Origin of the sequence: Endozoicomonas sp. OPT23, assembly GCF_009653635.1 — a bacterium.
Taxonomy (GTDB): Bacteria; Pseudomonadota; Gammaproteobacteria; order Pseudomonadales; family Endozoicomonadaceae; genus Endozoicomonas_A.
The window spans coordinates 57,672-115,342 of record NZ_PPFD01000005.1 but is presented as its reverse complement, the minus strand read 5'-3'; the positions used below and the strand labels follow the sequence as shown (position 1 = coordinate 115,342).

Sequence of the window (57,671 nt, the reverse complement as noted above, 5' to 3'; positions counted from 1 at the left end):
ATCATGGGTTCAACAACGCCATTTGATGCGGTTGGTGGCTGGGCAGGTGAATACCTTGAGGGCAATGCTTCAGACAAAGAGAAGCAGATTGTAAGAAGTCTTGTTGAACAGATAAGAGACCTTCAGACATCAAAAGATTATAAAAAAGAAGGTGAAGACGCTTATAAAATGGTGATTCGGCTGCAATTGTTGGCCTTTAAGCTTGGTGTCAATGGGCATATAAACTGCAAAAGTGGCAAGGATCGTACCGGCGAAACGGATGCATCCATCAAGCGATTTGCGGCAGAGGTTGACGCTCTGGGTTATGTGCCGGATCCAAGAAAGCCTATTACTCACGAAGATCAGTATCTGACGCAGGCGTTTACCTTCAACACCGGTAATCTTGAACTGCAGCAAATGAACATCAACGTTCCCGGTTATAAAACCAGAGTCAGCAAAAAACGCTTGGGACAGTTTGCTTTTGATCAGGCGCACAAACCTAAATTCCATGTCTGAATTCTTAAAAAACTATTCAGACATGGAGATCAAGTCATTAAAACAGGGTATTAGTAGGTGCGGGCAACCGCAAATCTAGCCAGGTCTTCAAGTGCAGAGCGATGGTCAGAAGCAGGCAGTACGGAAAGGCTGGCAATCGCTTTTTCAGAGTATTCCTGAGCCATACGGGCTGTATATTTCAAAGCCCCGGAGTTTTTTACGGCAGCAACAATATCGCTAACCTGTTCCAGTCCGCCCTGCTCAATGGCTTCCCGAATCAGTTTCTTTTCCGCTTCGCTGCCTGTTTTCAGTGTCTGAATCAGAGGCAGTGTCGGCTTACCTTCAGCCAGATCGTCACCGAGGTTTTTTCCCATCGCCTCGCTGTCGCCTTCATAGTCCAGCAGATCGTCAACCAGCTGGAAAGCAATGCCCAGAAAGTTACCGTAGTCTTTCAGTCCTGAAATGACTTCATCATTGACTCCGGACAGCAGTGCAGCGGTATGTGTGGAGGCTTCAAACAGCATGGCAGTCTTGCAGCGAATCACTTCCATGTAGTTGGCTTCTGTGACACTGGCGTCATTGATGTTCATCAACTGCATCACTTCGCCTTCAGCGAGTACGTTGGTGGCCTTGGACAGCACCTGCAGCAATGGCATGGCATCCAGTTCAACCATCATCTGGAAGGCACGGGTATAGAGAAAATCGCCTACCAGAACACTGGGGGCATTACCCCACACGGCGTTGGCGGTGTCCCTGCCTCTGCGCAGGTTAGATTCATCCACGACATCATCATGAAGCAGCGTTGCGGTGTGCAGCAGTTCGATAATGGCGGCCAGAGGAATGTGAGATTTCCCTTTATAACCACAGGCATTGGCTGCCAGCAGAACCAGCACAGGCCTAAGACGCTTGCCACCAGACTGAACGATGTACTGACTGATCTGGTTGACAAGAGTCACGTCAGAATACAATTTCTCACGGATACATTGATTTACCCGCTCAAAGTCGTCACTGATGATGGTTTGAAAGGAGTGCTGTTTGCTTTCAGGCATAAGGCTGCTGCAGAGGTTGGGAAATCTGGCATCGTATTGAGTGCTCGAAACCCTGTCAATAGCTTATCCCCAGTGTTTTTAAGATTTGCCTGCGAGTCAGGAAAATAAAGCTACAATCTGTTCTACTCAGGTTTACCTCGCCAATCATCATGCAGCTACTGGTTATTACAACGCCTCCCGATGTTCAGCTGGCTTGCCTGACGATGGAAGTCACTGAGCAGCAAAGTCTGATGCTGGTGGCTGCAGCGGCTGATAGTGACGACTGTTATATGGAGTTGCCGATACAGTCGACCAGCCTGAAAAAAAACAGCTCTCGATATGGGCGGGTGTTCCATGAAACTGGCCAGTGGTTTCTCGAGTCTTTTCTGACAGGTCACTTCAGGATCAATGAACAGAAAGAACTCCTTGAGGTGAACAGAGCTAAAGCTCTGAATGATGGTGACCTCATCGAATGTCAGGGTTACACGCTGATGTTCAGTGATTTCTCGCCATGGAAAGAAACCGTCTCGGATGCGCCGGTTCTTAAAGAAAATGTCTCGCCAGAAAACAGTGTCTTTAGTGTCCTCGAACCAGAAGCACTATCTTCAAGTGACGACGTAAATGATCCTTTTGAAGAACTGGAAAAGGAAGCAGGCACTGCTTCAGAGGCCTCTGTTGAGGTTTCGATAAAGACTTCAGGCCAATCTAATATCGTTGTCCAGAATGGTATGGAGAATGAGCGACAAAAGTCACTTATTAATGTGCTGGCTGATTTTAATGATGATGCGCCATTGCATGAACAGCCATTATGGACGGGTGATCAGCAATTAAACTTCAGGGATGACTTTCTCAGCGGGCATCCGTTGAGCACGCAACCCGTAAACCCCGAACATAAAATTTGCCTTGTTTCTGAAAGTCTCGACAACAGCCATTTTCAGCAGGCCCTGATCAATAGCTTGCTGATGACCTTGAAGTCAGTATCTCCTGAAGCTATTGCAAAGATGACGGAGCAGCCTGCGCGAAAACTGTTTCAAAAAAATGACAAACAATGGCTGGAGAACTGCCAGCAAACCTTTGATCAACTGATCAACAGCAATGCGTTTAAACAGCAATACCTTAGATATCTGCGAACTTGTTATAAGGAGTCCTGTGAATGAATCAGTGGCAAAAAATCTGCTGTCTTTGTTCTGTTCTGTTGCTCGTATCGGGGTGCAGCAGTGGTCCGAAGAAAAAGCCGGATACACTACTACAGCTGACCATTCAGGCGACTCAGATTATTAATTCGGACACTGCCGGGCAGGCTTCACCCTTGCAGTTGAGACTCTATGAACTGAACTCAACCGAGTTATTCAATAAGGCGGATTTTCTGGATCTGTTCAGTAATGATACTGCTGTTCTTCAGTCAACTCTGGTCAGCAAACACTACCTGCCGACAGCCTGGCCGGGCATGACTAAAACAGTGACTTTTAACCTTAATCCTGAGACGACCAGCGTCGCTATAGTGGGAGAATTTGCTCAGTACCTGTCGGCAACCTCCAAAGCCAGTACGACCATTGTCAGTGGTAAGAGTAATCATCTGAGACTTGTTGTTGAAGATAACAGAATCAGACTGCAGCCTGATGCCGCAGGGTTGACGTTTCTCCCTGAACCTCTGACAAGCGGGCTATGCTGTGAACAATAACCATGACAGGGTGGTCTGGTCTGAAGGCATGTTTCTAAGCCCTCAACACTTCCAGCAGCAGGAGCGTTTTTTTGAACTTTACTGTCGCCGGAGAGTGGCGCTGGCCCATCCGGACGGAATAGGGTTTCAACGGCTTATAGTTGATCAGGATCAGCTGAAGTCGGGAAAGATATATCTCCGGGAAGCCTGTGGGATTTTTCCGGATGGTACACCGTTCATACTGGATCAGGATCTATGTCGTAATATCGAAGGTGTTGAAGCGGGTGCCAGTATCTATCTAGTACTGCCTCTTTCCAGAGCGGGTGCTATTGATACGGCTCCCAGGGAGAATGTGGCCAGATCCGTGCGCTATGCCAGTTTCAGAAGGCAGACCTTTGACAGTAATGATGAAGGTAATGACCCGGTTGATTTACAGCTATCCAGATTGAACTTCAGCCTGATGTACGATGGAGAATCGCTTGATAATTTCACTTTTCTCCGGTTAGCCCGAATACATGAAATTCGTACCGATGGTGAATTGTTGCTGGATCGATCGTTTATACCGCTCTGCAGTGACTACAAAGTTTCCCATTATCTTGAAGAACAGGTTCAAAGTTTACAATCGCTGGTAGGGCAGCGTGCGGAAATGCTGGCTTCTCAGGTGGGTGTTGATGTCGGACAAAAAAGTTTTCAGGTCATGCAGATTACTTATATGTGGTTGCAGGCTCTGAACCGATATGGTGCTCAGCTGAAACTGATTAATGAACAGCGCAACTTGTCTGCCGAAGGGCTTTATCAGTTTCTGGTGGTAATGGCCGCTGAGCTGGCAACATTCACTCGCTCCCGTGCTCCGGTATTTGCAGCCTTTGAACAAAATTCGATTTACAGCTCTTTTGCCCCCGTTATTGCCAGCCTGATGCAATGTTTGCGCCACGCCAGTCGCGAAAAAGTCTTTACCCTGGTTTGGGATAAGCGCCTCTTTGAGCGAAGGCGACTGCTCAGGGCTCGTATTGAAGATCGAACACTGTTCAGTGATAGTCGTTTTGTCCTGTCAGTGTCGTCCAGTCTGGGTAGGGACCGAACCGCAGAGGTATTTCCGCTATCAGGGAAACTTTGTGGCCACAACCGAATAGCAGAACGGGTTCGCAATGCTCTTTCTGGAGTGAAGCTAAGACTGCTGGCAACTTCACCTCTAGAGCTGAAAGCCAAAGGAAACAGCTGTTACTTTGAAGTGGATAATAAGGACGAGCTCTGGCAGGAAATGATTCGAACCGGTGACATGCTGGCTCTGCATATTGATGAACAGATGCCAGAAGATGTCCAGATTGACTGTTATGTTATCCGATAAACGAGGTCATCATGGTTCTCGAAGAGAGCGGTAATACGGTTAATGACATTACCTGTCATGACGTAACTACCCAGCTGCAGTCGTTTTCAGGTTCTGAAAACATGCTGATAAATCTTGCCGCAGAAGTTCTGGCGATATTAACGACAATGGATATGGCCGAGTCTACTCCCAATGCACCTGAGCTCTACAGTTACCTGAAAAAACGTATCACCGAGTTTCACGGCCGTGGACTGAAGGCGGACTACTCTACCCGGGTGATGGAAAAAGCCTGTTATTTACTCTGTGCGGCTCTGGATGAAGAGGCCATGCGGAGTTGGTGGGGACAAAACCTGTGCTGGGAAAATCACAGCCTGGTTGCTGGTATGTTTCAGCAGAGAAACGCCGGTGAAGTGTTTTTTTTACTGATCAATCAGGCTCGCCAGAATACTGCAGGCATGATCGACTTTCTGGAGCTGGCTTATCTTCTGTTGAGAATGGGGTTTCATGGGCAATATCTGAACGGTAGCAGCAGGCCATTGGTGGATCTCACTGATCAGTTATATCAGGAAATAATTGAGCACCGTCAAAGAAGAAATACCAATAACCTTTCTACTGCCACTCATCAGTGGCAACCATTAAGTCAGTTGAAGCTGCACCGATGGGTCAGTGGACTTGTTGTAACCCTTCTGGTTCTGGCTGTTGGATGCCATTTCTGGATTAGCCACACCAATACTCTCTCTGTGGATGTTCTGGAAAAGGTGCTGAATTCAGCCAACCAAAATATCCGTACAACATCAGATTAGCTGTGCTATGAAGAAACTGATTTTAATTGTCTTGCCTCTGCTGGTTTTGGCGGCGTTGCTAGCCATTCTTTTTTTTCCTTCAGCAGGCAGGCAGCTGTATGGATTTCTGATTGGAATTCAACAAAAGTGGTTAATGCTGGCTCTGATGGCGGGGCTTGTACTGGTTCTTTTCAAACCATTAATGGGGCGATTAAAAACTTCAGGCAAACAGGAAAATAAGGGCAGTGGTAAAGAAGAAGGCGTTAAAGAAACCCGCCAGGCTATTGCTCAATTGAATCAGAACTGGCGTGAACTATGGAAAAAGTTGAAAGAGCTTCATGGTGCGAACCCCTATCATCTGCCATGGCTAATGATTCTGGGGACAGAAGGTGCCGGTAAGACATCCTGGTTAATTGACTCAGGTTTTGAAAAAATAGCGGGTACGCGCAGCGATCTTTCGGGTGTCATGTTCTGGCTCGGAGAAAGTTCGGTCATTATCGAGCTGGCCGGAGATTATTACCATAAAGAGCGCAGTCAGATGGAAGAGCAGATCTGGCTGCAGCTTATGAAACTACTGAAAAGAAAGCGCCCGAGACAACCCCTGACAGGTTTGTTGGCCAGTCTGTCATTAGATCAGCTGGTCGTTAAGCACCCGACCAGCCTTCTGGAACTGGCCAGGCAGATGCGTTGGCGGCTTTATCAGCTTGATCAGAGTTTTGCCATGCAGCTCCCCGTCTGGTTGTTGTTAACCCAGTCGGACCGGTTGAGTGGTTTTACTGATTTTTTCCGAACCCTTAGCCATCAAGAGCAATCAGAACCCTTAGGTTTTTGTCTTCTTGATGGTTACAGCCGAAGCAGTTTTAGCGATGCTTTCAGAGATTTTCACCAGTCACTCTTTTCCCTGATTTTTACCGCCAGTTATCAGGAAAAAAACGTCAATTCACGGTTAGTCCAGATGCGTTATGTCCTGCAGTTTTGCCTTCTGGGTGAACGACTGACTTTTTTCTGCGATGAGGTTTTTGTTGCCCGCCAGAATCAGGTGCACCTTGATTTTAAAGGAGTCTGGTTTAATTCCTGTGGCCAGCAGGGAAATGCCAGTAACCTGCTGGCCTCCGAGATTGCTCTGAAACATGGCTTTATGGTCAAGTCCGAGCAGGTACAGGTAGCGGAAAATCACAGCTATTTTAACCGCCATTTTCTACCAAGGGTTGTATTCGATGAACTGGGGCGGGTAGGTGAGTCTGTCAGTGCCAGAAAAATACGACTGACTTTGATGTCCCTGAGTTCAATACTGCTTGCGGGCTTTTTCCTGGCAGGGGTTTCGATCTTTGCCTGGCATATAAAATACAACAGCCAGCTGCTTGATCAGTTAAAGCAAGTAATTCCTGAATATCAGTACACCATGTCAGGCCTTAAAAAGCAGCCAGCGGTTGCTCAGGTTATTGAGCCACTTTTGTCGTTCAAAAAGCTGAATGAAGAGTACCATGATACCTCTCACTGGTTTTATCACATGGGACTGTTTGATTCGGCCATGTCCAGAAAGGTTAATCGGGCCTATCAGCAGCAATTACAGCAGTGGCTGCTGAAACCTATCGCCAGAACACTTGCAGGCAGACTGAAAAATTCGGAAGCGGTACAGTCGGTATCCTTAGTAGATGATCTGCAGTTCTATCTGATGCTGTTTCAGGCAGAGCTGTTGGAGCCGGAACTGTTGCAAAAACATATTCTGGCGATGGCCGTTGATATGGAACTGTCTTTGTCCAGTCAGCAGGGGCTGGAGTTGCTGCTTGAAGATTTGTGGTCATTGCCGTTTACCAGTATTTATCCCGATAAGGGACTGATTGATAAGGCAAGAGTAAGCCTGTCCAGGCAGAGTGAAGAGCAGTTGGTGATGGACCAGATTCAGGTACAGGATGACTTCTCCGGTACCCTGAGCTACGACCTTCTTCTGGGGGAGAGCGTACTCAATGCGTTTCAGGTGGCAGATGCTTCAAAAGGTTTTCCTGCCCTCTATACTCGGGCAACTTATGAGCAGATGGATCTTGGGCCAACATCAGGACTGGTCCGACGTGAGGTCATTGATCTTAACCTGATACGGAAGGGCTATCCCGAGGTTTCCAGCAAAGAGCTGGAACTGGTCAGCCGAAAAGTTCGTAAGGTTTATTTTCAGAACTACATAAGACAGTGGCAAGCTTTGATCGGGCGTATCAACCTCAAGAAAATCAATCGTCCCGATGATCTGGTTAAGACAATAGCCTCACTATTTCAAGGAGAGAGGGCTGCACTGCATAGCCTGTTGGCTACGATTGAGTATGAAACCCGACTGGCACCTGAGACTGATAAAAAAGACTCAAAGAAAAATGCATCATCGCCATCCGGTAAAGTAGTAGTAAACAGGCAGCAGAGCAGCCACCCTATCACGGTCAATCAGGCCTTTGATGAACTTGGAATACTCTCTCCAGAAAAACAGACGGCTGTGAATCAGGCGTTGGCTGCTGTACTCAGCGATTTACAGCTGGCGATTAATCAATCAGACAATGGGCTGGGTTTTTTTACTCAAGCCAATAAAATTATGGGCCACCAGAAAAACAGCCTTGATGATCTTTTCTATTTGGCCAGTACAGAGGAAGGACCGCTTAAATTCTGGCTGGAACAACTGGCCAACCAGGTCATGGCAACCTACATCAAGGGGGCGACTGATTATGTCCAGTATCAGTGGAGTCAGCGCATCTATCCTTATTGGCGACAGTATCTGGATCGACATTTCCCTATAGAACCAACGGCACGGAAAGATGTCCGGCCTGAAGATTTTGTGGATTTCTTCAAGCCCGACGGAATTCTGGATCGCTTTATTAATACGATTCTCGCGAACTTCCTTAATTTTGATGGCTGGATTCCCAACTCCGTTAATGGACATCACTTGCCACTCAGCTCAGGTTTTTTGAAGCAACTGGAATATGTGCAAAAAATGAGAGCGGCTTTATTCAGTCCTGATGGACAGATGAAGGTAACGTTTAGAATTCAGTGTGTTGAATTATCTCCGGCAGCCTCCGAGCTATCGATTAGAGACAGCTTGGGTAAATTTATATATCAGCATGGGCCTCATCTATGGCAGGACAGGCATTGGCCAGGCAGCAGTACCGAAAATATGCTAGTGACACTGAATCGGGACAGGCTGGTGCTGGCTCAGCAATCCTTTCTGGGCCCCTGGGCATGGTTTCATTTTGTTTTTGCCAGCCAGCAGTGGCGGAACGATGACCGGCTTGTCATTCAGTACAAGCTAAAGGGCTATCAGGTTAAACTGGAAGCAACGCTGGATCGCAGAATAAATCCGTTTAACCCAGTGTTGTATAACAGGGTGCAACTGTCAGAACATATTTTCTGATTATGGTTCACACAGCATAAGTGTGTAGACACAGGTTATCGAATGTTAGACTGCTCTACCCTGTTCGTGACATGGGTAGAGCTGATTAAGTTCACTTGCCTCTGTTCTTATTATGACCTCAAAAAATCAGGAAGATTATATATGGCAAGCGCAAACCTGCTGGCATTGATTGATGATATAGCCACTATGCTTGACGACGTCGCCGTGATGTCAAAAGTGGCCGCAAAGAAAACCGCAGGTGTGCTGGGTGATGATCTTGCCTTGAATGCTGAGCAGGTATCAGGAGTCAAAGCCGATCGGGAACTGCCTGTCGTATGGGCGGTTGCTAAAGGCTCTTCTCTTAACAAACTAATACTGGTACCGGCAGCATTGCTGATCAGTGCTTTTTTGCCCTGGGCTATTAATGTTCTGTTAATGCTGGGTGGAGCCTACCTCTGCTTTGAAGGCTTTGAGAAAATAAGTCATAAATTCCTGCACTCTGATGATGCTTCTGGTGCTGCCAGTAATACTCCCGGGCTGTCGTCAGAAACGACTGAAATGCTTGAGCAAAAAAAAATAAGGGGTGCAATTAGAACCGACTTCATTCTTTCTGCCGAGATTATTGTAATTGTGTTGGGCAGTGTTCAGGAGTCGGAGCTGCTGACCCGTATTTCTGTGCTGTCAGGTCTTGCTGTGTTATTCACTGTCGGCGTTTATGGTTTGGTTGCCGCTATCGTTAAATTGGATGATGCTGGTCTCTATCTGTTGAATAAGAGTGGTGGCACTGTTACTCAATCTTTAGGCCGTGGTCTTTTACTGTTTGCGCCTTTTCTGATGAAAACTCTTTCTGTGGTTGGCACCATCGCTATGTTTCTGGTCGGTGGGGGTATCCTGATGCACGGGATTCCAGGCATCGAAAGTTATCTGCAGCAAATGACAACAAATCCGCTGATTCAGACAATATTGCCAACGCTGGCCAGTGGTTTCATTGGACTGATTGCTGGAGCGTGTTTGCTGAGTGGCTGGTTACTGGGTCAAAAAATAAAAGGCTAATAAGTCCGGTGACCATAGGCGATTGATAGACCCAACCTTATTGCCTGTTTCAACTGAGGTTCGGGTTGATCAGAATTTGCGAGCAGGCAGGTCATGTAAATTGCACCGGCAACTGCATGACCATGCAAATAAGCCGGGGCAGGGCAGTCAGGTCCGTTAACAGGCGTGATATTGCCTCCGCTCCAGAATACCGCTTGAGCTAAAAGCCCGCAGGGCGACTCCAGTCCAGTCTGGCTGGCAGCTACTTCAGCTAAGCGGCGGTGCGTTTCAGAAGGTTGATCCAACCAGAGTTTCACTCTTGCCAGAGCTTTTTCTTCTTCATTATTAAAAACCAGTCCGGAGTTGACCAGGCATTTGTAACCCCAACATATGGCTTCTGAAGCTGTCAGTGCATGACAAAGAAAAGTAATGAGTTCCTGCCACTGTTTCTTTCTATAACTTTGTTTGATCAATTCAATGGGGGTGGTATCAGGCAGAATCTGTTTTTTGAAATCGGGAGACAGCTGATAACGATCCAGTATTTGAATCGCTTTTGGGTAGGGGATTTTTTTTAAATTTTGTTTCAGGACTTTCATGTCAGCTGACTTCTATTCCAGAGAGGTTCTGCTAGATCGCTACTAAGTACCCGAACATATGAATTCATAAGCTATACCCCCGGCACCGGCGGGGATATAGCCATTTAATATTCGATTACGTGCGTCTGCACACTTAATTTATTTTGGCAATAGCGCCCTGAATTTCGACCATGGCACCTGCTTTTACTGATGTCATGGCGTTTCCGTTAATAGTGACCATTGTGCCTTTAACATCGGTTTTGACACTGCCTTCCAAGGCGGCTGAAACGCCACCTTTAACTTCTGCAGTTATTTTACCGTCCACCTTCACCTGCATGCCGGAAATCTCAACACCGGATGCAGACAGCTTAATGCTGCTGGTGGCACAACTCATCTCAATGGAGCTCGCAGACAGTGATATCTTACTGGCACCTACCGACAGTTCTACCGAGCTTTTGCCCGAACCTTTAATGCTGGTGGCATCAAGGGACATTGAATTGGCTGCTTCGGCTTTTATATTTCCCTGGCTTTTCAGTGCCAGATCGCCGGTACTTTCGGCAGACGTTTTTCCCTGAACTTTAAGCTCGTAATTGCCATCGGTTTTCTGACTGGAATCGCCAGCTATTTCCAGTTGATGGTTACCATCGGTTTTCAATTGCACATCCTTGCTGACCTCTGTCGTCTGCGCACCTTCTATTTTATGGCTGTCATCTTCCTTAACGGTTCGTTCGGATGTCTTTTCGATGGTCAGCTCTGCTTTACCCTGAACTGTTTCCAGCCGGTCATTTTTAATCAGTGCCTGAAGGTCTTTTTCCGCCTGCAGATAAAGCAGTTCTTCATCCTTTTTGCAGTGAAAGCGCAGCTCGGAAAAGTTGTCACTGCCGGCCTGAGGTGTTGATTGCAGTTTAAGCCCCTGTTGTGTTGGTACTTCGTAGGGTTGTGCCTGAGAGCCATTGTAGACAGAGCCTACGACCAGAGGTCTGTCAGGGTCGCCATCGAGAAAACTGACCAGCACTTCATCGCCAATACGGGGCGTAAACTGACAGCCAAAACTGTTACCGGTGACCGGTTGTGCGACACGCACCCAGCAAGAACTGTCTTCATTACTTTCACCCTCCTGATCCCAATGGAATTGCAACTTGATGCGGTGAAATTCATCGGTATACAGCTCTTCGTTATCAGGTCCGGTAACCGTGGCACTTTGCAGTCCAAGGATGGAAGGTTTAGCCATGGGCGTATCAGATTGCCAGTTAACAGAGTCAGGTAGACAGATAAACTGGTTCTGGTATTCAAGTGAACGCCCATCCTCACCGGTCAGCAATGTGTGCTGAACTTCTTTCAAAAAATATTTCTGCTGCTCTGACCGGTTAGGATGATGATCCAGTTTGAAACAACTGCCTGCTGAAAACCGGGCTAATGCTCCCTGACCGGAGACCTGGCTGAAACGGGTATCAAGACAGGACATACGGCTGCTGGTTCGGGTTTTACCGGCATTCTGATCAGCAAATTTTCCGGGGTAGTAGTAATGACTGAGGCTTTTCTGGCGATTAAGGCTGCTAGTGCTTTTGGCCTTGTCTGCCTGAACGGATTTGGCCAGTTCGTAGTTATAGTCAACCATGGAGACCGAGGCTGGTGGTATCTGATAGTCGTGAATCCACTCAGTCAGCGCTCTGTCCAGCTTATTACTGTCGGTGACAAACTCGACGTCGGTTTCACCTGAATCCTGAAAAGCTCTATTGTTGTCGGCGATCACCAGTGTGTGCTGGTCACTGTCCTGTTGAAAGAACCAGAACCAACCCTCTTCCGCTATCAAACGACAGAGGTAGTGCCAGTCACTTTCGTTAAACTGAACGGAGTATTCCCGCTTGCTGCCCCCTGACGCTTTAATATCAAGCTGGCTGTGAAAACTGTGCTCCTTACATATGGCACGAACAATGTCGCTGGTGGTTTGCTGTTGAAAGATACGGCAGTTGATGCGCTGATCGAGAAACCAGGTCCAAGGCTGACTGATGACTTCATACATATCATAGTCATAATACTGTTGCTGTCCCAGTTCTCGCAGTTGAATACAGAAGCCATGAAAAAAACGTTCCCTGACCCGGCTGGAAGCCTGGGTTGGCTGATAACAGAAGCTGATCCCTTTTCCCAGAAACGCACTGTGATCAAGGTTTCTGCCTAGCACAATCGCTCTGTGCTCGAACGGTGCTCCCAAAGACTCACGACTGTGCAGCTCTGTGGCTATCAACTCATCGCTGCCCTCTGGCTTGGCAATCAGTGGACGCTCTCTGGGGTCAATGGTATCCATTTACTGCTTCTTCTGTGACGGATCAGGCCTGCTGCCGGGTTGAAGAGATTCAGGACTCTGGCTGGTTCAAATGATAGACAATTTTTTCATTCTCCAGAGATACGTGAACGGATTGTACTTTTTCATCTCGAGCCATTAGAGCAAGGCATTCAGCAGCCAGCTGAGGCATCAGGTTTCGATTGATTAGCTGTTCTATTGCCCTGGCACCTGTCTGAGGTGACTGATTCCAGGCAACCAGTTGTTTTACCACGTCATCATCAACAGTGAAGCTGGCAGCATAGCGTTCTTTAAGGTTCTTTCTGATTCGATTCATGGACAGCCGACAGATTTTTTCCATGTCGTCGTCAGCCAGAGGAAGGTAAGGCACTACAGACAAACGACCAATAAATGCCGGTTTAAAATAGTGAAGCAGGGCGTCATTAACGGAAGGCATAATTGCTTTCATTTCAGGTATTTCGCCTGACACATCCAGAGATTGCTCTACTTGTTCACAGATAGTGTTGTCGGCTGCATTGGTGGTCATGATGATAATAGTCTGTCGAAAGTCGACTTCCCGGCCTTCACTGTCTGATATACGACCTTTATCAAATATCTGATAGAAAATATCGTGGACGCCAGGGTGCGCCTTTTCCATTTCGTCCAGCAGTAGGACGGAATAGGGGCTTCTCCGAACCGCTTCGGTCAATACCCCGCCTTCGCCGTAACCCACATAGCCTGCAGGTGCTCCCAGTAGCATAGATACCTTATGCTCTTCCTTAAACTCGGTCATATTAATAACAGTAAGGTTGTGCTCGCCGCCATAAAGTTGATCGGCAATGGCTAACCCTGTTTCTGTTTTACCGACACCGGAAGGGCCGCACATCAGGAAAACTCCGGTAGGTCTTCTGGGGTCTGACAATCCCGCACGACCAATGCGAATACTTTTGCAGATTTCTGATATGGCCTGGTTCTGACCAATAACGCGCTGCTGGAGGCTTTCCTCAAGGTTCAGCAGGCGCTGAATATCATCCCGGAGCATTTTTCCGGCAGGAATACCGGTCCATTCAGCGACTACCGCGGCAACTGCATTAATATCAACTCTGGCCAGTACTAAAGGCTTTTCACCCTGTAACTCTGCCAGTTGTAGTTGTAAGTCAGAGAGCTCCGCTGATTGTTTAGCTGATAGTTCCTGTGAAACGGTTTCATCCGTTTTGGACAGTTGTTGATCAATGGCGTGTTCGAGTTCGAAAACTCTTTTCGCCAGAGCCTGCTCTTTTTGCCAATGCTGCTGAAGCTCTTCCAGTTCTTTCAGATTGCTTTGCTGCTGATGAAGCAATTCTTCAATCTGTTCACTGAGTTCAGTGCCTATGGCCTGGTCCCGCTGCAACTCGGTAATTTCTGCTGTCAGAAAGCGGTCTTTTTCCTGAAGTTGTTCCAGTGCAGCGGGTGTCGTGTTGTGAGACAGACTGACCCGTGAACAGGCGGTATCCAGCAAGCTGATTGCTTTATCTGGAAGTTGTCGTTCAGGCAGGTAGCGAATAGAGAGTTTTACGGCATTAATTACCGCATTATCATGAACTCTGACCCCATGATGGCTCTCCAGCGAGCGGGCGACCATACGGGTCATTTGAACAGCCGTTGTTTCATCCGGTTCAGCGACTTTAACGGGTTGAAAACGGCGAGTAAGAGCTGCGTCTTTCTCAAAGAACTTTTTGTATTCTGCCCATGTAGTTGCGGCGAGGGTTTTCAGTTCACCTCTGGCCAGAGCGGGTTTTAACAAGTTGGCAGCATCGTTCTGGCCTGCGGCACCGCCGGTGCCTACTAATGTGTGAGCTTCATCAATAAACAGAATAATCGGATGAGGTGACTGCTTAACCTCGTTCATTACATCTTTCAGGCGGTTTTCAAATTCGCCTTTAATACTGGCACCTGCCTGCAGTAGTCCCAGGTCAAGGTTGTGAAGTTCAACACCTTTAAGATTTTCGGGAACATTACCGTCAATGATTTTCTGAGCCAGCCCTTCTACTACAGCTGTTTTACCCACTCCGGCATCACCCACCAGAATGGGGTTGTTCTGCCTTCTTCGGCATAAAATATCTATAATTTGTCGTATTTCACTGTCACGGCCAACAATATCGCAGGGCATGTTTCTGGCCTGCTCGGTCATATTATTGCTGTACTTGTCGAGTGCGGATTTTCCTGTAGATTGTCCGCGAGGCAGGGGGTGAGCCGATGATTCCTGACCTTCAGCAATAGCTTTCAGCTTCTCACGAGACAGTTGTTTAAGTTCTACCGCTGTTGGGGTGTCGAGCAGGTTAAAACTGTCCTTTTCCAGCAGTGCCAGAATCAGGTCGCAGGGCGTCATGGTGGCTTTTTGAAAATTCACCGATGTCAGTAGCCAGGTATCCTGAACCAGTGAGACAGTATCCGGCGCTAACGACGGTGTTTGCTCATAGCCTTTACCCAGCCGCTGCAGACGGTTTTCAATATCGGAAATAATGGCTTGAGCATTGACTCCCTGGCTGTTGATCAGTTGCTGCATCTCATGCCCGGGTTCTCTGAACAATTGTAACAACCAGTGGTCAATTTCAATCGCTTTGTGTTTTCGGCTGACACATAGAGCTGCCGCAGATTCGAGCGCTGAACGCAGTTCTGGAGACAGGCGATCGATCAGTGTTTTCAGATCAAGCTGCTGCATTGCTAGAGACCTCCGGCATATTCAAAATCAGGTTCTGGTCAGGCCTGAGCTCAGGACAAAGGCAACTGAATCGATTGAGGCAGGCTGTATGAGATGAAGACTTTGCTGACAGTACGGGAGGCTTCAGAAAACGCCGAGGGATTTTTAATGTTATGCAGACCCAACTGCTGCCGGAGAAGTAAATACTGCAGACTTCCCTAATGGCAGGTATCAGCCCCTGATCACTGAAAAAATCTTCAAAGTCCTGCAGGCTGTGTATCTCGATCTGCAGGTTTGCACGGGCACAGGGAAGGTAACAGCTTTGGCCCAGTAAAGCGGAATTTCCAAGGTAGCCTATATTATGCCCTTTACCTTTGTTCTTGCTTCTAAGACGTGTCGGACAGTCTTCAGCCAACATCATTCGTTCCACTGCAGGGCAAACTGGATGAACATCAACACCAAAATAGTCGCTTAATGTTATGGCCAGCTTTTCCATGGAGGTAGATTTTCTTCCTAACATAGCCGCGTACTTAAGGATGTTTTCAGGCGGAGACTGCTGAAGCTGGTTTAATTCAGGCAGACCAGCCAGTGTCAGCAGAGTACCTGCCAGGCTGTCCCCCCGGCGATAGCGTTCTTCATAGCGAATGCCAAGTCGGGTTCGTTGACTCATCTGGCTGGTCAGTTCCAGAATTCGCTGATTCATTAGGTCAAGAGTGTCGTGCAGACCACTGTTATCGAGATTAACTCGCTGATGCTGTTCTACGTCCTGATAGTAATAAGGCAGAGTGCTGTAGTACCCCGTCATGGCGGTTTTTGTGGAGGCTATCTGCCAGCCATCATGGCTGAGTTTACTGGCAGTAATCTCACTGACAGGAAATTGGTAGGAAGGGTCGCTGGTAAAGCGAACCGGTAGGTGGCTTTGACCTATAACCCGACAGGCCTGGTCAAACTGCCAGCGCCAGGGTGTAATGATCAGGCTGTCAATCAACGATTGGTCTGATTGCCATGACGGCGTGAACATCGGTAATACTCCCCAGGGCGACCTTCCAGTTGAAAGATCAGCTGAATAAAGCTTTGAAAGCCTGCCAGTTGACCAGCAAGAAAATCCAGCATGTGAATAAGCAGCATGATGGAACTGTTTTCCAGTTTGCCTTCATGAAGGGTTACAGTGACTTCGTTACCCCATGAATAGCACTGGTGATTCATAATTTGCAGACAGGCAACTTTTGGCTTTGAATACATGGATTTGATAGCATTGAGCCAGGCTGAACTGATGGGGTTTGCACGAAAATCATAGAGTTCGAGCACTGACCTTAGAGAAGCACTGGTGTCTTCCGGCAGAAGTATTGTGCTGAAATTTTTACTGAGATGAGCCAGAAGGTTCAGGCGATCTCTAATGTTATAACTTCTGTAGGCAGGAGCAGTTGGTCTTGATAAAAGCTGTATCTTCCCCGGCAGGTTCAGGTTATCCAGACACTCTATTTCGGGATCATTTGACAGTTTTAAAACCTGACTGCCATTGTGACAGGACAGCAGGGGTGAAATGACCCGGGTCTGGTTTTTCTGAAGATCAAGCTCAGGATAAACAAGTGATATACGACTTCTGTCATTTTCTTCATGGTCGGCAGGATGATATTGCCAGAAGCAGTGATGATTAGGCTCATTGTGTCTCAGACCAAACAGGCTGGGAATAATGAAGGGCTCTTCATCGGTAATATCCAGAATACGTTCAACGGTTTGAACTTCTATCTGATTCGGAGACTGGCTGTCTGGAATCAGTGGGTAATCCAGCTGGCAATGGTCAATAACGACAGGCTCTCCAAGTTGTTCAAACAGATTGATAACAGGTGCACAGCCCAGCATGGGCTGAACAAATTCCATGGTATGGGCGGCTGATTCATTCACATTTTTCAAAAAAAACAACAGTGAGAGTTTATTGCCACTGAATTCACTGAAGCACTCACTTAGCCCTTCGATTCTGAAACCATAAAAAAGCTCGGGCCAGGCCAGCATTTCCAGAATTACCTGGTTATCAAGAAACGTGGAGTTTTGCTGTGTCAGCATTCGCTCTTCCTGACGGAATCCCAACGGCTGAATATTATCCAGTGACAGTTCACACTCTCTGCCCTCATCATCAAGCAAGATCACTTTTATTGTGTCTTTGAACAGGTAGTCGTAAATCGCACCGTGATTTTTCAGTAGTCCCTGTAAGTGAATATGCAAGTCGTTAAAGCTTGCCAGTGAGTCAAAGCTCCGTGAGTGGTCAAGCAACTGCAGGTCGAGTTTGATGGCGCCATTGCTGTCTTCTGGAATATTACGGGTGGGCAAATCAAATGGACTCATGATGATGGCGCTGGCGACAATATCGAAGGGACAGAGCTGCAGTTCGGCTGTGGTATGAAACTGGCAGTACTGTTCTTCGTCAATATGCATTCTTAACCGTGTTCCGTAGGGAACGGTGGCCACTTCAGCTTGATTCGGAGAAGGTCGCACGCGAATCAGGCTGGCCGACGGCAAGGGTTGCAGAGCAAGAGGAAAAAGTACTTGCAGCAGATTGTTGGAAATCTGGGTAGATTCTTCAGCCAGTTGTCTGGACATCCGCGCATTGCACAAGGCAAAGGCGTCCACCAGTCTGAGCATATGGGGGTCGTCAATGCCGTCACGCCTCACGCCAAGACGTTTGGCCAGAGTAGGGTGTTCACTGGCAAAGTGTTCAACCCGGTTGCGGAGGAAGTCAAGCTCTCTCTCATACCAGGGCAGTAGAGTTTCAGGCAAGCTTGCTTTCCTCTATTTCAAAATGGAATGACGTCAGGCTGATGGAGGTATCAAAAACGACAGGTGTCGACTCTTCATCGTTTTCGCCCACCAGAGAGCCTTCGATGCGGAAGTATAGGCAATTATCCCGATGTTGTGCCTGAGCCCGTTCAACAACAACGCTGTGTAACCTGGGTTCAAATTTCTCCAGTAGTTCCACAATGTCTCTGCAGATACGATTACCCTGATAGATATTCCTGCTCATGCTCCAGTCAGCCAGACCATGTTCATAAAGCGATGAACCGCTCTCAGGGTAGACGTCTTTGACATGACCAATGAACCTTCGAGACTCCAGCAGAACCTTGATGTTGCGGCTGATCGAGCGTTTTAGATCGGCTCTGTTATTGCCTGTTTCTGGAATCAGCAACAATTTTTCCAGGAGGTCACTGCTCATGATGCTGGCCCCCGTTTCATAGATCGATACTCTTGATTTCACTGGAGTCAGTCTTCAGAACCAGGCTGGTTCGAATAAAATCGAACTGATATTGAGGCTGAAGCTCAACTTCACACTGGTAGATACCCAGTGATTTATTGCCGCGAATGCGTGCTCTGGATTTTCTCAGCGGGTAACTGGCCAATACCTCATCACTGCCCTGATCAACATCGGAGGTGTATTCCTGAAGCCAGATGTTCAATTGCCGTTCACAGGTTTCAGCACTATCGTAACTACCGATGTTTTCACGAATGAGGAGTTTCAGGTAATGGCCAAAGCGACAGCCGATCAATGTCGTCTGTAGCATACTGATGACCTTTAGGTCATCCCGGCCGGCCGGTGGGTTGTAGATAGAACGATTATTAAAAAATGCCAGGTGATGATCGAGATAACAGGTCTCAAGAGGTATAAAGCCCTGCTCACTGAAGAATTCACCCAGACGGTCGGTGATTTTAACTCTGGCCACCAGGGATGGATCGTGGGTTTTATTGACCAGCGCTCCACCTCTTTCTGCAACACGAAGAAACCCGAACCAGTGTATACGGTTGAATTCGCAGATAATGTTCCCAGCCAAGGCAAATGCACTGCCTCCCCAAAGGTAGTGGCTATCAGGTTTTTCAATAGGAACTTCATCAAATCGAATGCCGCTGTAGCAGGCTTTCCAGGGAGATCGAACCAGGAACTGAGGAAGTGCGAGCCCCAGAAAACGACTTGAGGGCAATGTTCTTAGGCGTCTCCAGTCATTAAAGTCTTCGCTGGCCAGAATACGACTGATACGTTCCGGATTACTCCAGACTTCAAGGTCATCAGTAAAAAGGAAGTCAGGGGCGGCAGAAGTAAGCACCGGACATAATGTTTCTTGCCCAAGTTCGGACAGAAGTTGCAGAGTGTAGATTTCATCATGAACAGAAAAGTGTGCCTGACTGAAACTGACGTAATGCTCGAACACGAGCAGGCCAAAGGGATGTCCCCCCAGCGTATTGAGTTCCTGCTGATTGGTCAGGCGATAGAGCAGGGAAGACTGAAAGCGATTACTCAGGTTGAGATCATCAGCGACTTCTTCCCAGTTCATGTCCAGTATCTTAATCAGGGCTGAAGCCGGATTAAGATTTCTGTTCACAAGGTGTGAAAGCCCACGCCACAGAGACTCAAGAGATTTAAATGAGGGGTGCTGAATAATGGCGGACAGCTGGAGGCAGACCATTTCATCAATGGCTGCTACCAGCTTTTGAACCGTTGCTTCAGCCCGGTATGGGTTTCTCATGATGTCAGGTTTAACCGGGTATATTCGCGACCATTCTTAATGATGTAGTCAATTCTTCCATCTGCAACCATGGCCGTAACCAGGCGACAGCGGAATAGCATCCTGGCCTGCCAGCCTGTTCCTGAACCATGATCTTTGCTTCCCTCAATGGTGTTTTGGCTCTGGCTTCATTACCGACGGCATTAGGGTTGGTGTAGAGGCTAATCCAGGTGCTCAGATCTTTCTGAACATCATTGGGGTCCATAGCGGAACCAATTTTGTCCCGCCCCATGACCTTGAGATAGTGCGCAATTCTTGAGCTGGCCATGATATAGGGCAGTCGAGCTGAGATGGCGGCGTTGGCTGTTGCATCGGGGTCGGTATATTCTTTCGGTCGCTGGAGTGTTTGTGCCCCCATAAAGACTCCGAAGTTGGAGTTCTTGTAATGAACCAGCGGCAGGAAACCAAGATCAGAAAGCTCTTTTTCACGCTCATCGGTCAGGTTGATTTCTGTCGGACACTGCTGAGCGAGATCTCCCGCTTGAGTTTTATAGGTAAAGTTAGGCAGGTTCTCGACTTTACCGCCGTTCTCCAGTCCACGGATAGCGGTGCACCAGCCTGATGCCGTATAGGCGTTGTGCATTAAAAGGCCCATATCGAAAGAGGCATTGCTCCAGGTAAAACTGTTATTGCCCTCTGGAGGGCGGCGTTCTCCATCGGAGGCTGCAGGGAACTCTTCGAAATCAAAGGTCTTGATGCCTGTACCGCTTTTGCCATAGGGCATTCTGGACAGTGTTTTCGGCATGGTCAGAGTGACATAGCGGGAATCATCACTGTCTCGAAAAGCATTCCAGCTGGCATAAGCCGGTGAACTGAAGCCGGGCGCGACAGGTTTGCCTTCGTTAAGGGTTTCAAAGGTTGGAATTCCCAGGGATTCCGGAGCAGCCGCTGCAATAAAGGGAGTGTGTGACGCTGCCGCCACTTCACCGATATAACGAAGCAGTGCAACATCTTCGTCACTGTGGGTAAAGGTGAAATCACCCAGCATGACACCATAAGGTTCACCGCCAGCAGTACCAAATTCATGCTGGTAGACCATATTAAACAAACGACTGCGGTCAACAGCCGGTGCGTCTTCAAACTGCTCCATTAATTCATCGCGGTTTATATCCAGAACCCTGACTTTCAGTTGAGGGCCCAGTTCACTGTTGCGAATCAACTTGTTTAAGCCAAGCCAGGAACCTTCCAGTTTCTGAAACTTATCCTGATGCAGTATTTCTGCCAGTTGTTCAGACAGTTTGCCATCCAGTGCGGTGACTGCCTGCTCAATAGTACTGGTCAGGTTTTTGCTCCAGCTTACTGTTCCCGACATGGCTTGCTGTGTCAGGTTGGCCAGTAATTCTTTGGTCGTATCAGGCGGTACTTGAGCGGTTGCCTCTATCGCCCTGTCCAGAAAACTGAGTTCAGAGGCTTCGCCTTCAGCAGCAGCCTCCTTTTGGGCTTCACTCATTCGTCTTTACCTTCTTCAGTCTGAACACCCAGCTCATCAGAGAGACCTGAGAGAGCCTCTGTATTTTGCAGAACTTCCTTGAGCAGCTTTTCCAGATCTCGTGAGCGATCAGCCTGAGCCAGGAGCTCACGGAGCTGGTTACGAATTTTCAGCAATTCCTTGAGTGGCTCGATCTGCTGAACCAGGTTGGCAGGCTCAAAATCCCTGATGGAATTGAACTTCAGGTCAACGGCAAACTCACTGTCGTCTTCAGCCAGTTTGTTATCCACCTTGAGTTTCAATTCAGGTCCGATGGTGCTCATCACGGTGTCAAAATTATCCTTATCGATGTCGATGAACTTACGGAAATCAACCTCATCCTTATCGGATTCAGGTTTGTCACCGGAGAACTCACCAATCACACCTGTGACAAAGGGCAGCTCCCGTTTTTCAACGGCACCATTGGTTTCAACATCGTAGGTGATGCTGACGCGGTTTTTGCTGACGCGCTTATGCTGAGTGTTCAGGGCCATACGTCTTCAGCCTTTACTTATTGGAATGTGATTCGGCCTTACCGGTAGGCAGGTCATAGGTGACATCACCACCTGGCTCGAGCTTGCCGCCTTCTTCCTCGTTCCAGTGTTTCACTTTCACTTTGCTGTAGGCGACAGCCAGCGTTTCGAACGGGGTTGCACCATCAGAAGCGCTCAGACTGTAGTTAACAATGCGGGCATGGGTCAGTTGTATCTGCAGATACACTTGCGCACCTTCACCGGAACGGTCGGGTTTGGTCACGATAATATCGACCACATCGCCTTCATCGCCGGGAACATAGAGATGAGAAAGAATGTTTTCCGAGGCGCCATCCAGTTCCTTGCTGACCGTCACTTCATTCATGGCCACCATGCCCGAATCCCTGTTCATGCCATTACCAATATCCATGGTGACTGAGCGGGTGGCTCCCCAGCTGAATGATCGAATGGCAAACCAGCCTTTTTCACCGACATTATCACCACCTGTATAGGCTGAGGTGGCATCACCCTTGCTCTGGGATTCACCCAGTTTCATATACATATTGGCCATAGCTTTCAGTCCTCTGGGCTTAAGCTGATTCTGTGAAGCCAGAAAGCAGCTTTGAAAAACGATTTAGCTCAAATCATTGAGGTTATGAATGCCCATGCCTCCTTGAGAGGAGGGCATGGTCGATGAAACGGATTGCTCATTTACTCTTTTTTTTTGAGATATATTTTGTTCGGGTGCGCTCTTTTCAGGAGCAGGATCAACGCTTAGAGGCTCCTGACTGGCAGTTTCTATCTGGATTGAACTTTCAGACTCTTTTTGATTCAGGTTTGCATCGGGTGTTGCTAGTTGCTTCTGTAAAGACTGGTTTGACAGAGGAGCTGTACTGACTACGTGAGCTGGCAAGGGTGTTTTGTCAGATTCGTCCATTCCTGTCAGCTCTTTAATTCTGCCCATCAGATTGTCATTTCCCAGCAGCAGCTCATTCATCAATTGTGGTAAAGGGGTATAGCCCCAGCGAATGGCTTTTTCCAGAATATACGGCACTGGACTTTGTGGTTCGGTGCGTTGAAAAAAATCAGATAACATGCGTATTTGCTGAAAGGCCTGATCACGGGTGAAACCGGCGCGATCCATGACTATGTTGTGCTGGTCGAACTGAGCTGGTTCTTTCTGTGAAATTTCTTCCTGCTCTGGTTTCGGTTCGGCCTGAGGCTTAGATTGTTCATTCATCAAGCTGGTTTGTTTGTGTAAGTCGGGGGGCCAGGGTGTGATCATCCCGTCAGACAGGTCTTTCAATGCCTGTAGATTGGCATCCAGCTGTTTGCGAAGAAACTGGCTGGTGGGTACATGGACGCCAGCATCTGTAAAGAGTCTTTTGAGTGTGGCATCAAGGCTGTCCAGAGCATCCTGAACGGCCAGAATGTCGTTGATTCGAGCAACTATGTCCGACTTTTCTGAAGGCAGTGACGAGGTGACCTGCTGTTTTAAGTCATGGAGGCTGCTTTTGCTTCTCTGGTAATTAGCAAAATCAATATCGGCGACCAATGGCAACATGCAGAGAGGAGGAACCAGAGGGCAACTGTCTTCTGACTCGCCAAGCAGACGCTGTATAGCTTTATATTGATGGTTAGCTCGTTCATATGCGGTATCGTCTGTTTTGCACTTTTCATCGGGCAGGTAAGGCTGAACCTTCGGCCAGAAACTGTTTAAAGACTGGTCGGTCAGCTGAATGATACTGGCAAGCTGTGCGTAAGGCTGACTGGAAAACAGGCTAGCCATGGCAAGCCAAGCCATGCATTCAAGGTCGCGTGAGTGTTGTTTCAGGCAATCAAGCAGGAGTTCTTCGAGGCTCTGCCAGTTTTCCTGATTGGCCTGCCTGAGCTCATCCAGTTCATTATCTTCTGGGTTCATGGCCAGCTTGTGGAAGCTGGTCTGAGCAATGTTGTAAGCGTTTCTCAGCGGTCTGAACAGAGCCCTGTTGCCTTTGATGAACTCTCCGGCAGGATGCTCCTCTGACAGCGGTACAAGAAAAGAATCAAGTTCTTCTTCAGTGAGTGGAGCCTGCATGACATACCGCAAACGCTGTTGGAAATGACTTCAGGGTAGTCATGCTTTTTTAGCTTTGCCAACAAGAGTTTTCAATTAAGCAGCCTCTTATAGTGATAAACATAAGAAAGCGTCTATTAAATACTGAAAGATAAAAACCGTCGTGCAAACGTATAAGTTGTGTACAAGAATTAGCCGGCTTCTATGGAGGTGATGCCGTAGATTTTTTGCAATTGCAGCTCGGGCTGGAAGCCCCGATACATTCTTGCGGAACAAAAGCCCGACAATGTACCTCCAAGTTGCTCTGCCAGTAATAAAGCCTGCTCATTATTTTCGGGAATATCACAGTAGGTTTTCTGACCATTGGTAGTCGAAAGCAAGGCAAGCAGAAGGTCTTGAGCGATATCAGGTGTATTGGCAAACAAAGGTCCGATTTTAAAACCTTCCATGCAGGGTCTTATCATACCGTACCCCATAATTTCCTGATTTATTCGATAGCAGAAACCCGTCGCATCAGTTTGAGTAAGCCAGGCTTTAAGGTAGGTTTTACGACGACAGGGGAACAGCTGATTGTTTCGTTCGTAATCCAGAAGCTCTATTAAAGTGATCTCTTTAAGATCACAAATTGCGTTGGGCTGAGGTTTCGGGACGATTTGGGTGAACATGTAACGGGGGGTTCGATGAGCCAGCCTGAAACCGATATGACGATAGTTGTCGTATTGCTCCATAACACCATCAAGACCAATATTACGATAGCCAGCCATTTGTAAACGATGCCGGTTCAGTGTTATGCCCAGCTCCAGTTGGCGAAACTCCTTTTGCCGAAACTCCGGTTGAATAATATAGAGACCAAAGAAGGCAAACTTATAGCTGTGATTAAAAACCGATGCCATTCCTGCCAGTTGTTCCCCTTTCCAGATCCCCAGCCAACCGGCATGGGCGGCTCGAAGTAAAGTATCAACATCCTGAATGCCTGGGTTCCAGCCTTCAGTTTCTATCCAGTCCGCCAGCTGTTGAGAGTTGTCTGCAGACAATGGCTTGATGATCAGGTTTCTATGCATGAGAAAACTCGGCGTGGGAAGGTCGTGTTTCAGGAGTGCATTGAGCAGCCATGTCACGTTCTGCTCTTTTTTCGTAATTCAGTACCAGGTTAATGACCAGCCGGACATTATCTGGCCATTGGAAGAATGGCGGCTTACCACCGTAACCCTGCCAGTTTCGAGGGTGGTAGCAAAGGTTTTCAGGGCTTTCCGAAGAGGGTTTGGTCATCAATACCGGAACAGCTGGTAAAGAACACAGGCAAAGGATAGACAAAACGGCTTGCCACGGCGGTTGCAATTCCTTAAAATTTGCGCCCCTGTCTTGGAATCTGACTGAGAATCCACGGTAGCAGTCCATTTTGTCATGTTATGGGACTCTTGTTTTAACAGAAATGTTTCGACAAAAGTCTGCCATAGCTTATGCGGCGCTGCCTGCTGTTGCTTCACCGTAAAGGTGGTGCAACCGATGATCAGATAGACGTAGATAGATTAGAAAATTCCGGTATTGAGTACCCTCGACATTTCAGTCAGGATCTCGCCGGATGCCTTTGACAAAAAGGCTATTACAGGATTTTCGGAGATTAATATGTACGCAGTTATCAAAACTGGCGGCAAGCAGTACCGTGTTGCTGAAGGCACTACCCTGAAGGTAGAAAAACTGGACGTAGCTGCAGGCGAGAGCCTGGACATCAGCGATGTTCTGCTGATTGCTAACGGCGAAGACTTGAAAGTAGGTGCTCCTCTTATCGAAGGCGCCAAGGTTACTGTTGAAGTAGTCGCTCACGGTCGTGGTCCAAAGATCAAGATCATCAAGTTCAAGCGTCGTAAGCACCACCGTAAGCAGATGGGCCACCGTCAGTGGTTCACTGAGCTGAAAATCACCAGCATCGCTGGCTAATGACGTTGTTACCTTCGGGTGACACGCATTTTGATAAGCTGATGGGTCCGAAAGGATTCATTTAATTTTACTAAAAGTCAGGTTTCTGGTGTGGTAGCCGGTTACAGGACTGAGATAAAAGGATAGCAGCATGGCTCACAAAAAAGCTGGTGGTTCTACTCGTAACGGTCGCGATTCAGAAAGTAAACGTCTTGGCGTCAAGCGCTTCGGCGGTCAAGCTGTACTGGCTGGCAATATTCTGGTTCGTCAGCGCGGCACCAAGTTCCACGCTGGTGAGAACGTTGGCATGGGCAAGGATCACACCCTGTTCGCCAAAGCTGAAGGCAAAGTCGTTTTTGAGGTTAAAGGTCCTCAGAAGCGTAAGTACATTCGCATCGAAGTTGCGTAATGACTGCTGCCGGATCAGCATGATCTGAAAAGATTATCTGGTCTACTTGAGAGCCCCGCTATTTTGGCGGGGCTTTCTTGTATATGCTTTGCCTATTTTTAAAAGCGGTTTGTGAAAGCTGCTTGTCGAAAAAGATAAGCCGGTTGTGTTCTCGTGGTGTCTGGAACTCAGTATTCTGCCAATACTCACAATATGAGTACTGACTTGCAGGCATTATCGGGCTATACCGGTGTTGCGGTAGACGATACTGCAGGAGGTTTTGAATGAAGTTTGTGGATGAAGCCACTATTCAGATTTATGCGGGCAAAGGCGGTAATGGCTGCTTGAGTTTTCGTCGTGAAAAGTACATTGCCAAAGGTGGTCCTAACGGTGGTGATGGTGGTGATGGCGGCAGTATCTATATTGTTGCTGAGAACGATCTGAACACGCTGGTTGATTATCGCTACACCCGCAGTTACAGGGCGGACAGTGGTGAATCCGGTCGTGGTCGTGACTGTTCCGGTGCCAAGGGTGTTGATCTGGAACTGCCCGTACCCGTTGGTACAACGATTATTGATGATGAGACCGAAGAGGTCATTGGCGATCTGACCCACGTTGGTCAGAAATTGCTGGTTGCACAAGGTGGCTGGCACGGGTTGGGTAACACCCGTTTCAAATCCAGTGTTAACCGTGCGCCACGCCAGACTACAAAGGGTAGCCCTGGTGAAGAGCGTTCACTGCGTCTTGAGCTGAAAGTTATCGCTGACGTTGGTTTGCTGGGTATGCCGAATGCCGGTAAGTCGACCTTTATTCGTTCGGTTTCCCACGCCAAGCCAAAGGTTGCGGACTATCCGTTTACCACTCTGGTGCCTAACCTGGGTGTGGTCAGTGTTGAAAAACACCGCAGCTTTGTTATTGCTGATATTCCGGGTCTGATTGAAGGTGCTGCAGAAGGTGCCGGTCTGGGTATTCGCTTCTTGAAACATTTGTCCCGTTGTCGTGTACTGCTGCATCTGGTGGATGTTGCGCCGTACGATGAAAGCGACCCTGTTCATGTTGCTCAGGCTATTATCGAAGAGCTGCAACGGTTCAGTCCGGCTCTGGCTGAGCGTGAGCGCTGGCTGGTGCTGAACAAGCTGGATTTGCTGCCAGCCGATCAGCAGAAAGAAGTCTGTGATCGAGTTGTTTCCGGGCTTGACTGGAAAGGGCCGGTTTACACTGTTTCTGCCATTGCCAGTCAGGGTACCGAAAAGCTGGCTCAGGATCTGATGACCTATATCGAAGAGCGTAACTTCCAGGAGAAGGAAGACGACAACGTTGCGGCTCAGGAAGCGGAAACCCGCGAGAAGCTGGAAGAAGAAGCTCGTAGTCGTATGCGTGAGTTGGCTGAAGAGCGCAGGCAGTATCGTCTGGCTCGAAAGGCTGCGAAGCTGGCGGAAGACGATGAAGATGACGACGATGATAGTGATGTTGAGGTATTCTACGCACCTTAACTATTGTTAATGTTCGTTATAAGAGCCTGTTAATTTACCCGCCTATGGCGGGTAAATTGTATCTGGATAGTTGAATAGCGGCTTCAGATTGAGCATGAAAAGGGCTTATAGCTGTTGAGGGAGTGAGGAATGAGTGAGCGAAGCAGGTTGAAAAAAGCCCGTCGCTGGGTAATCAAGATTGGCAGTGCCCTGCTGACCAATGAAGGTCGTGGTCTGGATGTTAACAGCATAAATGGCTGGGTTACCCAGATCTGTCAGTTGCGCAAACAGGGTGTTGAAGTCGTTCTGGTTTCCTCTGGTGCGGTAGCGGCTGGTATGGAAAAACTGAACCTGAAAGATCGACCGACCGCTTTGAATGAGCTTCAGGCTGCAGCAGCTGTAGGTCAGGCTCGTCTGGTCCAGACCTGGGAAAGCAGTTTTCAATACCATGGTGTTCAGCCCGCGCAAGTATTGCTTACTCATGCTGATCACAGTAATCGTCAGCGTTACCTGAATGCTCGCAGCACTTTGAATACTTTGCTCGATATGGGCGTAGTGCCAGTTGTTAATGAAAACGATACCGTTGTCACCGATGAAATTCGTTTTGGTGATAATGATACCCTGGGCGCACTTGTTACCAACCTGGTCGAAGCCGATATGCTGGTAATTTTGACTGATCAGGATGGCCTTTATACCGCTGACCCACGCAAAGACAGCCTGGCAAAGTTGATTTCTGAAGTCCGGGCTCAGGATCCTTCGCTGGATGCAATGGCCGGTGGTGGCAGTGGTCGTCTTGGTCGTGGAGGTATGCAGACCAAGCTTCGTGCAGCTCGTCAGGCGGCAGCTTCCGGTGCGGCAACCGTGATTGTTGGTGGTCGTATTGATCAGGTGATTGAGCGCCTTTATAAAGAAGAGGACCTGGGGACTTTATTATTGCCTGATCATGAGCGTATGGCGGCTCGCAAGCAGTGGCTTCAGGGGCATATGCAGACAGCTGGTGAGCTGGTTCTGGATGCTGGTGCTGTGAAAGTGCTCTGTACTCAAGGTAAGAGTTTGCTGCCTGTTGGTGTCAAAGCGGTTAAAGGCAGCTTTCAGCGTGGCGAAATGGTGACCTGTGTTGATGAGCAGGGTAATGAAATCGCTCGAGGTTTGATTAACTACAGTTCGGAAGAGGCTTCGAAAATCTCGGGACAGGCCAGTAAGATGATTCCTGAATTGCTTGGCTACGAAGGTGAGCCGGAATTCCTGCATCGAGACAATATGGTGCTGATCTGTTGTTGAGAACGTTTCTCCAGACGTAAAAAAAACCGGCCTAAGCCGGTTTTTTTGCATCATCGTTCAGATTAAGCAGTCAGAGCTTTGATCTGAGCGTTCAGGCGGCTCTTATGACGAGCAGCCTTGTTCTTGTGGATGATGCCTTTGTCAGCCATACGGTCAATAACCGGTACAGCAGCAGTGTACTCAGTCTTAGCCAGTTCAGCGTCTTTAGCTTCGATAGCACGTACTACTTTCTTCAGAGAAGTACGAACCATGGAGCGCAGGGAAGCATTGTGAGTACGACGTACTTCAGCTTGACGAGCGCGTTTCTTCGCAGATGGAGAGTTAGCCATGTTAAGGGCTCCTGAAATCTTGTTAACCGGTTTACTGTTTAGTCAGAGAAGCTTCGGGCCGCTCTGCTTTGAGCATGGTGTTTGCCGCGTCACCGAGAGAGCTCCCGGGCAAGAGCTAAAAAGGTGCCATACCCATACAGTCAAGTCGCGGAATCATGCCTATTTGCACTCGGGTTGTCAATAACGGAGCTTGACGCTGAACTGCGTGAAACCCCATGATGCTGTATATGTGGGAAGTTCCTGAGGTATTATTGGCCGTTTTTTCAAGAGTCTGAGTCTTCTGAATGTCTGAGCCCAGTAAATCGTCAGCACAGGATGCTGTCGAAGCAAATAAGTCACCCAGCCTGCTGAGATCGAGCCTGTTGGTTGGTGTGATGACTATGATGTCCAGAGTGCTTGGGTTGGCCAGGGACGTTGTGATTGCCGGTTATTTTGGCTCTACCGCATCGGCAGATGCGTTCTTTGTAGCGTTCAAGATTCCCAACTTTCTTCGCCGCCTGTTTGCTGAAGGCGCTTTCTCTCAGGCTTTTGTTCCTGTTTTGTCGGAATATCGTACCAAAAGAAGCTTTGAGGAAGTGCAGGAGCTGGTTCGGCGGGTCAGCGGAACTCTGGCGGGAACCCTGACCATTGTCACCATGCTCTGTATGCTGGCTTCGCCATTATTGATCAGGCTGTTCGCTCCCGGCTTCATTGACCAGCCTGAAAAGCTGGAATTAGCCGGTGAGATGCTGCGGATTACTTTTCCTTATTTGTTGCTGATTTCGCTGACGGCACTGGCTGGATCAATCCTTAACAGTTACAACCGTTTTGCGGTGCCTGCTTTTACACCAGTACTGCTCAACTTGAGTTTGATTGGCTCAACATTGTTCCTGACACCTTATTTTGAAAGCGGTGTTATGGCACTCGCCTGGGGTGTGGTGATTGCTGGTATTTCACAGTTGTTGTTGCAGATTCCGTTCCTGTTGCAGATTCGTCTGCTGCCTGCACCTAAATGGGGTAAAGACCATGAAGGTGTAAAGCGAATCATGAAACTGATGATTCCAGCCCTGTTTGGTGTTTCGGTCAGTCAGATCAATTTGCTGCTGGATACTGTGCTGGCATCATTTCTTGTGACAGGCAGTGTCTCCTGGCTTTATTACTCAGATCGGTTGGCCGAGTTGCCGCTGGGTGTGTTTGGTATTGCTATAGCTACCGTGATTCTTCCCAGTCTTTCCCGTAAACATTCTGAAGAGAGCAGTGGTCAGTTTTCAAAAACACTGGACTGGGCACTGCGCCTGGTTCTGTTGATCGGCCTGCCTGCGGCGGTTGCGTTGTTTATTCTGGCAGAACCTCTGATAGCGACGCTGTTCGATTACGGTGAAATGCAGAACCATGACGTATTGATGGCGGCCATGAGTTTGAAAGCCTATTCGCTGGGGCTGGTTGCCTTTATGTTGATCAAGGTTCTGGCACCGGGCTACTTCGCTCGACAGGATACAAAAACCCCAGTGAAAATTGCCATCAAGGCCATGGCGGCCAATATGGTGTTTAACCTGATGCTGGTGTTCTGGTTACAGCATGCAGGTTTGGCTTTGGCGACAACACTGTCAGCGTTTCTTAATGCCGGAATGTTGTTCTGGGGGCTAAAGCGAACCGGCATTTTCAAGGCAACCGATGGTTGGCTGAAATACGCTGCCAGACTGCTGTTTGCTAATACGGTTCTGGCGACTTGTCTGTTTTATATGGCTGCAGATACCGAGTGGTGGCTGGAAGCAGGGCTCTGGCAGAGAGTGTTTGAAATGGGGCAGCTGGTTGTTGCAGGGGTGATCGCTTACGCAGCCTCGCTACTGATAACGGGTGTTCGCATTCGGCAGTTCAGGCATTGAGTATTAATGCAGTTTTGAAATAAAAATATCTAATGCTCTGGTTTATCCACCGCCAATAGGTGAGCTGAATAGACCTGGGTTGAATGTTTTTCTCGCCGATGCTTCATTGTGTTGAAGTTTGTGGAGTATCGGCCAGTCTGACGGGCTAAATTTCAGTAGTTCTTCGTTTTCCGCACTATTCATCCCCTCTTCAGCAATCATGTAACGTTTATCGTCGAAAGGTGTTCTCATCTCATCTTCTGCTTGAACTGGCAGACTTAGGATTAACTGCTCAATAGTTTCATGAATGGCTTCGTAGTGTTGCAGATAGGTGGCGGCAATCACCTTGCACTGGTGAATATCCTCAATGGCCTGGTTTCGCAGGCGAAAACGATGCATTGGATGCGTAACCGGGTCGGCCGGATTATGGCCTGAATAGGATCTCATGAGGTCATTAGTGGAGACCTTTCTTTCTTTCACTTCGTCTTCTAGCTGAGAGGCTAGCTGTAGAAAGTGATCGACCTGCTGTTGAAAGGCTGCCTGTGCTTTCTTATCTGCCTTGCCACCTTTCTCTGTGTAATCATTAAATTTATCGCGGACTTGTCTGATGGCCCTACTGGTGTATTGAATGGAGTATTTAAGTTCCTCCAAATTCTGATAAACGGGATCGGTTGTGCTTCTATTGGACAATGCTGACAGAGGAGCGGTCTCATCAGTTTGATCCAGATTGTCAGGTGTTAAAGGCAAGATATCAGTGACATAGTTAATATCAGCAGGCTCAGATTTAGGCATACTTTTCTGGGATTGCTGAGCAATCTGATGAGGTGGTAGTTCTGAAGGTTTGTCAGTCGCTGGCCGTTGCCGGGTTGATGATCTGGCGGGTGAATTTGTCATTATCCCTAACAGGCTTTCCAGAGTAACCAGAGGTCCGGAAATCAGATCTATATCATTTTCTGGCTGTTCTCCAGAGAGCTTATAATCATCCGGTAATAAACTATTCAGTTGTTCCAGCTCCTGGTTTACTTCATCAGTCAGTGCCTGAAGACGTTGGCCTTGGCTTATCAGAACTGCCAGCTCTGTGCTAAGGCGCTTCTGGGCAAAGGCTGCTTTTCTGTTATTTCTGCATGTGTCCAATTCAAGAGTGGTAACGGATGCTTCCTCTTTGGCTTGATTGAACGCTGTGGTCAGTTCCTCCATCTCACTGCTCAGGCTCATCAAGTGCCCTGACCCCTGCTGATAGGCTTGTCTAAGGTGGGGGTTATCTCGATAGGCGCCGGATAGCTGTTCTAACTGAGACTTAAGTGATTCTGTCGGAGAAGGTAACGAAGTTATATTATCCAGAGCGCTGGAAAGTGATGCGATCATTCGAGTAAATGTTGGGTTCTTTGCTACTTCTGGCTTATAGACGCCTATGAGTCGAAACAGGGAAGCAAAAGGCCTGATTAAATAGTTGAGCAGTTTTGAGCGGGTATAGTCATGGGCAGGAGGTAGAAACTTCTTTGGCATGCTAAGCCTAATGGTCCGTCCTAATGCTCTGGCTGAAGTATTGGCAGGCGTAGTTTGAGGCAAAGGCCGGTAACTGGCTGTGTCTGGCCGGGATACAGAGCGCGAGTCCATTGCTTTGCCTTTATAATTAGCTGATACAGCAGAATTTCGGCATATTCATTGAGTGTTTGAATCGTGAGGGCGGACAACTGACAGGCGATAACGAGACTCTTGGGTTGTGCGTACTGTATCCAGCCTGTCTCCTGCGATATAATCCCTGCCTTTGCCAGTCTGAACAGAGAATAAGCCGCCCAATGCAGTTGATCCGCGGAATGCATAATATCAAACCGGAGCATCGAGCCTGTGTTGCGACCATAGGGAATTTTGACGGTGTTCATCTGGGCCACAAAACGATACTCGAGGCATTACGTAAGCGAGCAGACCAACAAGGTGTTCGTTTATGTGTGATTACTTTTGAACCTCAGCCCAGAGAATTCTTTCAGGGGAGCAGGGCACCAGCCCGGGTCACCAATCTGAGAGAAAAGCTGGTGTTGCTGGAAGAAGCGGGTGTTGATCAGGTTCTTTGCCTGCCTTTTACCGAACGCTTGCAGAGTCTGACACCTGACGACTTCGTAATGAAGGTGTTGGTGGATGGTCTGGACATACGCTTCCTGATTGTTGGTGATGATTTCCGCTACGGTTTGAATCGCGCGGGTAACTACGCCCACCTTAAAGCGATGGGTGAGCAACGTGGTTTTGAGGTCTGTGATACACGAACCGTTATTATGGATGCCGGCCGAATCAGCAGCACCCGTGTTCGGGAGTGTCTGGCTCAGGACGACCTTGATGGCGCAGAAGCCTTGCTGGGGCGTCCTTTTACCATGATGGGTAAGGTGATTTCCGGTCAAAAGCTAGGGCGGAAGCTAGGTTTCCCTACAGCAAATATTCGAGTGAACCGAAAGGCTCTGCCTGTGAAAGGCGTTTTTGCGGTTCGGGCACGAATCAATGGTGCTACTTATAATGGTGTAGCCAACCTTGGAACCCGGCCTACAGTGGAGGCTGAAAACCCTCTGCTGGAAGTGCATCTGCTGGATCACAAAAGTGATCTTTATGGGCAGGTACTGCGGGTAGAATTTATTGAGAAGATTCGCAGCGAAAAGAAGTTTAACTCGCTGGATGAGCTCAAGGCTGCAATCGCTGCAGACATTAAAGTGGCACGAACAACTCTGACGACCTGATGTTATTGGTTTGAATACTTTTTTAAACGATAACTTCAGGTTTACTGGACAAACTGTTTTAGAAAAATACAGCTAAGTGCGTGAACACACTTAATCGGGATAAATTGATTATTTTCCCGCCTGCGGCGGGAAAATAATTGTTGGACTCGAAGGTTCAAGTGCTAGCCGCTGTGTTTTTGCATGAACATATTGGGATGTTTTTCGCGTGGTATCCAGGTCGATACTGCTGAAAAAGTGATGATGAGATCCAACTATGACCGATTATAAGCATACATTGAATTTGCCGGAAACCGACTTTCCCATGCGCGGTAATCTGGCCAAGCGCGAGCCGGATATGCTCAAGCGCTGGTATGACATGGATCTCTATGAAGAGATTCGTAAAGCCAGTGAAGGTCGTGACAAGTTTATTCTGCACGACGGCCCTCCGTACGCGAACGGCGACATTCATATCGGTCACGCCGTTAACAAGATCATCAAGGACATCATCATCAAGTCTAAAACCCTGAGTGGTTTTGACGCGCCTTATGTGCCGGGTTGGGACTGCCACGGTCTGCCAATCGAACACAAGGTTGAAGGCATGCTGGGCAAGGCGGGCGATAAGGTTGATTTTAAAACTTTCCGTAAGAAATGCCGTGGATACGCTGGCAAGCAGGTAGCCGGTCAGAAAGAAGACTTTAAACGTATGGGTATTCTCGGCACCTGGGATAAGCCATACCTGACCATGGACTTCCAGACTGAAGCCGACATTATCCGTGCCCTGGGCAAGATTGCCGACAATGGTCATCTGGTAAAAGGTTACAAACCGGTTTACTGGAGTGTGGTGGGTGGTTCTGCATTGGCTGAAGCCGAAGTGGAGTATCAGGAAAAGACCTCAACCCAGATCGACGTTCGTTACGCTGCTCTTGATGAAGCGGATTTGTTGTCTGCCTTTAACTTTGAAGGTAATGAGCAGGGTGAAGGTGAGGTATCTGTTGTTATCTGGACAACCACACCATGGACGCTGCCATCGTCTCAGGCCGTTACTTTGGGCGCAGAACTGGGTTATGCACTGGTTCAGTGTGAAGTAAATGGTGCACCAGCCCGTTTGATTCTGGGTGATGCTCTGCTGGAAAGTGCCATGGAGCGTTTCGGTATTGCCGATTACGCCATCATTGCCCGCACTCTGGGCGCGCAGCTGGAAGGCAAGAAAGTTGCTCATCCATTCTACCAGCGTGAACTGCCTCTGATCATTGGTGACCACGTAACCACTGATGCAGGTACCGGTTGTGTTCATACCGCACCTGACCATGGTGTAGACGACTTCAATGTTGGCAAGAAATACGGCATTGGCACACTGAACTATCTGGACGACGCTGGCATCTACCGCAGCAATGTTGAGCTGTTCGCTGGTGAGCACGTTTACAAGGTTGACCCGAAGGTTGTTGAAGTTCTGGAAACCAACGGTCGTGTGCTGGCGAAAGCCAAGATGGTTCACAGTTACCCACACTGCTGGCGTACCAAAACTCCTCTGATTTTCCGTGCTACCCCACAGTGGTTTATCAGCATGGAAAAAGAAGGTCTGCTCGATACCGCCATGAAGTCTCTGGAAGACGTTCAGTTCACACCGGACTGGGGTCGCAAACGTATGGAATCCATGCTGAGTCAGAGCCCTGACTGGTGTGTATCCCGTCAGCGTACCTGGGGCGTGCCCATTGCTCTGTTTATCCACAAGGAAACAGAAGAGCTGCACCCGAATACGGCTGAGCTGATCGAGAAGGTTGCTCTGAAGGTTGAGCAGGAAGGTATGGACGCCTGGTTTGATCTGGCACCTGCCGATGTACTGCCTGCTGAAGATGCAGATCAATATGTGAAAGTGACAGACACTCTGGATGTATGGTTTGATTCCGGTGTGACTCACTACTCGGTACTGGATCGTCGTGATGAACTGCAATCTCCGGCTGATATTTATGTTGAAGGTTCTGATCAGCATCGTGGCTGGTTCCAGTCTTCCCTGAAGACCGGTATTGCGACCAAAGGCATTCCTCCCTATAAGCAGCTGCTGACCCACGGTTTCACTGTAGACGCCAACGGCCGTAAGATGTCCAAATCTCTGGGCAACGTTATTGCGCCGCAGAAGGTCTTCAAATCTCTGGGTGCTGATATTCTGCGTCTTTGGGTGTCTGCCACAGACTACACCGCAGAAATGACGGTTTCTGATGAAATCCTGAAGCGTACTGCAGACAGTTATCGTCGTATTCGTAATACGGCTCGTTTCCTGCTCTCTAACCTGACCGGCTTTAACCCTGAAACCGATATGGTTGAGTGGGACGATATGATGTCTCTGGATCGCTGGGCCGTGGATCGTGCTCTGTGTCTGCAGAATGAAGTGATTGAGGCGTACGACAGTTACAACTTCCTGAACGTGTACCAGAAAGTTCATAACTTCTGTTCACTGGATCTGGGTGGTTTCTATCTCGATATCATCAAGGACCGTCAGTACACCACTCAGGCGGACAGTCTGGCTCGTCGTAGCTGTCAAACGGCTATGTACCACATTATTGAAGCCTTTGTTCGCTGGATGGCGCCAATTACCAGCTTTACCGCTGATGAGATCTGGCAGGCTATTCCGGGCAACCGTGGCAAGCATGTTCTACTGGACAGCTGGTACACCGGCCTGAACAGTCTGGAAGGTGATGAGCTGGGTCGTGACTACTGGCAGCAAGTGATGGCTGTTAAGACAGCAGTCAATAAGGCACTGGAAGATGCCCGTAAAGACGGTTCCATCGGTGGTGGTCTGGAAGCAGAAGTCACTCTGTTCGTAGACAGTAAACTTGAAAACGTCCTGAGTAAACTGGGTAATGAGTTGCGTTTTGTACTGATTACTTCCAGAGCTGATCTAAAATCTCTGGCTGATGCGGCTGACACTGTTGATACAGAGGTTGAAGGCCTGAAGGTTGCAGTTGCCAAATCTGATCATGAAAAATGTGATCGCTGCTGGCACCGTCGCGAAGATGTTGGCTCCGTTGAAGCTCACCCTGAGCTGTGCGGTCGCTGCGTCGACAATGTTGAAGGTGAAGGTGAGAGGCGCTTGTTTGCTTGATCCTTAGTAACGTTGAAAAATACCCGGCCTAGTCCGGGTATTTTTTTGCCCATAGAAAATGATTTCTTTGTTCATTATTGTTTGTCTGTGCAAGATTGCGGAATGTACGATTAATATTTTTGAATCAACTGAAGTAAAATAATGCCAGACTTGCTTATTTGTCGGAGAATTACTTAGGGAATTGTCGCGACTGGAGTAAATAAGCAGGAAAAATTATAAAAAATAACCATATTTCCTTTTCATTCGCTTCGGTTTCTCACCATATCTTAGGTGTAGAAGTCAGCATACTATTGCCGGAATTGAATGGAATTTAAGCAAGCAGGGCTGGATTTTTATGAAAAATAACTCATTGGGAATGCTGAACTGGCTCTGGTTAAGCACACTTGTTCTGATTCTGGATCAGCTGTCCAAGCACGCTGTTGTTAAGTCGTTTTACCTCTATGAACAGCTATCAGTTGTCCCTTCCTTCTTTTCCCTGACTCTGGCCTATAATTCCGGAGCCGCTTTCAGCTTCCTGAGTGACCAGGGTGGCTGGCAGCGCTGGTTCTTCGTGGGCATAGCCTCTGTTGTAAGCTTGATGCTGGTCAGCTGGCTGCACCGTATGAAAGCGGAAGAAAACTGGCAGGCCTGTGCCATGGCCCTTATTCTGGGTGGTGCGCTCGGTAATTTGTATGATCGTATTGTAAACGGCTATGTGGTTGATTTTCTGCTGGTGTATTATAAGGACTGGTATTTTCCATCCTTCAATCTGGCGGATGTGGGTATCACCATAGGGGCCGGTATGCTGATCATTGATATGTTCCGCCCCCAGCCAAAGATTGAAGAATAAAGCTGTCCTGCAAGTACTCCTGTATTCATTTCTTGAAGGCTTCAGGGCAGCACAAGCATTCAGGAAGTGAATACAATAATGTCTGGCGCTGAGTCGAATTTAATCATTGAACCTGGTCATCAGGTTACTCTCCATTTTGCTCTGAAACTGACTGATGGCCAGACGGTCGACAGTAACTTTAACGCTGAACCTGCAACTCTGGTAGTGGGTGATGGCAATCTTCCTCAGGGTTTCGAACAAGCTATTATTGGTCTGTCTTCCGGTGATCAGGGTGCTTATCGCATCCCGCCTGTAAAAGCCTTTGGCATGCCTAACCTCGAGAATGTCCGGGAATTTCCTCGCTCCAATTTTGCTGACGATATGAAGCTGGAGGAAGGTCTGGTGGTTTCGTTTGCCGATGCAGCGAACACTGAACTACCGGGTGTGGTTAAGAGCTTTAGTGATGAGCGTGTTGAAATAGATTTTAATCACCCTCTGGCAGGTCGAGAGCTGATCTTTGAAGTTAATATTCTCTCAGTTGAAGCTAAAGCGGATGTTGCAGAGACTGTCAAAATGAGTACTGAGGCATGAAAATCAGACTGGCAAATCCCCGGGGATTCTGTGCGGGTGTTGACCGGGCCATTGATATCGTAAACCGGGCTCTGGATGTCTTCGGACCTCCTATCTATGTTCGCCATGAAGTGGTTCATAACAAGTTTGTGGTTGAAAATCTCAAGTCCCGTGGTGCTGTATTTGTTGAGGAACTGCACCAGGTACCCGACGATGTGATTGTTATCTTCAGTGCCCATGGCGTTTCCCGCGCTGTTGAAGAAGAAGCGGATCGTCGCGGTTTGAAAGTGTTCGATGCGTCCTGCCCACTGGTCAAGAAAGTCCATATGGAAGTAGTACGTTACTCCCGTGATGGTATGGAGTGCATCCTGATTGGCCATGATGGTCATCCGGAAGTCGTCGGAACCATGGGGCAATACGATGAGAAGGCCGGCGGCAGAATGTATCTGGTGGAAACACCGGAAGATGTTGCCAATCTGGAAGTGGAAGATCCTTCTCATCTGGCTTATGTGACCCAGACAACACTGTCTATGGATGATACGGCCGTGGTCATCAATGGTCTGAGAGAAAAATTCCCTGAGATTAATGGCCCAAGAAAAGACGATATCTGCTATGCCACTCAGAACCGTCAGGATGCTGTGAAAGCATTGGCTTCCGAGTGTGACACGGTATTTGTTGTAGGTTCAGTAAACAGCTCTAATTCTAACCGTTTAAGGGAGCTGGCTGAGCGTACAGGCGCTGATGCTTATCTGGTGGATGGTGCTGATCATATCGATCCGGATTGGCTGAAAGGTAAAAAATCTCTGGGCGTTACGGCCGGAGCTTCTGCACCAGAGGTTCTGGTGAAAGGCGTCATTGATCGTCTGGTTGAACTGGGAGCGGAAGTACCGGAAGAGCTGGCGGGGATTGAAGAGAATATTACTTTTACTATGCCGAAAGAGCTTCGGATTGTTGAAGCCTGACCCTGGTCGATAATGACCGAGTTGCTGACTCGGTCATTATTTACAGTAAAATACTATCCTGTTGGGCAGCTTATATAGTTGTACATTTGCCTTCTTCTATACACACAGTTTCTCCCTGTTGAGGAGATGTTTCAGTAGACGCTTCACCTTTTTCTGTTTTTTTCTCAGTTGTTTTTTCCTTGTTTTTGTCCCAAGCATTGAACAGAGAACCTGTACCGCCTCTAACTCCTACATTATTTAAAGATACAGTGTCCTTCACTGGTATATTTTTTTGTCCTGTTGCAGTAGCTGTAAGGTTGTATGTCGAAGCAGTTGCTGTAATCGTCAGATCAAAGTTTGCAGTGCCTGATTCAGGACTTTGAACTGAATAAATCAATGGTGCTCCTGAACCATCGCCGTCAGGATCATTGAATGATCCCAGGTAGCTCCCGGTTTGAGCTCGATGGCGTTCCATGGCATTAGCCAACCCCAGTAGTGATGCCTGGGCATCACTGACGGCCGAGCGAACAATATAGTTCTGGTAGCTGGGAAGTGCTACAGCAGCCAGAATGCCGATGATTACAACTACCATCATCACTTCAATCAAAGTAAAGCCACTTGTCTTCGCTGTGTTGTTGGTACTCAATATGAGTCCTTTCCTGTAAATCACTTTATCTGTTTCCAGTAAGTTGAGCCTTCAACGCATATATCAGGCAAATCATCTGTTTGAGTGCCTCGAACAATCAATACACCGTTACTGTTTGCACCGCATTTAGTGTTTTCCTGTGCTGGAGGCGTTGGTGTTCCTGGCGGATCGGTAGGCGTACCCTCCGAAGGTGGTGTAGTGTTGTCCTTTGGCAAAATCAAGAACACTGAATTACCTACAATACCGTTACTTTTTATTTCTTCCCGTTCACTGAATGCCCCATCGAGGCTGACTTCCCAGCCGTAAGCCTGACCGGCCACTGCGGAGCAGCTATTGGTATTTATGGCTGTGGGAACATAGGTATTGAAATAAATCTGCCCTCCAAAAATAGCCGGATCACTCATGATTTTCTCTTTTGAATTCATGTTGATATACCAGCCATGGTTGTTGCTTCCACCCACAGAATCGTATTGGTTCTCAAAGTACTCCTGATCGTTTGTTGGTGTCAGGTTGGACAGTGATAGAGACTCGCTGCCAGAGCTGTACGTGCTCTTAATTGTGCTGAAGTTTGGAATGCTCTGGCTATCTCGGTACGAATTATTGTTGGCGTCAAGTCCGTTTGCTGTAGGGTTACCGGAACTGCCAGCAATCAACAGGTAAAAGCGATCTTTTAAAGTTGGGTTAAGTGAGCCCAGTGGGTCAGGTCGGGTTCCTGTTCCTACACTGACGGTCAGTTTTCTACGACCATTTATAGCTATTTTAGTGACATCTGGTCGTGTATAAAACTTGCGGGCATTTTCTTGTTTCAATGAATCCGGCATGTTGCTGGTATAGCCCAGAGATGCAATAACACCGTCGTCACTGTCAGAAACACCGTTATTATCACCATCTGCAGCCCAGACAAGATCACTTACATCATTCAGGGATGGGGCTGCACATGAAGCTGCACCGTCACTATCTGCGGCAATACAGTTGTTAATGTACAGGCGCCAAACCTGTCCGCCAGTATCTGCAAAGAATAACTGATCAGCAATACCATCACCTTCAGCGTCCCATACCGTGACACCACCGGGAATACTATATTTCATTTTATTCAGAGTCAGAGAGTGGTTCCCGGTATTTGGACCACTGGCAGACCAGATTAATGAGCCGGTTTTTGCGTCGACTATGTAGATGGCATTACCCATTGTATCTTCAGAGTAAAGTGCCAGGGAGTCCTGATTAGTGTCGTAGCCTCCAGTAAAGATAAGAACATCTTTAACGTCTGCTCCTACCTGAATCCTGGCTTTCTCCGGACGAGACCAGGTTTGCCCCAGTTGTTGGAAAGGAGCTGTGCCACCGTTGATGTACCAGAGCATTTTCGGGTTTGCGGTATTGGTTACATCAAGGGCATAGTAATTGCGGCCACCACGACGCATGCCAATATAGGCATAGACAAACTCATCCTGATCATTAAACGAGTTCACTGAGTCAGATGGAAGTCCATCGGTTGTATCACCATCACCATTGGAATCAAGAGTGTCTGCACCTCCATAAATAACACCGTTATAGTTAGCGTCGTTGGTCCAAAGTACTACATGACCATCCAGCCCGTACGGACGGCCATTCCCCAGGGTTCGGTCTGTAGCCCTATTGCCCTGCCATTCTTTGGCTTTTGGAAGCAATTCTTGTGGCATGAATGCAAATAACTCTTTGCCGGATTTGGCATCAACTGCGTGGAAAACTCCGTCGTTTGTGCCTAGGAAAAGAGTTAAAACCTGATCTTTCTCATCGCACTGATAAGGGGTTTCAGGGTCATAGATGCCATTACATTTATAGTTCGCTAGAACAGGGGTTGAATGTAAAGGGTCGCCAATGCCCTTACTGCGATCTCTGATCCAGTTAATAATGGCTGTTCTTTCGCTATCTTGAGAGCTGCCTAATCCTAACAGTTGTTTAGTGATCGAGGAGTTATTGGTAGAAATAGCATTACTGGAACCGGTAATGGACTGTGCAGTGCCTGCGGGCGAGCTGCCAAAGAAAGTGTAAATTTTTCTGTTTTCTGTGGTCGTGGCAAGTACATCGTTCATGCCGCCAGTACTCACACTACTGCCATCTGCAGAGGTACTCCAGAAACTGAGAGGCTTGTCTTCTTCTGTATTTTTGAAAAAACCGGTTTCGGAGTCAATCGCTTCCAGTGGAGGCCGGCTACTGTCATAAATAGAGGTTTTCGGACTGGTCAGTACCTGATATTTTTTCAGGTTACCGTCCCATCGATCGGTCTTTGATGGTTTGAAAATACTGTAATAAACTTTATTCAGATGCTCGGATCGGTTAAACGAGTTTACCGCTACACCTGGTGCAGCAAAGGTGCTTTCATTGTCAATGATATCGCTGATGATTTGATTGAATGCTTTGGATAGCTGTTGTGCGTCTTTGGCCAGATAAAACTTACCATCACCTTCGTTTGCCAGAGCAGCCATAAAGTTTGTAGCTCGGCTACCTTCACTGGTGGCAAAAGCAATAGTGTGGGTTTGAACAGTATTGTCTCTGTTTACCGACGAGCTCAAGTCTGTATTGGTTAACCAGTTGGCAATATCTCTGCCACAATATTCTCCGCCGTAATAGCCGGAGCTACAGTCTTTTTCGATTAGCTCTTCTATTTTATCATGAACACGCCAGTCATTATTACTGTTTGCTTCACCATCCGTAAGTACTACCAGGTGATTAGATTGGCAGGCATTATTTATAGGGCTGCTTTTTCCATCAAAGCTATCCTTAAAATATTTGGCAGCATTGTACATTCTGGGAACAATGGGTGTACCACCACCATCATCTATTTTATTCACCAGTGAAACCAGATGGTCTTTGACCGTGTAAGCCGCAGAGCTATCAATATCTCCTGATGCAACTCTCACAACCAGTCGTGGTGAAAAAGTGGGGTTGCCTTCATAGCTGTATGCATATCTTTCTTTAAAGACTGCAAAGCGGCTGTTAATCATCAAAGTAAGGCCGTTACCGGCTTGCCAGTCGTCCTGATCAACAATGTCTTTCAGCAGGTCTTTTATTTGAGGTGAACGATATACTTTATCCTTTCTCCAGGGCTCTCCCACTGACCAGTCTTTATAGATATTAGAAAGAATGCTTCGTCTATTCGAAATATTATTAGTTTGATTCTTCAGGGGGACTGAGTTGCTGGTCTTTTCAGCCCTTATTCTCAGGGTCAGCGTGTCATCCTCTGAGTCTCTTGATGCAGTCAGTTCAATCCATGCATCCTGAATTACAGCGCCTTTTTTAATGGGGAAATGGTCATAATGGAAAGCAGCAAAAGTCTCAGTACCTGTATTGTTACTGCTTCTGAATTTGATTTCATCGGAGTTTAAATAAAGGCTTCCACCATACTTATTCTCGTAACCATCATAATCTGCCTGAGAAATTCGAGTATTCAGTATTTCATTAATGCAGCCAGAAGGGTTCGGTGTGTACTCAATAACAAGCCTTGGTCTGTTAACCGGATTGCCATCAAAGCTGTAAGCTACTCGCTTGCCTGCACCGGATTCTTTTTCTAAAAAAAGAGTTCCACTGTCGTTACCACACCAATCGGTATGACTTACGAGGTTTTCAATCAATGCCTTAACATCGGTTTCATAGCGATTTGGTGGCTCATCACCCGACGGGCTTTCTATCCACGTTTCAGGAGTCCAGGATACGCTTCCTAACTCATCGTGGGTTCTGGAGCTTATATTACTATCATCAATACTGAATGGAGCATCATTCAGGTCAGTTGGGTCATCCCTGTCCGAAGGAGTACCGGCTGTTACTTTCAGTGTCACTGGTGAGCTATCAGATTCAGCAGCAGTGAAAATTAACTTGGCACTGACAATAGAAGAATCTTTGGGAATACCAATATTTTGAAATCGAAGGCCTGTAATGAAATCACCGGCTTCTAATTCTGGAGTTGTGTATTTGATGAAGATCTTTGCAGCTTTTCTGTTATCGCTTGAGCTATTGCTGTTCAGAAACTGAAATACTCTACGCAGACCCGATTTGTTAGCTGAACGGCCAGATTCGGGCATCCAGAGAAGCAGTGCCAAATTATTCAGTTTGTCACCAGAACCCCAGGGAATATTCGGGTTATCTAGAATACTTTGAATTGTACTGCTTATATCCGGTGACTGATATTTATAGCCTACTTTCCAAAAAACTTGGTCATGTGGTGAGACGTTTTGAAGTATACGCCAATGAGTACTCGCACCTTCAGTACTGATTCGGTTAGAAAGATTTTCATGGCTGCTAAAAGGAAGAGGGTTCATACTCTGTTGACCGTAAATCACCATGTTAAATGTACGGTTATCACGTGTGGCAGAAGTGAATTCAATATAGGCTTCTTGAATTTCGGCATCTTTTGGCAAATCAAGGTTTCGAAAGTACAGTCCGCTAGTCGATGGTCTGCCAGAATGGCCAGTAAGAGCCATACTGTTGTTTATATCAGGTCCAAATGGCGATTTGTTGTCCACAGTACGATCAATTCTTCGCTCGATTATTTCAAACTGACCCGCAGCAGAATTTAATGATTGAATGCTGCTTAGTGAGCGAAGGGAGTTGGTAGAGGCATTCCGGCCTCCCATAATTAGCTTATCTGAAGCAGTTGATACACTGTTTTTAGTGAGAAACTCATAGGCATCATCAGATGACTCCAGTATTTCCGGAACACCACTTTTAACAATGGTTGTGCCTTCACCATAAGGTTGATCAACATCTGTAACTGGATAAGTAAGCTCACTGCTCTCACTTCCTCGTCTCCAGAGTTTCATTATGCCGGCATTGATATTGGAAGAGTTCGACATGATATCGTCGAAGGATTCCTGCATAACTTTTAATCGGGATTTACCATCCTGGAGCCCATACCCCATAGACCCCGAGTTATCTAACAGAAACAAAACATTGGGCTTGGTATCAGCATCATAGTTAGGGTTGCTGAGATAAATAGCCGTGTCGTCGGCACTGGATATTGTGCTGGCTGTGAGTAGTGCACTGGTAGCCAGAGTTGTAAGTATTTTGTTTAACTTCATGTTGCTCATTGTTTTTAACAGCTGACTACAGTGATGGTCGAATAAAGCCTTCTTCGAGTTCGGAGCTGATGTTCATGTCATCAAGCGTCGATGTCGCTTCAGTTCTGTACACATAAATAGGGATGCCGGAATTGCTGCCAAACCCCGGCAGTAACCCCAGTCGTCTGGTATTGGTGCGGGTGGTGATCTGCCGCCCAGAAATATTTGGATCTGTTATTTCAGGTGGCGGGCCATAACCATTAGGCTGGCTGGCAAGGGCGGAAGCCAGAGGGTTGCTTTCTACGTCTCGTCTGATACTGGCCAGGGCGCTATCAGCGGCTTGAAATGTCGAGTTTTTTGCCTGGTAGTTCAGTGAGATTCTTTGTCCGGTCGTAGAAAGGCGAGTGCTGCCAATAGCAACAATAGTGACCAGCAATAAAATGATCAGGGATATAAACAGAATCGCGCCATCCTGACGTTGTCGTTTAATTAACAAGTTCAACTCCATTACGCAACTGAATAGTACTGGTAAATACCCGTCTTAAAAAACGATCGTTTGTCTGAAGAATGGCATCACCAGCGCTCAGGTTATATATAGGAAATCTTTGTGCAGTCGCTTGAGAGAACACTGAAAAAGGTGAGGCTACAACCAGGCTGATTTTGACATGGGTGACATTACACTGATCGTTGTCAATTTGATTATCTGTGCAGCTTTCACGGTAGAGCGTTTTACCATCAGCGTCGCTGATACCCAGTAATACCTGAAGGTTCTCAACACCCCGTACCATTTCTACTCCGTTTCTTAATAGAGCGGGATTGACTGCACGAATGCTGTATACACTTCCATTGACGGAACTGATTTCATGCAGAATAGGGCAGTTAGGTAGTGAACTTTGATCGGTGGGAAAGTTACAATTTTCTGGAATGCCAAAGTCTTTCAGGCTTATCTCGACATCACTCTCACCAACAGGTGTCATACGATCAGTAGAATCAGCTGCATTGTCTGTACATTTCATTTTGTCTTTTGGCTTGAAAATGACATGCTTCTCTCCATCGCTTACCAAAAATACGGAGCCGTCGTTGTAACAGATTTTTCTATCGAGAGTGATCTGTTTCGAACCGGCATTGGCTGAGTCATAAAAGCTGACAACCCTCACTACACCGCTGCCAGACGTTATATCATCACCGTCCAGATCTTCGGCAAGGTCTAATGGCTTGTTGGTTTCGAAGGCTCTCAATACATTAAGCGAATCTGGTTGTGTGCCTGAGTTTGCAGTATTTCTCACAGCCACCTGATTAAGGTTTATTAAAGAGCCTTCAATAGGGTCGACAAACCCCGGAAAGTCTCCGCGATAACCAGCCATGCGAATATCCCGTTTTATAATTTCCATGGCACTTCTGGCACTGTCCTGAACTTCAGCCAGAGCAGTTTCAGTAGAACTGCTGGCCACACTGTCAGCAAACATTTTGGTGACACCCAGCATTAATACAGCACTTAACACCAGAGCAATCATCAACTCGACCAGTGCGAGGCCTTTCTGGCTTTTGAGTGAAATCTTCTTCATAAGGTAAAAGTCAGGTTGTAATTCTTTTGAATTTCATTCTGTTGGGCTGAGTCCGAGACTTGCCAGCGGATATTTAAGTTGAATTCATTGTCATCTTGAATAAGAACTGCTGTACTTTCCGGAAGTGTCGGTTGCCAGTTGTTGCCATCGTTACCTATGCCGGTAACATCAATAATATTATCCAGCCATTCACGTATATCTTGTTCTGCAAGTTCTGTAGAAGTACAACCTGCGAGAATACATGCGGGTGATGTGGGAGCACTGTCCTGTTCGTTGTTAGTCGTCTTTATCACTCGATCATAATCCCCATTTAACGCCCCATCTCTGTTTCTTCTTATTCTTTCTGCAAGATCGTATGCCAGCATTGTGGCCTGACTGCGCTGAAGAGCCCCTGTTGAAGATTGCATGCTGAGAACCTGAAGCCCTGCCATGCCCAGCAGTCCAATAGAAAGAATTAATACTGCAACCATGACCTCAATAAGAGTGAAGCCTTTCTGTTTCTTCAGGATGGGCATGCTGTTGCCTCCAGTAATTGAACCTGTCCGCTTCTGTTAAACAGAAATCTTCGAGCTTCCGGCTGTCCGCGCTCGTCGCATAGGCTCAGGTCAGAGCCACCTGAATTATTAAGCATGCCATTTTCATCAAATATGATTGAACCTCCGCCTGATATAGCGCTCCCATTCAAACCTTCAAATACCTGCAGAACATTTATCTCATCATCACCGGATGAGTTTGTTGTCACGACTGTATCGCGGATAATAAAACCCGTAGACCAGTCAGGCTGGTTACATGTTTGCTGGTCATTTGAACCGCAAACCATCGTGGACAAATTTCTGGACGCAGCCTCGCTTCTTGCGAACTGAAATGCCGCCAGAAAGGTGTTGCTTTGCGATGTCATACGACTATTAAGGATGGAGTTCTGAAACCCGGGATAAGCAATACTCGACAAAATTGCCAGAATGGCTACTGTCACCATCAGCTCCACCAGCGTAAAGCCTTGCGATATTTTCTTTCTATGTACATCCATGGTGTAAGACTGATTTCACATGTTTAAGTCAGGGCAGAATTTTTCATGCGTAGTGAATCATGGAGTCGGATCAAATGGGATGATGATCAGATAACTGGTCATTCCTTCACGATAAAGTGCAGTTGTACGATTCATCAGGCAGAGATATCAGTTGAATACCGGGTCATATTTCAGGAGTCAGTAATTTTCCAGTAGCCACTTATCTTCGGCACTCTCTTACTATCAGTCATTGCAGCTGTCTTCTGGCATAGCAAAACAGCAGAACTAGAGTCGATTAATGGAGCGATTAAAAAAGATGCTTCGATTTCTGTTTCTGTAGGTGAGTTTATGAGTGGTTACTCCATAAATAAGATAAAGAAAAATAGATTCCAGTCTGGTCTGACGTTGCCGGAACTCATGATTACTCTCACTGTTATGGCCATCCTCGTATCACTTTCAGCACCTTCCGTCCGAAGCCTGATATCTGATCGACAGGTCGCCAGTGTGGCGCGGGTCTTACACACCAGTTTGATGATGGCGCGTAGTGAAGCCGTTAAACGATCAGCAACCGTTTCTCTCTGCAAATCTGATAATGGTTCCAGTTGTGATGATGATCTTGCTGACTGGAGCAAAGGGTGGCTGATATTTGCTGATGAAAACGCCAACGGTGAATTTGATAGTGCTGATGACAAAATGATCAGGGTCTATGCCGAGCAGGATGAACTGGATCAGCTGGACTGGAATAAAGGGGACAATTTGAGCTTCGACAGTCGGGGTAGGTTGAACGTAATAAATGGTACTTTCAGCGTCTGTAAAAATCTCGCTACTGAATTTGAGCAGCGAGACGTAGTTTTAATAGGTTCGGGTCGTGCACGAATTCTTGAGGTGACCGGTGACGGTCAGTGCAGTTAAGGATAACTATATGACAGGCTGCAAACTGAAAAAACGCAGGGGCAAGCAAGGTGGAGTGGGTCTTCTGGAAGTGCTTGTAACTCTGGTTGTAGTCTCTGTCGGTGCTCTTGGTATGGTTGGGTTACAAAGCAAAAGTATTCAACATAACCAGACATCTTATCTAAGGTCACAAGCAGCCTTTCTTGCTAACGATATGATGGAACGGATTCGTTCAAATAGAAAACATGCATCTACAAGTACCGAGTATTCTGTACTGATAAACGAGCATGAGGCGACCGCTTGTGATAACGATCAATACCCTGATCAGTGTGAAACGGGAGCCTGTACTCGCAGTGAACTGGCTGAATACGATATTAAACAGTGGAAGTTTAATTTGGGTTGCCAACTGCCAGAGGGTCAGGGAAGTATATTAGAAACGACCGAAAGCACCGGCAAAGTGTTTGCAATCACCATTCAGTTCAATGACTCGAGAGGGCGAAAGAATAATCGCACAGTCAGCCTGCGAGGTTCTTTGTAATGCATTTGTCACGGATGGGGCAAGTGGGACTGTCGCTGGTTGAGATGATGGTGGCTGTTGTTTTGGGGCTGGTTCTTATAGCGGGGGTTGGTCATTTGTTTCTAGGTGCGAATAAATCCCTTCTTGCTCGAAATGAACTGGCCATGATGCAAGAAAATGCTCGCTATGCCCTTGATGCAATTGCTCAGGATATCAGGGTTTCAGGGCAAACAGGCTGCCCTTCCGATATCAAGCTTGCTAACGCAGTTTATTCAACGAAAGACGACCGTCAGTGGATGATTCAGTTTGATAAAGGTATCTCCGGAATACCGCAGACAGATAAAAAATATGTTGATACGGATGCTAAATCAGAAGCCATTGTCATTCACCAGATTGCTCTTGACCAATGGGAAACCGTCACTTCACATAACCTATCGGGTAATGAATTGACTGTTTCAGCCACTGATGATGAAAGATACAGAACAGGTAAGCTGGTTGCTGCAGTTGCACCTGATTGCACTCAGATTTCATTGTTTCGATCGGGTGCTACTTCTACGGGTAATAAGGTCTCCCATGAAACAACGGTTACCGATAACTTATATAACCGAACCAACAAGCTGGGTGGGCAATATACTGCCACTGACCTCCCGAGTTTGAGTAATGCTGTTGAGCAGAGTCTTCGTGGTTACCAGATCTATCCCGTGACATCCGTGGCCTACTATGTGCGAAATACGACGTATAAAATCGAAGATCATCAGGGAGATGATCAGGATATAGAAGTGGGCATTCCCACCCTCTATCGCCGCCCGGTGGGAGAAGCGACTAACGGGTATCGACTCAGCACGGAACAACTGGTTGAGGGTGTCGAGAATCTGGTCGTTCATTATGGTGTCGACAGTAATGATGACGGGGTTGCTGATCAGTACCAGAGATCTTCGTCAATTACATTAGGTAGCGCTGACTGGAAGCAAGTCATCAGCGTTCGGTTGGAACTACTGATGAGGAGTCTTGAGCCGGTTGCTGATAAACCTCAGTCCTATTTCTTTAATGGCAGTAGGACAAACCCCACCGATAAATATCTGCGACAGAATGTCGTGATGACGGTGGAACTACGAAATCGCTCCAGGTAATGGGAGTTATGTAATGAAGGAACAGGGAAGTGTTCTTTTGGTCAGTCTGGTGCTGTTGATGGTGCTGACTATTGCAGGTGTAAGCTCTATTCGATTATCCGGTCTGCAGGAGAAAATGACTGCAAGCTATCACCATGAACAGCTGGATTTTCGCGTGGCAGAAGTGGGCATACTGGAAGCAGAGAACTTTGTTACTGACACTTTTATTTCTGCAGGATCATTTTCTTCTGACTGCACTAATGGTCTCTGCTTTAGTGGCTCTGGTGCTGCGGATCCAGGCGTATGTATTCCAGGTAGTAGCAAGCCATGGGAAAGTGAGGCCGTCTGGAATAATGCCCGTTCGGCCAGTATTACACTGACAGGACACCCTTCCGTTGCCAAATATATTGTTGAACTTCGCTGTTACCTGCCCAGAGAAATTGATGGGCCTGATCCTGACCCGTTAAATCTTGCTGACTGGGCGACCTATTATCGTATCACTGTGCTGGCGGCTGGGGTTGGTAACAGATCCAGAGTCATGCTCCAGACGACGTATAAAAAGAACTTATAAAAGAATGCTGAAATCATAGGTTCAGGGAGGAAACTATGAACGACTGGAAATGGTTATCAACAAGTCTGACTTCTTTGATCTTTATTGCAGGGCAAGCCTTCTCAGCACCAAGTTCACAGCTCTATTCTGCGGTACCTCCTTTGCTGAACAAAAGCACAGAACCGCTGGTTATGCTGGTGATGTCGGTCGATCACGAGCTGTTCAAAAAAGCTTATCCGGATTATTCCGACCTCGATGGTGATGGGGTACTGGATACAACCTACAAGGACAATTTTGACTATCTGGGTTATTTCGAGACTAACTGGTGTTATCAGTACAGCAGTTCTTTAGGCAGGTTTACTCCGGTTCAGCAATCTACAGGAGAGAATGATCACTATTGTGAAAGCAGTAATGCTCCATGGAGTGGTAACTTTCTTAACTGGGGGAGCATGAGTCGTATAGATGTTCTGCGAAGGGTTTTGTTCGGCGGTAAGCGCTCAACAGATTCATCGAGTAAAACTGTGCTTGAACGAGCCTATCTTGCCCGTGATATTCATGCTTTTGTGAAGGTATATCAGGGTAGTGATATCAATAAGCTAACCCCCTACAGTTCTGCCGCAAGTCTTTGTAATCTGGCGACATCAGAAAATGGTGCTCCTATAATGAGGGTGGCTTCCGGCAGCTGGAATCGGTGGGCGTCCACCGAAGTGAAGCAGTGCCAGTGGGGAGCAAGTAATAGTCCGGGTTTACCCTTAAAGTTGGCTGAAATGACGGTCCGGGTAGAATCCTGCGTTACAAATAAAGATGCAGAGTCTTCATCACGCTGTCGTCAGTATCCTGATCAGAATAATAAACCGGTTGGACTGCTCCAGAACTACGGAGAGGATGGAAGAATTCGTTTCGGTCTGATCAGTGGCAGTTATGATAAAAACATCTCTGGCGGTGTTCTGCGCAAGAATATTAGCAAAATAGCGGGTAACTCGCTGGGTCAGGATGATGAAGTTGTATTAAGTAGTGGCATATTCAATAGCTCTGTGAAAGGCATCATTAATCAGATAAATACGTTCAGACTGGCTAAATACAGTTACAACCAGAATAAATACACAGACTGCAGCTCTTACGGTATTTCAGTCAGCACGTTTAAGAGCAGTCGCTCAACCTATTCCGATAGACATTGCAGTAACTGGGGGAACCCGCTGGCTGAAATGTATCTTGAAGCGCTTCGTTATTTTGCAGGCCAGTCTTCTCCTACAAGCACTTTTAATACCAGCAGTGACACCAGTTTTGTCAGTGGCCTTTCCACTGAAAGCTGGGTTTCACCTCTGACCGCAGCTAATGCTTGTGCTAATTGTTCAATCATTCTGCTCTCCAGTGGTTTGAATTCTTTTGATGCGGATGAATTAGGTAATAGCAGCGGTATTCCAGGGTTAGAGCAGTCTGGCAGTATAAACAGTAAAACGGATGAAGTGGGTGAGCTGGAATACAATAATCAGTTTTCAGGTCAGTATCTTGTTGGAGGAACTGGATCCACCAGACAGTGCACAGCTAAGCATCTCAATGGACTGTCTGAAGCCAGAGGGCTTTGCCCTGAACTTCCTCAGTTGGAAGGCAGTTATCAACTGGCTGGTTTAAGCTGGCATGCCAATAAAACAGATCTGATCACCCGTCTTGATGGCAAACAAAAGGTAAAAACCTATGCGATTCAGCTTGCCGAGAGTATGCCCAGCTTTACTCTGGATGCTGATGGTAACCAGTTAACGTTCCAGCCGGTTTGTCATACCAGTAATAATTTTGGTTCAGGAACCAACTTCTCTGGCAGTGGTAGTGACTGCACACTGACGGATGTTGTTATTGAAAACATGGTATTGAACGACCACGGGCATGTTCTGGAAGGGCAGCTGTTGTTTACCTGGGAAGATTCATTATGGGGTAATGACTACGACTATGACGCTTCATCAAGAATTTCATTTTGTGTCGGTAATCAATGTGAAGTGACAAGCAGCGACCTGCGGATTGCCAGCCTTGCAGAGGATCAGATCAGAATAGGGGTTCAGGTTGACGGTGTTTTTGCTGGTTTGAACCTGAGATTCAGTTACACGGTAACAGGCAGTAATGATGATGGTCTGAAGAGTGACTTTGTCTACAAGGGGCAAAGCCATTATGAAGTGAATACGTTCACGGCTAACGGTAATGCCGCAGGTGTGCTCAAAAAGCCACTCTGGTTTGCCGCTAAATACGGCGGTTTTGTCGATCTGGATGGTGATGGTACACCAAAATACAGTATCAACGGCCAGCTTCAGCAAGGGGATGATCGTGAGTGGGACAGTCGAAATAATGAGACGGGCGCAATAGGTTCGGACGGCCTTCCTGATAATTACTATTTTGCCAAGAATCCGGCCATGCTTGAGGTGCAGCTTGGGCAGGTTTTCCGTGACATTGCCAGTCGAATATCTTCTGCAACTAACGCGGCTTTGTTCTCAAACAGTCAGTCTGGCACAGGGGTTTTGTATCAGGCATTGTTTCAGCCATCACTGGAACTCAATGGCCGTAAAGTGACATGGGGAGGTATTCTCCATGCGCTCTTTGTTGATGATAAGGGATTGCTCAGAGAGGACTCTAACGGTGATGCCGCACTGGGTGATTATGATACTGACAAGATTGTGGAATTAATCTTTGACCCCAACTCCAGTCAGACACAACTTCAGAGATATTCAACAACGGACGAAGGACTGAATCGAACACCTGAAGGTTCGTTACAACCTTTGAATCAGTTAAAACCTATCTGGGATGCCCGTGAGCGATTATCTGATGTGCCAGATGTTGTGACCCAGCGCAATTACAGTACTTCAGCCTCTGCGGGGCGGCATATCTTTACCTGGCTGGATGATAACGACAACGGGCAGGTAGATACAGCTGAGACACAGACCTTTACACCAGCAACATTTACAGGTTCTGAAGGCTACCTGGGTGTCAGTTCAACAGATGTTGAGCCTTTAGTGAATTATGTTCGCGGTGTTGAGTCCGATGGTTCAAGGTCCCGAACCATCGATTTTGATGGTGATGGACAGCTGGATACCTGGCGCTTGGGGGACATTGTTCATTCCACGCCGCATCTGGTATCAAAACCCTCCAGCAGATTTGATGTACTTCATCAAGATTCTTCCTATACAGCCTTTCTTCAGAAATATCAGAATCGTAGGCATGTTCTTTATGTGGGAGCCAATGATGGTTTGATTCATGCCTTTAATGGTGGCTTCTGGAATGAAAGCAATCACAGTTACACAACCTCGGGTGAAAATAATGAAATTGCCCATCCATTAGGTACAGAGCTTTGGGCTTATGCGCCAATGAATCTGTTACCCCATCTGCAATGGTTGAAAGAAGAAGATTATCCCCATGTTTATTACATGGACGGTGAACCGGCGACCTTCGACGTCAATATATTTAGTGCCGATGCGGATCACCCGGGAGGCTGGGGAACTATTCTGGTCATAGGAATGCGCCTTGGCGGTGGCAGTATCGATGTAACCGTCAACAGCCAAACCAGAACTATGCGATCAGCCTACGTGGTGCTTGATGTTACTAACCCGGAGAAAGCACCTAAACTGTTAGCTGAGATAACACACTCGCAACTGGGCTTTACGACATCAAGACCTGCTCTTGTTAAACGTCGAGTACCTGCTGTAGAGAATGGGCAAGTTAGCTGGAGTTCGACACCTGACAGCAATGACTGGTATCTGGTATTCGGCTCAGGGCCAGTAGGCAGTGGCGAACCGGGAATAAGAACTGCCCTGGACACAGGCTTCAGTGATCAGACCATGAAACTGTTTGTTTACGATCTCAATAGCAGAGATTTCGTAACAGATGCAGCACCTATGGATTCACAAATCAGCCTGGCTTATGCCGGTGATATGACCAGCACCGATTGGAACAGTGATTATATTGATGATGCCGTTTATTTTGGTGCGGTTGAAACAGGTGGTTCAAACCTTTCCGGCAAATTGCTAAGACTGAATATTGGTTTCAATAGTTCAGGTATCCAGCTTCCGAATGTTCAAAGTACATTGTTGGATACGGGGCGACCTGTAACAGCTGCCCCACTGATACTTAAAGATAATGACGACCGTTGGTTGTATGTGGGAACAGGTAGGCTACTGACTTATGCTGATAACAGAACCAATCAGGTACAGTACTTCTATGGTATGAAGGAGTCTTCTGCATTGGACGTTCAGCTGGGCACGGGTGGGGGATTGATCGATACTAGCCTGGTTAACGTTTACAGCAATGGTTCGATCAATAAACGTAATAGTATCAGTACCGAAGCATTCACCATTGATGGTTCTGCTGTACAGGACTTTGACAGCCTTAAGTCGGTGATGAGAACCAAACCTGGTTGGAAAATAGCACTCTCCGGTAATGGTAGCGTTCCGTCTGGACGAAATATAACCTCAGCGTCCCGACTTTTTTCTTCTATCCTGTTTACTGAATATCAGCCACCCAGTGACAGCTGTCGTGTTGACGGTAACAGTTATCTGACTGCGGTGCACTTTCAAACAGGTACTGCTCTGCCAACGGGTTTGCTGGGCTATCAGGACCTTGGGGAAGACGTTGATCACGATTTGGCAGTAAGAGCTGTAGGGCTTGGACTTGGTTATGCGTCTGCTCCGGTTATTCATCATGGTAAAGGTAACAATAGAACGGCGGTGACTCAGGGAGCGGGCGGTAGTATCAGCAGTCAGTTTTTGAATTATCAGTTTCAGTCTTCAGGGCGTATGAGCTGGAGGCAGATATTTGGCATTCCCTGGCTTGGAAATTAGGGGGCGCTCTCAATTAGACATCACCAGCAGCCGGAAGAGGCGTTATCATCCTTGTCAGTACTGGTCTTGTTACCTAGGTGGTCAAGGCTGATGGTACGGCAGTTGGTATCAGAGAGCTGTGCTCCAATAGCTGTGGCCGTGATAGTGTAATCGAGATGAGTGCTAGCCAGAGGGGTGCTGACTGATATTGAAATAGTATAAAAGCCATTCACTGTATTGGCTCCACCAACGTCAGCAATGGTTTTTGTATATGAGTTGTTATAAGTAAACCACTGCTCTTGCTCCGCTGAAGCGCTTGTTACTGCAATCCAGGCATCAGAGCGTCGGGATTCCTGAATATGCTTTTGATAGGAAGGAATAGCCACTGCAGCCACTATTCCGATAATAGCGACAACAATCATCAGCTCTATCAAACTGAAGCCGTCCTGTTTTTGCAGTTCACTGTCTTTTAGTAAATTCATACTATCGCCAGTATGCCGCTGGGGTTTTGATGCCACGGCTGTCTATCGTAATGTTTCCGTCGCCTAGCTGAGAGCCCTGAGGTGTGGCCAGCAGATTTATGCATCGAGTAATCGGAAGAGCTGGGCTACCAGTGCAGGTTTGAGCGGTAATGGAGTAATAACTGTTGTCGGTAATGACTGGACTTGCGCTGTAACCGAGTAGTGTTAAATCTGTTTGATAGGTCAGTTGTTCAGTAAAGTTACGTTCCTGTTGTGCCATGATTTGCAGCAGAGTGGCGATAGCTTCGCTGCGTCGTGAACGAGTCACATAATCGGTATAACTGGGAATGGCGATAGCACTGATGATGGCGATAATCGCTACAACAATCATCAGTTCGATCAGACTGAATCCTTTCATGTACTTGATCATAAGTTGTTTTCCCGCCAGAACATCCGGTTAATAGGGATAGAACCTCCAGACTGGAGAATATTCTGGAAGCACTGAGTACCTACACAAATTTCAGCACCCTGGTTGCCTCGGGAGATAACAGAAGGTGTGGGTGCAATTGTTCCTGATTGAAGCAGCTGTTTCCTGTCAGACTTGTTCAGGGCGCTGTTTGTTGTATCGAGGTTGTAAGGAGCAGAAGCGTCTTCAATATTTACCGCATAGAAGTAATTTTCTCCGGCCTGAGGCCCACAGGTAATAGTTGAACTCTGTCGTGGGGCGAAAGTATTGAATAAGAGAGTACCGCCAAATACTTTGGCTTTGCTCAGTACCTTTTCGCCATTGACCTGCAGAGTGATGTACCAGCCTGAGCTATTATCCAGTGCACTTTGGGCCAGTGTCTTTTCACTGCTAGAGCCTTGCTGGACGAGGTTAGCTGTGGCGTCATAAAGGTTGGATTCAGTAATGACAGAGCCGCTGATATAGTTATAACTGGTTGGAGACTGATAAACATGAGGGTCTCTTATGACATACATACGATCAGTGACGGCGGTATTCAGCGGACTTGGACGATAACCTGAGCCTACTGTGATATTGAAATAGGCTCGATCCTTACCCAAAACAACGTCCGGCTGTTCGAAGAAGCGTCTGGCATTGGCTGCACCTGTTCCGGAAAGTCTGGCAATCACTCCGCCAGTAGCGAAGTTGGTGCTGCCTGTATTGGTTTGATTAATGTCTATTCGAATGATCTGGCCACCGACATCGGCAGCAAATATGTAATCCGTCAAACCATCCTGATTAATATCAACCAGAGATAAACCTGCTGGAATGCCATAGTCCATTTGCGCAACATTGAGGTTTGCTCCTGTTGCTGATGCCTGCCAGAGTAGAGCTCCGGTCTCGGCATCAATCATATAGATTGAGTTACCAATGTTATTGTTCTGAATAGTGGTCTCTGAGTCGGTGCTGCTGTCATAGCCACCGCCAAAGAAAAGCACCTGTCGCCTGGTACCGGAGTAATTGACTTCGGCCAGTTGTAAGGCAGACCAGGTTTGACCAAGGTTTCTGAAGTCACCGGTAGCATCTGCGGTGGCGTTGTTATCAACATCTCCTCTGATCATCCATTTGAGTACAGGACTGGAGCGGTTGGTAACATCCAGAGCATAAATATTATTGCCTCCCCGGCGCATGGTCAGGTAGAGGTAAGCGTGATTATTAGTATCTGGTGAACCTTCGGCGCTTTGAAGTAGATCACCATCACCGTCTGGATCGTGAACCCAGTAGGTCATCGGTCCGTCCATACCATAGACTTTCAATGTACCGCCGGAGACATACCCATTACGGTAGGTTCTGAGATTTGTTAGCAAGTCTGTGGGAATGAAACTGAATTCTGCTGAGCCGTCGTCGGTATCAACGGCATGAAGAAAGCCGTCGTTAGTAGTGAAAAAGACAGCCTTATCAGTCACAGAGCTAATACTGTCCTTAAAATACGTGATGACCTGTGGCTGAGTGTGAAGGGGGTCACCTACACTTTTTCTATCATCCGTTGTGCT

General features: G+C 47.4%; 47 protein-coding genes (2 of these 47 cut by a window edge). 22 read left to right on the top strand and 25 right to left on the bottom strand.

Features of this window, described 5'->3' with window-relative positions:
- On the top strand, positions 1 to 495 hold the 3' end of the coding sequence (locus tag EOPP23_RS12175) for an inositol phosphate phosphatase SopB (protein WP_153766268.1). The gene continues 2,025 nt to the left of window position 1, outside the view; 495 of the gene's 2,520 nt are visible here — the last part of the coding sequence; its start codon lies off the left edge, out of view; the stop codon is at positions 493 to 495.
- A gap of 50 nt (positions 496 to 545) precedes the next feature.
- Here the strand turns inward: EOPP23_RS12175 and ispB are convergent, their stop codons facing one another.
- Positions 546 to 1,523, bottom strand: a complete 978-nt coding sequence (gene ispB, locus EOPP23_RS12170) for an octaprenyl diphosphate synthase (protein ID WP_153766267.1) — start codon at positions 1,521 to 1,523, stop codon at positions 546 to 548.
- Positions 1,524 to 1,672: 149 nt separating this feature from the next.
- On the opposite strand from ispB, the gene EOPP23_RS12165 reads away from it, so the two are divergent.
- From EOPP23_RS12165 to EOPP23_RS12140, 6 genes are all read left to right on the top strand, one after another.
- Positions 1,673 to 2,659 carry a hypothetical protein gene (locus EOPP23_RS12165; RefSeq protein WP_153766266.1) on the top strand — a complete coding sequence of 329 codons (987 nt, stop codon included), beginning with the start codon at positions 1,673 to 1,675 and terminating at the stop codon, positions 2,657 to 2,659.
- Positions 2,656 to 3,183: a type VI secretion system lipoprotein TssJ gene (gene tssJ, locus EOPP23_RS12160; protein ID WP_153766265.1), complete on the top strand. Its 528-nt coding sequence runs from the start codon at positions 2,656 to 2,658 to the stop codon at positions 3,181 to 3,183. Before EOPP23_RS12165 ends, tssJ begins: the two co-directional genes overlap by 4 nt.
- Entirely contained in the window at positions 3,173 to 4,510 is a 1,338-nt protein-coding gene (gene tssK, locus EOPP23_RS12155) for a type VI secretion system baseplate subunit TssK (protein WP_153766264.1), read from the top strand. Before tssJ ends, tssK begins: the two co-directional genes overlap by 11 nt.
- 11 nt (positions 4,511 to 4,521) lie before the next feature.
- Entirely contained in the window at positions 4,522 to 5,292 is a 771-nt protein-coding gene (gene icmH, locus EOPP23_RS12150) for a type IVB secretion system protein IcmH/DotU (protein ID WP_153766263.1), read from the top strand.
- Between the two features lie 7 nt (positions 5,293 to 5,299).
- Positions 5,300 to 8,656, top strand: a complete 3,357-nt coding sequence (gene tssM / locus EOPP23_RS12145) for a type VI secretion system membrane subunit TssM (RefSeq protein ID WP_153766262.1) — start codon at positions 5,300 to 5,302, stop codon at positions 8,654 to 8,656.
- Positions 8,657 to 8,797: 141 nt separating this feature from the next.
- Positions 8,798 to 9,688 (top strand): DUF808 domain-containing protein, encoded by an 891-nt coding sequence (locus EOPP23_RS12140; RefSeq protein ID WP_153766261.1) that lies wholly within the window; start codon positions 8,798 to 8,800, stop codon positions 9,686 to 9,688.
- Here EOPP23_RS12140 and EOPP23_RS12135 read toward each other — a convergent pair.
- The 13 genes from EOPP23_RS12135 to EOPP23_RS12075 form a co-directional block, all read right to left on the bottom strand.
- Positions 9,685 to 10,263, bottom strand: coding sequence for a hypothetical protein (locus EOPP23_RS12135; protein ID WP_153766260.1), 579 nt, complete (start codon positions 10,261 to 10,263; stop codon positions 9,685 to 9,687). The two genes, EOPP23_RS12140 and EOPP23_RS12135, sit on opposite strands and share 4 nt — an antisense overlap.
- Positions 10,264 to 10,396: 133 nt before the next feature.
- Positions 10,397 to 12,547, bottom strand: a complete 2,151-nt coding sequence (locus EOPP23_RS12130) for a type VI secretion system Vgr family protein (RefSeq protein ID WP_153766259.1) — start codon at positions 12,545 to 12,547, stop codon at positions 10,397 to 10,399.
- 49 nt (positions 12,548 to 12,596) lie between these two features.
- A complete protein-coding gene (tssH, locus tag EOPP23_RS12125; protein WP_153766258.1) occupies positions 12,597 to 15,224 on the bottom strand; it encodes a type VI secretion system ATPase TssH in 2,628 nt (875 codons plus the stop codon).
- On the bottom strand, positions 15,211 to 16,224 hold the full coding sequence (locus tag EOPP23_RS12120) for a type VI secretion system baseplate subunit TssG (RefSeq protein ID WP_153766257.1): 1,014 nt from the start codon (positions 16,222 to 16,224) through the stop codon (positions 15,211 to 15,213). Before EOPP23_RS12120 ends, tssH begins: the two co-directional genes overlap by 14 nt.
- Positions 16,188 to 17,978, bottom strand: a complete 1,791-nt coding sequence (tssF, locus tag EOPP23_RS12115) for a type VI secretion system baseplate subunit TssF (RefSeq protein ID WP_153766256.1) — start codon at positions 17,976 to 17,978, stop codon at positions 16,188 to 16,190. The genes EOPP23_RS12120 and tssF overlap by 37 nt, the downstream gene beginning before the upstream one ends.
- The gene (gene tssE, locus EOPP23_RS12110; protein ID WP_153766255.1) at positions 17,971 to 18,411 is read right to left on the bottom strand and encodes a type VI secretion system baseplate subunit TssE; all 441 of its coding nucleotides are present in this window, start codon (positions 18,409 to 18,411) and stop codon (positions 17,971 to 17,973) included. The genes tssF and tssE overlap by 8 nt, the downstream gene beginning before the upstream one ends.
- 16 nt (positions 18,412 to 18,427) lie before the next feature.
- Positions 18,428 to 19,714, bottom strand: a complete 1,287-nt coding sequence (locus tag EOPP23_RS12105; RefSeq protein ID WP_153766254.1) for a type VI secretion system contractile sheath domain-containing protein — start codon at positions 19,712 to 19,714, stop codon at positions 18,428 to 18,430.
- A gap of 10 nt (positions 19,715 to 19,724) precedes the next feature.
- Entirely contained in the window at positions 19,725 to 21,203 is a 1,479-nt protein-coding gene (gene tssC / locus EOPP23_RS12100; protein ID WP_153766253.1) for a type VI secretion system contractile sheath large subunit, read from the bottom strand.
- On the bottom strand, positions 21,200 to 21,715 hold the full coding sequence (tssB, locus tag EOPP23_RS12095; protein WP_153766252.1) for a type VI secretion system contractile sheath small subunit: 516 nt from the start codon (positions 21,713 to 21,715) through the stop codon (positions 21,200 to 21,202). The genes tssC and tssB overlap by 4 nt, the downstream gene beginning before the upstream one ends.
- A gap of 13 nt (positions 21,716 to 21,728) precedes the next feature.
- Positions 21,729 to 22,265, bottom strand: a complete 537-nt coding sequence (locus tag EOPP23_RS12090; RefSeq protein ID WP_153766251.1) for a type VI secretion system tube protein Hcp — start codon at positions 22,263 to 22,265, stop codon at positions 21,729 to 21,731.
- Positions 22,266 to 22,328: 63 nt separating this feature from the next.
- Positions 22,329 to 23,771 (bottom strand): ImpA family type VI secretion system protein, encoded by a 1,443-nt coding sequence (locus EOPP23_RS12085; protein WP_153766250.1) that lies wholly within the window; start codon positions 23,769 to 23,771, stop codon positions 22,329 to 22,331.
- Between the two features lie 170 nt (positions 23,772 to 23,941).
- Positions 23,942 to 24,811, bottom strand: coding sequence for a hypothetical protein (locus tag EOPP23_RS12080; RefSeq protein ID WP_153766249.1), 870 nt, complete (start codon positions 24,809 to 24,811; stop codon positions 23,942 to 23,944).
- A complete protein-coding gene (locus EOPP23_RS12075; RefSeq protein ID WP_153766248.1) occupies positions 24,804 to 25,019 on the bottom strand; it encodes a hypothetical protein in 216 nt (71 codons plus the stop codon). The genes EOPP23_RS12080 and EOPP23_RS12075 overlap by 8 nt, the downstream gene beginning before the upstream one ends.
- 357 nt (positions 25,020 to 25,376) lie before the next feature.
- Here EOPP23_RS12075 and rplU point away from each other — a divergent pair, with 357 nt between their 5' ends.
- The 4 genes from rplU to proB all read left to right on the top strand — a co-directional run bounded on the left by rplU (position 25,377) and on the right by proB (position 28,808).
- Positions 25,377 to 25,688: a 50S ribosomal protein L21 gene (gene rplU / locus EOPP23_RS12070; protein ID WP_153766247.1), complete on the top strand. Its 312-nt coding sequence runs from the start codon at positions 25,377 to 25,379 to the stop codon at positions 25,686 to 25,688.
- 130 nt (positions 25,689 to 25,818) lie between these two features.
- Entirely contained in the window at positions 25,819 to 26,076 is a 258-nt protein-coding gene (rpmA, locus tag EOPP23_RS12065; RefSeq protein WP_153766246.1) for a 50S ribosomal protein L27, read from the top strand.
- 263 nt (positions 26,077 to 26,339) lie between these two features.
- Positions 26,340 to 27,548 (top strand): Obg family GTPase CgtA, encoded by a 1,209-nt coding sequence (cgtA, locus tag EOPP23_RS12060; RefSeq protein WP_153766245.1) that lies wholly within the window; start codon positions 26,340 to 26,342, stop codon positions 27,546 to 27,548.
- Positions 27,549 to 27,677: 129 nt separating this feature from the next.
- Complete coding sequence (gene proB, locus EOPP23_RS12055; protein WP_153766244.1) at positions 27,678 to 28,808, top strand: glutamate 5-kinase; 1,131 nt, start codon at positions 27,678 to 27,680, stop codon at positions 28,806 to 28,808.
- Positions 28,809 to 28,870: 62 nt separating this feature from the next.
- On the opposite strand, the gene rpsT is transcribed toward proB, so the two are convergent.
- A complete protein-coding gene (rpsT, locus tag EOPP23_RS12050; protein ID WP_153766243.1) occupies positions 28,871 to 29,137 on the bottom strand; it encodes a 30S ribosomal protein S20 in 267 nt (88 codons plus the stop codon).
- Positions 29,138 to 29,421: 284 nt separating this feature from the next.
- Between rpsT and murJ the strand changes: the two genes are divergently transcribed.
- On the top strand, positions 29,422 to 31,002 hold the full coding sequence (gene murJ / locus EOPP23_RS12045) for a murein biosynthesis integral membrane protein MurJ (protein WP_153766242.1): 1,581 nt from the start codon (positions 29,422 to 29,424) through the stop codon (positions 31,000 to 31,002).
- Positions 31,003 to 31,044: 42 nt separating this feature from the next.
- Here the strand turns inward: murJ and EOPP23_RS12040 are convergent, their stop codons facing one another.
- Positions 31,045 to 32,598, bottom strand: coding sequence for a hypothetical protein (locus EOPP23_RS12040; RefSeq protein ID WP_153766241.1), 1,554 nt, complete (start codon positions 32,596 to 32,598; stop codon positions 31,045 to 31,047).
- A gap of 182 nt (positions 32,599 to 32,780) precedes the next feature.
- On the opposite strand from EOPP23_RS12040, the gene ribF reads away from it, so the two are divergent.
- The 5 genes from ribF to ispH all read left to right on the top strand — a co-directional run bounded on the left by ribF (position 32,781) and on the right by ispH (position 39,123).
- The gene (gene ribF / locus EOPP23_RS12035; RefSeq protein ID WP_153766240.1) at positions 32,781 to 33,704 is read left to right on the top strand and encodes a bifunctional riboflavin kinase/FAD synthetase; all 924 of its coding nucleotides are present in this window, start codon (positions 32,781 to 32,783) and stop codon (positions 33,702 to 33,704) included.
- Between the two features lie 253 nt (positions 33,705 to 33,957).
- Positions 33,958 to 36,783, top strand: coding sequence for an isoleucine--tRNA ligase (ileS, locus tag EOPP23_RS12030; RefSeq protein WP_153766239.1), 2,826 nt, complete (start codon positions 33,958 to 33,960; stop codon positions 36,781 to 36,783).
- A 334-nt stretch (positions 36,784 to 37,117) separates the two neighbouring features.
- A complete protein-coding gene (gene lspA / locus EOPP23_RS12025) occupies positions 37,118 to 37,612 on the top strand; it encodes a signal peptidase II (RefSeq protein ID WP_153766238.1) in 495 nt (164 codons plus the stop codon).
- 78 nt (positions 37,613 to 37,690) lie between these two features.
- Entirely contained in the window at positions 37,691 to 38,182 is a 492-nt protein-coding gene (locus tag EOPP23_RS12020; protein ID WP_153766237.1) for a peptidylprolyl isomerase, read from the top strand.
- Positions 38,179 to 39,123 carry a 4-hydroxy-3-methylbut-2-enyl diphosphate reductase gene (gene ispH / locus EOPP23_RS12015; protein WP_153766236.1) on the top strand — a complete coding sequence of 315 codons (945 nt, stop codon included), beginning with the start codon at positions 38,179 to 38,181 and terminating at the stop codon, positions 39,121 to 39,123. Before EOPP23_RS12020 ends, ispH begins: the two co-directional genes overlap by 4 nt.
- Before the next feature lie 70 nt (positions 39,124 to 39,193).
- Here ispH and EOPP23_RS12010 read toward each other — a convergent pair whose 3' ends face one another.
- From EOPP23_RS12010 to EOPP23_RS11985, 6 genes are read right to left on the bottom strand one after another with little or no spacing between them, the layout of a single operon-like run.
- Positions 39,194 to 39,772, bottom strand: a complete 579-nt coding sequence (locus EOPP23_RS12010; RefSeq protein ID WP_370514761.1) for a type IV pilin protein — start codon at positions 39,770 to 39,772, stop codon at positions 39,194 to 39,196.
- Complete coding sequence (locus tag EOPP23_RS12005) at positions 39,769 to 44,799, bottom strand: PilC/PilY family type IV pilus protein (protein ID WP_194842589.1); 5,031 nt, start codon at positions 44,797 to 44,799, stop codon at positions 39,769 to 39,771. Before EOPP23_RS12005 ends, EOPP23_RS12010 begins: the two co-directional genes overlap by 4 nt.
- A gap of 25 nt (positions 44,800 to 44,824) precedes the next feature.
- Positions 44,825 to 45,274 carry a PilX N-terminal domain-containing pilus assembly protein gene (locus EOPP23_RS12000; RefSeq protein WP_194842588.1) on the bottom strand — a complete coding sequence of 150 codons (450 nt, stop codon included), beginning with the start codon at positions 45,272 to 45,274 and terminating at the stop codon, positions 44,825 to 44,827.
- Positions 45,264 to 46,343: a PilW family protein gene (locus EOPP23_RS11995; protein ID WP_153766638.1), complete on the bottom strand. Its 1,080-nt coding sequence runs from the start codon at positions 46,341 to 46,343 to the stop codon at positions 45,264 to 45,266. Before EOPP23_RS11995 ends, EOPP23_RS12000 begins: the two co-directional genes overlap by 11 nt.
- Positions 46,340 to 46,858 (bottom strand): type IV pilus modification protein PilV, encoded by a 519-nt coding sequence (pilV, locus tag EOPP23_RS11990; RefSeq protein WP_153766233.1) that lies wholly within the window; start codon positions 46,856 to 46,858, stop codon positions 46,340 to 46,342. The genes EOPP23_RS11995 and pilV (EOPP23_RS11990) overlap by 4 nt, the downstream gene beginning before the upstream one ends.
- On the bottom strand, positions 46,846 to 47,370 hold the full coding sequence (locus EOPP23_RS11985; RefSeq protein ID WP_153766637.1) for a GspH/FimT family pseudopilin: 525 nt from the start codon (positions 47,368 to 47,370) through the stop codon (positions 46,846 to 46,848). Before EOPP23_RS11985 ends, pilV (EOPP23_RS11990) begins: the two co-directional genes overlap by 13 nt.
- A 327-nt stretch (positions 47,371 to 47,697) precedes the next feature.
- Between EOPP23_RS11985 and EOPP23_RS11980 the strand changes: the two genes are divergently transcribed.
- The 5 genes from EOPP23_RS11980 to EOPP23_RS11960 are packed head-to-tail and all read left to right on the top strand — an operon-like array spanning position 47,698 to position 55,233.
- Positions 47,698 to 48,261 carry a GspH/FimT family pseudopilin gene (locus EOPP23_RS11980; RefSeq protein ID WP_153766232.1) on the top strand — a complete coding sequence of 188 codons (564 nt, stop codon included), beginning with the start codon at positions 47,698 to 47,700 and terminating at the stop codon, positions 48,259 to 48,261.
- A 10-nt stretch (positions 48,262 to 48,271) separates the two neighbouring features.
- Positions 48,272 to 48,778: a type IV pilus modification protein PilV gene (gene pilV / locus EOPP23_RS11975; RefSeq protein WP_153766231.1), complete on the top strand. Its 507-nt coding sequence runs from the start codon at positions 48,272 to 48,274 to the stop codon at positions 48,776 to 48,778.
- Positions 48,778 to 49,887, top strand: coding sequence for a PilW family protein (locus tag EOPP23_RS11970; RefSeq protein WP_153766230.1), 1,110 nt, complete (start codon positions 48,778 to 48,780; stop codon positions 49,885 to 49,887). The genes pilV (EOPP23_RS11975) and EOPP23_RS11970 overlap by 1 nt, the downstream gene beginning before the upstream one ends.
- Before the next feature lie 13 nt (positions 49,888 to 49,900).
- Positions 49,901 to 50,437 (top strand): PilX N-terminal domain-containing pilus assembly protein, encoded by a 537-nt coding sequence (locus tag EOPP23_RS11965; protein WP_153766229.1) that lies wholly within the window; start codon positions 49,901 to 49,903, stop codon positions 50,435 to 50,437.
- A gap of 35 nt (positions 50,438 to 50,472) precedes the next feature.
- Complete coding sequence (locus tag EOPP23_RS11960; protein WP_153766228.1) at positions 50,473 to 55,233, top strand: pilus assembly protein; 4,761 nt, start codon at positions 50,473 to 50,475, stop codon at positions 55,231 to 55,233.
- 20 nt (positions 55,234 to 55,253) lie between these two features.
- Here EOPP23_RS11960 and EOPP23_RS11955 read toward each other — a convergent pair whose 3' ends face one another.
- The 3 genes in view from EOPP23_RS11955 to EOPP23_RS11945 are tightly spaced (at most 1 nt apart) and all read right to left on the bottom strand, a layout consistent with a single transcriptional unit that may run on beyond the window.
- The gene (locus EOPP23_RS11955; protein WP_153766636.1) at positions 55,254 to 55,694 is read right to left on the bottom strand and encodes a type IV pilin protein; all 441 of its coding nucleotides are present in this window, start codon (positions 55,692 to 55,694) and stop codon (positions 55,254 to 55,256) included.
- 1 nt (position 55,695) lies between these two features.
- The gene (locus EOPP23_RS21500; RefSeq protein ID WP_153766227.1) at positions 55,696 to 56,103 is read right to left on the bottom strand and encodes a type IV pilin protein; all 408 of its coding nucleotides are present in this window, start codon (positions 56,101 to 56,103) and stop codon (positions 55,696 to 55,698) included.
- On the bottom strand, positions 56,100 to 57,671 hold the 3' portion of the coding sequence (locus EOPP23_RS11945) for a PilC/PilY family type IV pilus protein (RefSeq protein WP_153766226.1). It continues 1,305 nt past the right edge of the window; the window shows 1,572 of its 2,877 coding nt (coding positions 1,306-2,877); its start codon lies beyond the right edge, outside the window; its stop codon occupies positions 56,100 to 56,102. Before EOPP23_RS11945 ends, EOPP23_RS21500 begins: the two co-directional genes overlap by 4 nt.

Coding starts and splice junctions, on each gene's coding strand:
- ispB (WP_153766267.1), bottom strand. CDS start 1,523: ATGCCTGAAAGCAAACAGCACTCCTTTCAAACCATCATCAGTGACGAC.
- EOPP23_RS12165 (WP_153766266.1), top strand. CDS start 1,673: ATGCAGCTACTGGTTATTACAACGCCTCCCGATGTTCAGCTGGCTTGC.
- tssJ (WP_153766265.1), top strand. CDS start 2,656: ATGAATCAGTGGCAAAAAATCTGCTGTCTTTGTTCTGTTCTGTTGCTC.
- icmH (WP_153766263.1), top strand. CDS start 4,522: ATGGTTCTCGAAGAGAGCGGTAATACGGTTAATGACATTACCTGTCAT.
- tssM (WP_153766262.1), top strand. CDS start 5,300: ATGAAGAAACTGATTTTAATTGTCTTGCCTCTGCTGGTTTTGGCGGCG.
- EOPP23_RS12140 (WP_153766261.1), top strand. CDS start 8,798: ATGGCAAGCGCAAACCTGCTGGCATTGATTGATGATATAGCCACTATG.
- EOPP23_RS12135 (WP_153766260.1), bottom strand. CDS start 10,263: ATGAAAGTCCTGAAACAAAATTTAAAAAAAATCCCCTACCCAAAAGCG.
- EOPP23_RS12130 (WP_153766259.1), bottom strand. CDS start 12,547: ATGGATACCATTGACCCCAGAGAGCGTCCACTGATTGCCAAGCCAGAG.
- tssH (WP_153766258.1), bottom strand. CDS start 15,224: ATGCAGCAGCTTGATCTGAAAACACTGATCGATCGCCTGTCTCCAGAA.
- EOPP23_RS12120 (WP_153766257.1), bottom strand. CDS start 16,224: ATGTTCACGCCGTCATGGCAATCAGACCAATCGTTGATTGACAGCCTG.
- tssE (WP_153766255.1), bottom strand. CDS start 18,411: ATGAGCAGTGACCTCCTGGAAAAATTGTTGCTGATTCCAGAAACAGGC.
- EOPP23_RS12105 (WP_153766254.1), bottom strand. CDS start 19,714: ATGAGAAACCCATACCGGGCTGAAGCAACGGTTCAAAAGCTGGTAGCA.
- tssC (WP_153766253.1), bottom strand. CDS start 21,203: ATGAGTGAAGCCCAAAAGGAGGCTGCTGCTGAAGGCGAAGCCTCTGAA.
- tssB (WP_153766252.1), bottom strand. CDS start 21,715: ATGGCCCTGAACACTCAGCATAAGCGCGTCAGCAAAAACCGCGTCAGC.
- EOPP23_RS12090 (WP_153766251.1), bottom strand. CDS start 22,265: ATGGCCAATATGTATATGAAACTGGGTGAATCCCAGAGCAAGGGTGAT.
- EOPP23_RS12085 (WP_153766250.1), bottom strand. CDS start 23,771: ATGCAGGCTCCACTCACTGAAGAAGAACTTGATTCTTTTCTTGTACCG.
- EOPP23_RS12080 (WP_153766249.1), bottom strand. CDS start 24,811: ATGCATAGAAACCTGATCATCAAGCCATTGTCTGCAGACAACTCTCAA.
- EOPP23_RS12075 (WP_153766248.1), bottom strand. CDS start 25,019: ATGACCAAACCCTCTTCGGAAAGCCCTGAAAACCTTTGCTACCACCCT.
- rplU (WP_153766247.1), top strand. CDS start 25,377: ATGTACGCAGTTATCAAAACTGGCGGCAAGCAGTACCGTGTTGCTGAA.
- rpmA (WP_153766246.1), top strand. CDS start 25,819: ATGGCTCACAAAAAAGCTGGTGGTTCTACTCGTAACGGTCGCGATTCA.
- cgtA (WP_153766245.1), top strand. CDS start 26,340: ATGAAGTTTGTGGATGAAGCCACTATTCAGATTTATGCGGGCAAAGGC.
- proB (WP_153766244.1), top strand. CDS start 27,678: ATGAGTGAGCGAAGCAGGTTGAAAAAAGCCCGTCGCTGGGTAATCAAG.
- rpsT (WP_153766243.1), bottom strand. CDS start 29,137: ATGGCTAACTCTCCATCTGCGAAGAAACGCGCTCGTCAAGCTGAAGTA.
- murJ (WP_153766242.1), top strand. CDS start 29,422: ATGTCTGAGCCCAGTAAATCGTCAGCACAGGATGCTGTCGAAGCAAAT.
- EOPP23_RS12040 (WP_153766241.1), bottom strand. CDS start 32,598: ATGGACTCGCGCTCTGTATCCCGGCCAGACACAGCCAGTTACCGGCCT.
- ribF (WP_153766240.1), top strand. CDS start 32,781: ATGCAGTTGATCCGCGGAATGCATAATATCAAACCGGAGCATCGAGCC.
- ileS (WP_153766239.1), top strand. CDS start 33,958: ATGACCGATTATAAGCATACATTGAATTTGCCGGAAACCGACTTTCCC.
- lspA (WP_153766238.1), top strand. CDS start 37,118: ATGAAAAATAACTCATTGGGAATGCTGAACTGGCTCTGGTTAAGCACA.
- EOPP23_RS12020 (WP_153766237.1), top strand. CDS start 37,691: ATGTCTGGCGCTGAGTCGAATTTAATCATTGAACCTGGTCATCAGGTT.
- ispH (WP_153766236.1), top strand. CDS start 38,179: ATGAAAATCAGACTGGCAAATCCCCGGGGATTCTGTGCGGGTGTTGAC.
- EOPP23_RS12005 (WP_194842589.1), bottom strand. CDS start 44,799: ATGAAGTTAAACAAAATACTTACAACTCTGGCTACCAGTGCACTACTC.
- EOPP23_RS11995 (WP_153766638.1), bottom strand. CDS start 46,343: ATGAAGAAGATTTCACTCAAAAGCCAGAAAGGCCTCGCACTGGTCGAG.
- pilV (WP_153766233.1), bottom strand. CDS start 46,858: ATGCCCATCCTGAAGAAACAGAAAGGCTTCACTCTTATTGAGGTCATG.
- EOPP23_RS11985 (WP_153766637.1), bottom strand. CDS start 47,370: ATGGATGTACATAGAAAGAAAATATCGCAAGGCTTTACGCTGGTGGAG.
- EOPP23_RS11980 (WP_153766232.1), top strand. CDS start 47,698: ATGAGTGGTTACTCCATAAATAAGATAAAGAAAAATAGATTCCAGTCT.
- pilV (WP_153766231.1), top strand. CDS start 48,272: ATGACAGGCTGCAAACTGAAAAAACGCAGGGGCAAGCAAGGTGGAGTG.
- EOPP23_RS11970 (WP_153766230.1), top strand. CDS start 48,778: ATGCATTTGTCACGGATGGGGCAAGTGGGACTGTCGCTGGTTGAGATG.
- EOPP23_RS11965 (WP_153766229.1), top strand. CDS start 49,901: ATGAAGGAACAGGGAAGTGTTCTTTTGGTCAGTCTGGTGCTGTTGATG.
- EOPP23_RS11960 (WP_153766228.1), top strand. CDS start 50,473: ATGAACGACTGGAAATGGTTATCAACAAGTCTGACTTCTTTGATCTTT.
- EOPP23_RS11955 (WP_153766636.1), bottom strand. CDS start 55,694: ATGAATTTACTAAAAGACAGTGAACTGCAAAAACAGGACGGCTTCAGT.
- EOPP23_RS21500 (WP_153766227.1), bottom strand. CDS start 56,103: ATGATCAAGTACATGAAAGGATTCAGTCTGATCGAACTGATGATTGTT.